This is a genomic window from Acinetobacter sp. YH1901141 (genome assembly GCF_013416935.1).
In the GTDB taxonomy this organism is placed as follows: Bacteria; Pseudomonadota; Gammaproteobacteria; order Pseudomonadales; family Moraxellaceae; genus Acinetobacter; species Acinetobacter towneri.
In genome coordinates, this window is the sequence record NZ_VPEY01000004.1 from 56335 (window position 1) to 114005 (window position 57671).

Here is a 57671-nt window from a genome sequence, read left to right on the forward strand (position 1 = left end):
GTGCAGCAAAAGCAGGGCAAGTAGGCGAAGCGCAAGATGCGCGGATTCAGCAAAAACGTTGGGCGGCTTTGGCGGCACAGCGCCAATACACAGGCTATCAATTGTTTCAGCATCGTTGGGAAAAGAAATATCGGAAACCTTTGGGCGAAGGTTGTCCAAAAATGAACAGTGATATTGATCAAACTGTGTATATGTTGGGGATGTTGAGTGGCTTGCAAGCCATGACCAATGATATTAATTCAGGCGGGGCAGTGCATGTGCCTAAAGATATTGCCGCGATTGTTGAACGTGGTATGACCTGTTTAAACAATGAAAAATTCTGGGGCGCACCAGAGGCTACACGTGCCGTAATTTGGACTTTGCTTCCAGGTGCGGGAGATGGCAAACCTGATCCGTATCAAACCTTAAAGCAGTCGATGCAAATCGGTGAAAATAAAGGCGTGCGTTTATCACACGCTTTATACGCGGTTGCTGCCCAAGCCAGTGGTGAAGATGCCAAAATCCGCGACGCACTCAAAGCCTTTTCTAATGCACGCAGTGACGAAAAACCTGTAAATCCACAATTTAAATTGATTGATGCCATGGCGGGAAGCATGGTACAAGGAATTTCAGACCGTTACTGGACTGAACATACAGGTGTGCGTACGGGTGATCAGCAGCGTTTCTGGGATGAGCAAGATAATTCTTCTGAATTAGATGATTTATTTAATGAGGATACGGCAGCTCAATTGTAAAAATATCAAGATTGCCCAATTCAATATTGACCAGAGGTTTTAGGATTGGGCAATCCGTTTGCCGAAGCACATAACAAGAATAATTTGGAGGATGCAAGCGCCTATGCAATATTCATCTCAATTTCTCAGTCGAAAAATTGTGTTTATTGCGACATGTATGTCGGTTTCGGCATGTTTGCAGATTTTTGCAGAGCATTTTATTTATTGGTCTACACATTTATTGGATGAATTCTGGCGCTTATGGACAGGGCATTGGGTGCATGTGGGCTGGATTCATTATTTGCTTAATATGATCGCCTTTGCCTGTTTACCTTTTATTTTTCCGCATGCCAAAGTATGGCACTTTGTGGCGCTTTTGTTGGTACTACCGCCAGCGATTAGTCTGAGTTTCTATTACTTCCTTGCCGATATTGATGCCTATGCAGGACTTTCTGGGGTGTTGCATGGTGCTTATGTGGCGGTGGCATGTGTGCATTTGCTTTATAAAAAAGAACGTGGCTTTGCCACATTGGTCTTGCTGCTTATTTTATCTAAACTGATTTGGGAAAATACAGTGGGCAGTTTGGGTACAGCAGAATTAATCGGCAGTCCTGTATTAGTTGAGGCACATTTATTGGGGGTGATTTGGGGAGTAATTTTTGCACTGGCTTATATTATTTGGGCCTATTGCATTGATCCGCATTAAAATTACATCAAAATGATGGCAAAAAGGGCTCACAAGAAATCTCACAATTGACCATTTTTACTTAAAAGAAAATCTATATTGTCATTTTAAAAATAACGACGTTCATTCACATTTAAACTGAATACAAAAATGCTCAATGGAAGATGGATATTCCGTTGAATAAGGACAGACAGAAATTCGAGTGTCTCGGTTTCTGCATAGAATAAAAACAGGAAAATATATGCACAATAACGGACAACGCAGGTCTGGCTTGGCTTTGCTCAGACATATATGGACAGAATGGATTTCTACATTCGTTATTTTGATCTTGTTGCTACTGACACTTATTATTGGTACAGGTGAAATGGTACATGGTCAGTTGTTGCGCATGGGTGAACGCCTATACGGTGACCCTGCAACGGGTATGCAGTATTCATTTTTGCGTGCCGAACCCACTGCACCTGACTGCGAACGCAACCCCGATATCGATGCACAAGTACATGCCCAAATGCAAGCCAATGCTGCTGATGAGTTTGCCGATATTTTTGGTACTGCCTCTGAATCAGATGTCCGCGCTTCCATTTTAGCAGCCAAACAAATTTGTGAAGAAAAATTTCAATTTCATGATCAGGCGATTCAGCATATTCAAGCCCATCCAAGCTTGAAAATGTATCGAACCATTGAAACCTCTTTTTTTGGTATTTTTAAATTTGGTACTGAAAACCGTGCCATTTTATTGGTATTGATGGTGGTCTTTGCTGCAATTAGTGCCACTTTAAAGACCCATCACATTGGTTTACGTGGCCCTGCGACCAAAATTGACTTCAAGGTGTATTCGACCTTAATGGTGGTGGCGAATGGTTTCTTAACCTCGTCAAGTATCAGTCAATATCGTTCAGTACTCAATTCAGGCGTACCGATGAGTGGTGAAACGCAAATCATTTACTGGATGTGGATGATTCTGTTTGCAACTCTGACTTTAATTAGTTTATTCCAGCTTATTAAGCCACCTGCACCGACCCGTGAAGGCGGTAGTTTAGGTCTTGCTTTCCTGAGCGTACCTTTGTATGCCTATATGGCAATTAGTACGGGTTTCTCTTTTACCTTCCTGATGGATTATCCAATGGGGCAAGGGATTTACCTAGGGCAACTGGTCGAATTCTCTAGTATTTTCTTGAACTTGGCTTTGTTTATTTGGGCGGGGATGTTGCTCAAACAAACCCGAATTGTGGATTTGTTCCTGAATATTCTGCGTCCGTGGAATTTGGCACCTGAAACTTTAACCTGGCTGATTCTGATTGCTGCTGCATTACCAACGGCTTATACCGGTGCATCGGGGATTTTTGTCATTGCTGCAGGTGCGATCATTTATAAAGAAGTTTGGAATGCGGGTGGACGACGTCAGTTTGCACTGGCGGCAACAGCTATGTCGGGTTCAATGGGGGTCGTGCTTCGTCCATGCCTATTGATTGTTGTGGTGGCATCGCTGAATAAAGAAGTCACAACGGACATGCTGTATCACTATGGTTTGTATGTGTTCCTACTGACTTCAACCCTATTTTTAGTGATTTCGTTGTTCTTTGCTGAAAATAAATTCCGCATTGCTGCACCGAACATAGCTGCGCCATTGTCCTTACGTGCTTTTGGCCCTGTACTACCATATATCCTCATTTTTGTGTTGATTTGGTTGTTCTATAAATATGCTTTAGACACCAATATGAATGAATTTACTGCACCTGTAATGATGCCGGTTATTTTATTGATGATGGTGTTGTTTGATAAATTGCGCCATGAACCTGCGCCTATTCCAGCGATGGGGCAGTGGGATCAGACTTTAGATCACAAGCCTGTAGCACAACAGACAGCAGCTTCATCTGAGCGCTCATTATTGACTGCACCTGATTCACCATTGCGTCAGTATGGTTTCTTCAAAGCTCTGCATTTATCGACCAGTGAAACGGTGGGACATATTGGGGCATTGGTAATTTTGATGGCGCTTTCAGTCAGTGTAGGTGGCTATTTAGAACGCATTGAAATTATGGAAGCGTTCCCAACCGACATTAGCAGCATCTTTATTGTGATTAGCCTGATTGTTGCCTTGATGATTTTTGTGGGCATGATTATGGATCCATTCGGTGCGGTGATTCTAATTTCTGCAACGGTTGCGCCTGTAGCTTATCAATATGGGATACATCCTGCGCATTTCTGGATGATTACCCTAATTGGTTTTGAATTAGGCTATGTGACGCCACCTGTAGCGCTGAATCACTTATTGGCAAGGCAGTCGATTGGAGATGAAGAAGTCGCTGCAGCCGATGCAGAAGTTCGTCATAAATCGTTCTATTATCGTTATGAGCGTTGGATTTTGCCTATGATTGTGATGCTTCCTGCGATGTTGATTATTGCCTATGCACCGTATGCGTTCAAGCTATTCGGCTGGTATGAATAAGCACATGGATACTTAATCACTGTCATCTTATTATTTAAAAACACCCTGTGGTTCACTACGGGGTGTTTTTTTAATAGGTTGATATGCAGGGAATACAAAGCAGCATTATGAATGCGGGGAGTGATGATTCAGGTGTTTTTGTAACAGTGGACTGCACAAAATAATGGCAAGCAAAATTAGGGCAAAGCCAATTAAACTAAATAAGTCTGGCGTTTCATGCCAAAAGCTAAAGCCCCAAATCCCTGCAAAAATAATCGCAATGTAATTGACAGGGCCAATTTGCCCAGCAGGGGCAAGACGGTAGGCATTGGACATAAAGATCTGACTGATATTGGCCAGCAATCCTGCACCAATTAAAAAACTCAATTCTTTTAAGTTGTAAGGACGCCATGACCAGAACATCGGTACAACAGAAATGAGTGTCCCAATCATGCAAAAATAAAACACAATGCGTTCAGGCGGTTCGGTTTGAGTCAGGGCGCGTACCGTGACAAAAGCCATCGCTGCTAAAAAACTGGCACTGAGTCCAATTGCGGACATGCTATTAAACATACCTGCATCGGGTTTGGCGACAAATAACACGCCAAATAAACCAATGAACGCAGCCCATAGCATTGGTTTGGTGATTTTTTCTTTAAGGAATAGCCATGCAATTAAGGGAATAAAAATAGGCGATGAATAGGTGAAGACCATCGCATTGGACAGTTTTAGATTGGCAATCGCGTAGAAAAAACCATACATGGCGGTTAATCCGACTACCGAACGCCAAGTGTGCATCCATAACTTTTCAGTTTTAAAAAAGCCCAAGCCTTTATTGAAAATGAGCGGGATAAAAATAAACAAACCAATGAAATTACGGAAAAATACCACTGTGGCATTATCTACCGTTTCTGAGGCGTAACGAACGCACACTCCCATGAGTGAAAACAGAAAGGCAGAGCAGGTCAACAGCATAATTGCTTTGAGCAAATTTTGTTGGGCAGAACCAGAAGATGTCATACAAATAAAGCCAGAATAACCTCTGGCTATTCTAGCTTAAATTGGCTACAACACTGACCCTTTATCGTATTTTAAAATGACTGATGTGAAGCAGAGGAGGCTTACTGTGCCAGTTGGGCTTCCAGTATTTTGATTTGTTCTTCTTTCAGTTTAATCAATTCATCAGCATCGTTATGTTGCTGTTTTAATAAGGCACGTTGATCATTCAGCTGATTTTGAATGTCATCTAATTTAGCCACTTCTTCTTTGGCAAGCGCTGCATTCTCAGATATAGGTGCTTTGAGTAAATCTTCTGTGATCAACTGTTTTGGTGCTGCTTCATCTTCTTGCAATGGCGTTGCTTCAGCAGGTACAGCTTTCGCTACAGACGCCGTAGTTGGGGCAGTTTCTATAGGCGCAGTATTCTCGCTATCGCCCATCCATTGAAAGATAAATACGGCAATAATGACAATAATTAACCCACCCGTAATCGCCCATAAAAGCTTAGGGTTATGTCGTTGATCTTCAGTCATGCGTTGTTGAACCTTATTGTTTTACTTTGACTGACGCGGCTTAAACTGGATCACCCCAATTTCATCTGAAACCTCTGGGATTTCAGGTTCATCAATATGTGTTGGACGGTTTTCCGTATAATCACACTCGATACATTCGATCCATTCAGCTTCGTCAGCGGTGAGCATGACAACCCGATCCATCGCCTGACATTTCGGACATTTTGCGCCTGCAATGAAACGACGTTTAATGGTCATCACGACTCCCCTAACTTCATCTAAAGTTCTTAGTTTAAGCGTTTTTGACTATGTTCGTCCAACCTTGATGACGTAATAGTGCGTCTATTTTTGGCTCGCGTCCGCGGAAATTGATAAATGCGTCAAGCGCTGAATCTTTTCCGCCAACTGCTAGAATAAACTGTCTAAACTGCTTGCCAGTTTCGGTGTTAAATAGCCCTTCATTTTCAAAGCGATCAAAGGCATCGCTGGCCAAAACCTCTGCCCATTTGTATGAATAATATCCTGCAGCATAGCCGCCTGCGAAAATATGGCTGAAGCTGTGCTGGAAGCGGTTGTAAGCTGTAGTTGGCGCAACGGCATAGTTTTGACGAATATCATCTAGCATGGCTTGAATCTGTTCCGCATTTAAAGCAGGGTTGCTGCGATGAATACTTAAATCGAACAGGGCAAATTCAATTTGGCGCAGGCTCTGCATTCCCGACTGGAAGAAACGTGCATCTAACAGCGCTTTAAGCAGGTGTTCTGGCAGGGTGTCTTGGGTTTCAATATGCGCACTCAGCATATCTAAACTATCTTGATCCCAAGTCCAAAATTCCATGAATTGGCTTGGTAATTCCACCGCATCCCAAGCGACACCATGTGTACCTGCCACAGCAATATTATCTACTTCAGTTAGCATGTGATGTAAGCCATGTCCAAATTCATGGAATAGGGTGATGACTTCATCATGCGTTAAAAGCGCGGGTTGGTCTGCAACAGGTGGGGTAAAGTTACACACCATATAGCAAATTGGTTTTTGTAAACCTTGTGCCAATTGCATGCGTGAACGGAAACCACTCATCCATGCGCCGCCGCGTTTGCCTGTACGGGCATATAGATCAAAGTAAAAACCACCAATCACTTGACCTTGATCTTCAAGTTCAAAATAACGTGCATCAGGATGCCAAACAGGGGCAGCGCGCTCAATAATATCGACATCGTATAAACGCTTGACGATGCTAAATAGACCTTCAACCACTTTCGGTGCAGGGAAATATGGTTTTAACATTTCTTGTGAAAGGTTAAATTGCTGTAATTTTAATTTTTCAGAATAGTAGCCTGTATCCCACGGTTGTAAGGTATCAATCCCATCTTGGGCGGCAATGGCTTTGAGTTCGGCAATTTCTTGTTCTGCAGGTGCACGAGCATGTTCTGCCAGTTCACGCAGGAATTGATCGACTGCTTCGACACTTGGTGCCATTTTGCTGGCAAGGGATAATTCTGCATAGTTGTTAAAACCGAGCAATTGCGCCATTTCTTGACGTAAACGCAAGATTTCTTCCATGATCGGGGTGTTGTCAAATTCAGACTGGGCTGATTGATCGGACGCGCGAGTAGTGTATGCCTGATACAAGGTTTCGCGCAAAGCACGATCATCGGCATAGGTCATAATGGCTAAATAGGCAGGAATATCCAGTGTTGCCACAGCTTGTTCCAATTCGCGTTGCTGACCATATTGTTTCAGCAATTCAACGCTGCTTGGCGGTAAACCTTTGAGCTGATCTTCGGACAATACTTTGTAATAGGCTTGGGTGGCATCCAATACATGATTGGAAAAGTCTGATGACAGTTGCGATAAACGCGCTGAAATTTCAGCATAGCGTTTTTTAGCTTCACCTTCTAAGGCCACACCTGACAGTTTAAAGTCGCGCAATGCCAGTTGAATTGCGCTTTGTTGTGCAGCAGGCAAATCTTTAAAGGTGTTGGCGTCGTGAATATGTTGATAGCTTTGATACAACACCGTGTGCTGACCCAATTGAGTGTAGTAGTCGCTTAAACTTGGTAACAGCGCTTGATACACTTCGCGGGTTTCAGGATTATTCATGACCGCATTTAAATGTGACAGCACGCCCCATGCTTCGCTCATGTTATTTTCGAGCTGATCAATCTGTTCTAAAACATTTAATTGCGCCGTCGTATTTTCAGGTACTGCAGTCAGATTATTTAAAAAGTTTTGTCCCTGCTGAATGGCATGCTCAATTTTTTGTTTTAAATCTGCCAGGGTAATTTGATCAAATTGTGGAACAGGCAAAGTTGCCTTTTCTAATGTCATGTCGGTCTGCCGATTTATTTCCTGTGTTATTTGTAGAAGTAAGGCTTCTAGAAGGATAAATCAAGCCTTGGGTGCTATTTATTCGCTCTTGTTTCACCGTGGATAGATTGAATATCTTGGATGTAGGTGCCAAAGCGCCCCTCAATGACCGATAATTTTATGAATAGATTTTGATTTTTGTAGTGTTCATATTCATCTACATTGATTCGAAACATACCAGTAGAGTCATACGGTGTTTCAATAGAATAGTAGACACTTCCTTTTTTACCATGTTTTTTAACAGCGCTTGCTTCCAATGTCACCACAGTAGGTGTACCCAAAACTAGGGTATGAAGCAGAGGAGGATAGACAACTAGATTTAAGTAAAGAAACAGAATTACAAAAATAGGGAAGAGGAGTAAAAAATAGAATTTTGGCTTTTTTTGTACATTTGTCCATGTACGTGGAATGATCCATTGTCCGTATCTATGCAGAACATAAAAGTAGATCAAAACAGCCAAATAAATCAACGTTGCAACAATGAAGGCTGTGATTTTGACTTGATTTGTTGGGGTGAAGTCTATAAAAAAGAGAGCAATCAGTGCTGAAATACTAAGTACAAAGACTAAGCATATTACATATTCATGGTAATAGTATTTAGTAATTTTCTGTGATGTCATGATTTTTAAGTGGTTTATTTTTATAGAGATATATTAAATGAAAAAGAGCGCCGTAGCACTCTTTTTTATTTAGTAAAATTTACTCACCCTTTGCTTTGGCATTGGATTTTTTCTTTTTCACCTTGGTCTTTTTTTTGGCTTTGTCTTTCGGTTTAGCTTCCGACTTCGCTGAGGTTTTTTTACCGTAAGAGCTCGGTTTGCTTTTTGGCTTTTTCTTCGGCACAGGTTGCTCACCGTTTTCACTTAAAGTCGCCTTGCTTGGACGCTCAGAAAAAACTTCTTCAGTGGCTTCACGGCTGAACGGTTTTGCCACGCGCGGTGCGCGCATACGAATAGCACGACCTGCATGGGTGAGTTGCTGCATGAGCTCAAAATCAATTTTGCGATCTTCTAAATTGACAGCCGCGACTTTAATTTTAACTTCATCGCCCAAGCTAAAGCTTTGACCACGTGCTTGTCCAATTAGACTTTGGCTGGCTTGGTCAAATACAAAGAAGTCATCGCCCAATTGGCTAACGTGAATCATGCCATCTACATAAAGGTCTTTAAGTGTTACAAACAGACCAAACTCGGCTACTGCAGAAATGACTCCAACAAACTCTTCACCTAAATGCTGCTGCATATAGTGACATTTTAGCCATGTTGTGACTGAGCGTGAGGCTTCATCGGCACGACGTTCGGTTGCAGAATAGTGTTCGCCTGCATCATCTAAGGCAGCACCAGACAGTGGAGATGGCTTTTGTTTTAAATGCGCTTTAATGGCACGGTGTAACAACAGGTCAGGGTAGCGGCGAATTGGCGAGGTGAAATGCGTGTAGGCATCATAAGCCAAGCCATAGTGTCCTGCATTGTTGGCACCATAATAGGCCTGCATCATGGAGCGTAATAACACTGCATGAATACTTGGGGCATCAATACGGTCTTTGGTGGCTTCAATCACAGCTTGATAGTCAGCTTGCGTTGGCTGTTCAGGGAAATGTAAGCCGAGCAGTTTGACAAAATCACGGACTTTTTGAATACGTGAAAACTCTGGTGGTTCATGCACACGGTACAGCATTGGCACATCGTGTTTTAGTGCATATTCTGCTGCTGCGACGTTGGCTAGCAACATACATTCTTCAATCAGTTTATGCGCATCGTTACGGGTGCGTGGCAAAATTTCGTTAATTCCACCCAACTCATCAAAGGTCATGTAGGTTTCAACGGTTTCAAATTCCATGGCATGACGTTCAGCACGTAAACCTTTCAGCACCTGATACAACTGGAACAGGGTATTCAGTGATTTACGTACTTCACGATCTTCTGGAATGGCAGCACTGTCACCCTCAAAATATTGAGCCACTTGGGTATAGGTTAAACGTGCTTTGGAATGCATGACCGATGGATAAAATTCAAAACCTGTGACCCGACCTGCGCGTGACAGTTTTAAATCGCAGACCATACACAAACGGTCAACCTGCGGATTCAGCGAACATAAGCCATTCGATAAAGCTTCAGGCAACATCGGCAATACAAAATGCGGGAAATAGACTGAAGTACCACGTTCCTGCGCTTCATCATCTAGCGGTTTGCCAGGACGTACATAATGGCTGACATCGGCAATGGCAACCACGACACGGTAACCCCCGCCTGGGCGTTTTTCGGCATAGACAGCATCGTCAAAGTCACGCGCATCTTCACCATCAATGGTAACTAAGGCTAAATCACGTAAGTCGATACGCCCTTCACGGTCTTGCGCCGTAGGCTCCTGAAAACTTTCAGCTTCCTGAATCACGGCTTCAGGAAATTCATACGGTAGACCAAATTCCAAAATGGTTTGTGGAATAATAATTTCGGTATCTGCTTTATCTGCCATGGACTGAACAATATGACCAGTCGCAAACTCTTCACGAGTTGGATAGTCGTCAATTGCAATGCGTACAGAGTCGCCCAGTTTGACTTGGGCATGTTCAATCAGTTCTTTTTCTAAGGTAATGGGTTGATGGCTATTCGGCTGGGCAGGCTGAATAAAATATTCACCATCGTATTCTGACAATTTACCAATGATTTGTTTGACGCGACGCTGGGTGACTTCAGTAATAAAGCCCCATGCTTTGCCTTTACGATCCACTGAAGTCTGGCGGACTTTAACCTGATCGCCATTAAACACTAAACGCAGTTCACGTTCAGGCAGCAAAATATCATCATGGCCTGAAATATTGGCAGAGCCTAAACCTTTACTGTTGATGTAAACCGTGGCGTCATGGGTCGGTTGTTCTGCAGCCAGCTGGAACTTAAATCCATCTTTCATGAGCTGACCATCACGCACCATGGCAATTAAACGATGGCTTAACGCATCAATACTTTTTTGATCTGCAATGGCAAAATGCTCGACCAAGTCTGCATGTGACTGTGCCGCTTGCAGTGTTTCAATGGTTTCTAAGATTAAGGTACGGCTTGGAATAGGATTTTCGTAACGTTCGGCTTCAGCTTTCGCTTCAGGATCGACCCAATTTTTCATCATGTAATAAACTTCATGTCAGAAGATAGGTTTAGCATAAGTCATGTACGTGAAGACTGCACGTAAATGATTGCAATAATGTGTTTTCTGTCGTTATTTTACGATGTTTCAGATTTTTATGTATGCAATGTCAAAAGATCACGCTGAATTATTGCATTGAAGCATGAAAATTGTTTAAAAAATATTTAATTGAGCAAAAATATGCAAAAATTGTGGTGTCTAAGCTTGCAGTACTAGCACTTAATTTGTATTATGGCGGCACGTTACGGTGAGATGGGTGAGTGGCTGAAACCACGTCCCTGCTAAGGACGCATACGGGCAACTGTATCGAGGGTTCGAATCCCTCTCTCACCGCCACGCTTTACTTATGTCGCGCTCATAGCTCAGCTGGATAGAGCACTTGGCTACGAACTAAGGGGTCGGGAGTTCGAATCTCTCTGAGCGCACCAATAAGTAAACCGAAAAGTAACGCATCGCCTTATGGCACACAAGTAATGCGCTCATAGCTCAGCTGGATAGAGCACTTGGCTACGAACTAAGGGGTCGGGAGTTCGAATCTCTCTGAGCGCACCAACTTGAACAATCAACCGCTTTATTGCGGTTTTTTTGTGCCTGAAATTTGGTGAATATTGGTATATGCATTTACCCGAAGCCAAGCCAGTACAATAGTTGTTTTACGGTAAAATTCTTTTGATTCGTCCAATATCTGTGCATTTGATTGCAAAATGATGAATTAATACTTAACAGCCAGAAAAAAACACGTATAATGCACCCCATCAAGTCGTCGCGCTCATAGCTCAGCTGGATAGAGCACTTGGCTACGAACTAAGGGGTCGGGAGTTCGAATCTCTCTGAGCGCACCAACTTGAAATAAAAAACCGCACTTTTGATGCGGTTTTTTTGCATCTACACTATCTAAAAATGATGAAATTTCTGTGTCAAAAGCATGACCATTGTTTTACGTCTGGCTTTGAGCGAATAAACACGAAAAAAATAAGGAAAGTGCTCAATCTAGTGTAAGATTTAGCTCAATTTGAATGACTTGATGATGAGCTTATGTCTGACACGCAGCCAGCATTGTCTTTGCGCTATTTTTTAAATTTAGAAGAATCTCAAGACGGCTTTGCCCTTGCGACTTTTGGTAAAAAACAATTTACCCGTTTTATTACACCGTTGATTAGTGTGGCGATTATTGCTTGGGGCTTTTATTTGGGCTTCGATGGGGTAGGTCGCTATTATGTTGCACTCGGTGCTTTCTTTTTAATCTTGCAAACTTTAATGCGTTATTGGTTTTTGCCAATGATGTTTAAACGCCAGTTTGTAAAATACCAATTTGGAAAAAGCGAGCAAGGCATTGATTTATTTCAGGACTATGCCGAGCTGTATGCCAATGGTCGTAAACAGGTATTTCATTATAACGAGGTGCAAAATTTCGCTGTGGGTAAACTCACCTATATGCTGGAATTAAAAAATCGTACAGTGGTGATTGTACCGAAACGTGCATTTAATCTGCCTGCAGAACAAACGGTTTTTGAAAATACTTTTAAAAAGTAAGTTTTAATTTTCCCAATTTACGAGTTATTTGAGGATGATCATGAGTACACGTCCATCTAAAATTGTCTGTGTCGGTCGCAGTTATGCAGACCATGCCAAAGAATTAGGTAATGCTGTACCTGATCATCCTGTGTTATTTATTAAACCGCCAAGCAGTTTACGCAGTTTAAGTGATGGGATTACGTGGAATAAGGTCTGGGGCAATTGTCACTATGAATGTGAATTGAGTTTACGCATTGACCAGCCTTTAAATGCAGACACAGATCCTGCCAAAGTATTGGATGCTGTAGGTGCAGTGACTTTGGGCTTGGATTTAACTTTGCGTGAATTGCAGGATGAACTTAAGAAAAAAGGACAGCCGTGGGAACGAGCCAAAGCGTTTGACGGTTCTTGTGTGTTGGCAGATTGGGTGGATGTATCGGAAATTCAGGACTGGAAAAACGTGCAATATTGTTTGGACATTAATGATGAATTACGTCAGCAAGGCGATACCAGTTTATTGATTTTTGATATTGCGGCATTGTTGGCAGATATTAGCCAAGTATTTAGTTTAGAACCTGGTGATGTGGTAATGACTGGTACACCTGCAGGGGTGGCAGCATTACAGTCGGGCGATCAGTTGAAGATGACCTTACAAGGACGTACTCAGGCATTTGTCTGGACGACTTTTGTAAAATAAATAGTGGTGTAAACGGTGATGTCATCAAAAGATGAGTATCACCGTTTTGTACTTGCTTTTAAATCCAATGGTTATACTTTCAGTAAATGCTGAAATTTACTGCGTAATTTATTCAGTTTCGGTGGAATGGAAAAATTGCAGTAGCCCTGATTTGGATTTTTGGCAAAGAAATTCTGATGATAGTCTTCTGCAGGGTAAAATTCAGGTGCTGCACTGAGTTCAGTCACAACATTCACACCTTCAGCTTGTAATGCTGCAATCATCTCGGTGGCAGCTTGTTGCTGTGTAGCATCTAAATAATAAATCACAGAGCGGTATTGTGTGCCGACATCATTGCCCTGACGGTTTAATGTGGTTGGGTCGTGTGTGGCAAAAAACACCTCAAGTAATTGTGAATAGCTGATCTGCTGCTCATCAAAATCAATCAAAATGACTTCTGCATGTCCGCTGTCGCCACGGCAAATATCTTCATAGCTTGGGTTTAAGGTATGTCCACCTGCATAACCGCTGGTGACTTTTTCTACGCCTTGCAGTTGTAAAAATACGGCTTCGACACACCAGAAACATCCGCCACCAAACAATGCTTGTTGCATGATTTTGTCCTTATATTTTATGAATCAACCATTTTAAGCCTGTCTATTATTAGGCTTAGCCGTTAACGTGCAGCCGTTGGTGTTTCAAATTGAATCAGTAAATTTCCATGGCGATCTAGCAATTTCAGGGTTTTACCATAGACCTGATAATGCGTCACTTTATTTAGGGCTTCATGAAATTTCTGATCTAAGTTGTTGTTATTTAAGCAAGCCATTCGCGTGGTTGCCAATTGCCCCAATTGTAGGGTGTCACGTCCTGCGACATAACTACCGCTGAGTCGGTTACAACTATCTGAACCTGTGACTGTTTGTGTGGCGGCATCAAAGTTTAAATATGGCAAGTTTTGGCGGTTTGCTTCTGTTTTTAACATGCTGTTGCCCAATTGCGTAGCAGTCCATGTACGTTGTACTAAGTTGGCTTGATTGATTGCGCTAATTTGGCTTGCACTCGTTTGAGTTGGCATAGTTTCACATCCTGATAAAGCAATCATTGCACCCAATAAGGTGATCCCGAAGTATTTTTTTAGCATGGAATGATCTCTAATTTTTTGAAATTGTTGCTATCTAAACAAATTATGCGCCGTGGCTCTAGTTGAATTTGTATGTTTGCTGCAACTTTTTCCAAGATATGGTGTGGTTTTTTCTCTGAATTGATTGTATCTGCGCAAAATGACCAAAATAGGTCAGGGCAGCACTTTGTTCTGATAAGTCGGATGCGAATAAGGCGTGCTGATGTTTGCTGAAGAATCGAGCTGCACGCCTTGTCGAATGAGCGCGGAAAAGTCTTGGCTGTGGATATCTTTTAAGTTTTCCACACGTGGGTTAATGTGGGCACGTTGATACCAAGTTTGCATATCCCAACGATGATCCAGCGCATGCAAATCATATAAATAATTGGGTAAATAACCCGAAGCAAACAGACGATAGTCGGCAGGGAAACGTTTTTGAGATACTGCCTGAATCATGTCAAACAGCAGCGTGGTGCAATTACTGGTCAACGTATTATACCAACGCGCTTTGGCGGCTAAAGCATCGGCTTTATGCAGATATTCCTGAAACAGTGCTTGTGCTTCTTGTGGATTGAGCTGGATCGGGAAAAAATAAACTTGCTCACCCCGAATATTGCTGCGGGTGTAGATGATATCTTTTTCATCGGCAGCGACAAGGCTCAGTTCATATTGCCGAAAGAAGCCGCCAATCGCAGAAAACTCTTCGTGTTTTTCTTTGCGTATTTCAATGGAAAAGGTGAGCGGCGCTTGATCGGCAAAGTCAAAACTGACTAAGGTATGCGCAATTTTTGGCCCCATCCAGTAAGAGGTGATGATATTCACCCCCGTAATCTGTTTCAGGTTAAATTGGCGGGTTTCCCAACGTTCGGTATAGCGACCATCGGCATGCCAGTCAAAATTGCGGACATTGTGCAGCGTGACCTGATCTTGTACTTGTTCATAATGCAGCATACGGGCTACTTCAGGGTTCCAGTCACGGTCTTGCTTGGCATCCATCCCAAAATACCAAAACAGCCCCAAGGTAAAACCCAAAAGATAAACCAAAATATCCTGATTGCGACTGAGCAAATGCTGAGTGATATAAATGCCCAAAATGCTGAGGGTGAAGGCTAGCCAAGTCCCAATCAGCACACGGCTCATTAACCAACCCAAAGGCTGATGAATCCACAAGGCCATACTGAGCCAAATAGAAGAAAGAACGACACCTAAACTGAAGATGAAATGCAGCATCCGCCATTCCTGAGGCAAAGTTAAATTCCGTTTAAGTCATCATAATCAAATATTGCCAAGGCTGTCAGCATTATTTTTGATAGCGGGCAAACTCAAAGGCAATCCCTGATTTTTCATCGACATGCTGTTCTGAGGCCACTTTTTTAAACTCGGCAGGAATGGCAGGATAATGCGCATCTCCCTGAACATCTAGTTCAATATGTGTCAGTTCCAAACGGTCAGCAATCGGCATAGTTTGGCTAAAAATTTCACCACCACCAATAATAAATAAAGTGTTTGGTTTTTCTGAGGCTTGAACATCGGCAACGGCTTGTTGCAAGGCATCTTCAATGCTATGCGCCACTTTTGTGCCTTCAAATGCCCAGTTTGGGTCGCGGGTAATCACCCAATTGACACGTTTAGGCAGGGTGCGTCCCATCGACTCCAAGGTTTTGCGTCCCATAATCACCACGCCACCTTGGGTGATTTCTTTGAAGTGTTTTAAGTCTGCCGAAATATGCCACGGCAATTGGTTACCCTGACCAATGCAGCGTTGTTGATCCATAGCGACTACGTGTACAACTTCTAAATTTTGAAATGACATAATTAGGCTCGTATTTTCTTAGTCTGCCAAGCATCTTTTGGGGACGTTGGGGCAATTTAAATGTTGAGATGATAAATCTAGCAACAGGCAATTAAACAGCGACAGGTGCTTTAATTGCAGGATGTGACTCATAGCCTACAATTTCAATATCTTCAAATTTAAAATCGAAAATATCTTTGATTTCAGGATTGAGTTTTAACTGACATAACGCCAGTGGTTCACGGCTTAGCTGTAACTGTGCCTGTTCAAAGTGGTTGGCATATAAATGCGTATCGCCACCTGTCCAGACAAAATCTCCGACTTCTAAATCACAGACTTGCGCGATCATGTGGGTTAGTAAAGCATAGCTGGCAATATTAAAAGGCACGCCTAAAAACACATCGGCACTGCGTTGATATAGCTGGCATGAGAGTTTGTCGTTGTGCACAAAAAACTGGAATAAAGTATGGCAAGGCGGTAAAGCAACTTGACCTGCTTCTTTCGGGTTCCAGCCTGACACGATTAAACGCCGTGAATTTGGATTGGTTTTAATTTCATTGATTAACCATGCAATTTGGTCAAAACCATCTTGCTCATACAGACCATCGGCTTTTTGTGTTGCACCAAAATTACGCCATTGATGTCCGTACACTGGGCCAAGTTCACCTTCAGGACGACCAAAGCGCGCGGTTTGTTCTGCGGTAGACCATTCATCCCAAATACTGACTTTATGTTCTTGTAGATATTTGACGTTGGTATCGCCTTTTAAAAACCATAACAGCTCAATTACGATAGAACGGAAATGTACTTTTTTGGTAGTCAGCAGTGGAAAACCTTGTGCAAGGTTAAAACGCATTTGGTGCCCAAACACTGAACGTGTGCCTGTTCCGGTACGGTCACCTTTGTCGCCACCATGGTCAAGAATATGTTGGAGTAGGTCTAAATACTGGCGCATAGCGTTCTCTGGTCAAGCAAAAGAAATATTTTTTGTTTGGGCAATTCGATGCCCAGTAAATCAGAAAGAATAATAGCAGAGTTTTTAAAGTTGTGACTTTATTGTGTGTCGGAAGCGTGATGTTGATGCAGTAAAGCCAACGGCGAAAACAGGCAAATAGCCAAAGCGGTAAAGCCAATGCCTTGAGCGCCCGACAGTAAAATTTCACCGTGTTGAATCTGCATGAAAATTATTGCGAGTAACAACGCCAGTGGAATCCAAGTCAATAGTCGTGCCAACCAACCTGTGGGATGTTGTGCAGTAAAATGAATTTTGCAGTAACGACAAATTAAAAAAACAATACCTGTGGCCAGAAACATTAAAATCGCATCGAGCTTTAAGGGTTCTAAGAAGTATACCGCTGCAGTGACCAGCGCGATCACCATCAGCAGGGCAATTTTCTTTGTGACCGCAACCTGTTTTCTTTGTGACCGCAACCTGTGGGTTAAACCAAAATTCAAGCATGTGAGATATTGATGTCTGAAAAGTGTAAGTAATAGATAGCACTGTAGCATAAAAAAGGCGAAGATTGACTTCGCCTGAATGGATGAAACCTGCATTTAAATGGGTAGTAGCTTAGCTGTTTTTTTGCGGCCCCCAATCATAAATTTTCTTTTGATAGGCATACCACATCATCCAGAAACCGACCAAAATCATTGGTAAGCTCAGGAATTGTCCCTTACTCATCCATGCAATAAAGAGCTGACCATGATCGGGTTCGCGGAAAAATTCGACAACAAAGCGCGCCAAACCATAACCAATCAGGAATAGGGCAGACACTGCCATGCGTGGACGTGGCTTTGAACTAAACCACCACAGTACAATAAACAGGATTAGACCTTCACATAAGGCTTGATACAATTGCGATGGATGACGTACCAATTGTAAAGGATCGGTCGGGAAAATCATCCCCAAAGCAAAATTCGGATCGGTCACAGGGCGACCATATAATTCACCACCAATAAAGTTACCAATACGACCAAACATTAGACCTGTAGGTACACATGGGGCAATAAAATCCAAAGTTTGAAACCACGTCATTTTGTATTTTTTACACCAGAACAGCATGGCTAAAATCACGCCCAGAAAGCCGCCATGGAAACTCATGCCGCCTGTCCAGACTTGGAATAACCACAGTGGATTTTCCAAAAATTGTTCAAAGCCGTAGAAAAACACATAACCGACACGTCCACCAATCACCACGCCCAAAGCGCCGTAAAAGATCAGGTCGGAAACCATGTCTGGTGTCCAGCCACGTTGTTTGGCACGGTAAGTTGCCAAACCCCATGCAAATAAAAATGCCAGTAAATACATCAAGCCATACCAATGGACTTGTAAAGGCCCGAGCGAAATAGCAACGGGGTCAATATTTGGATAGGTGAGCATTCCTGTTCCTTGTGATTCTGTTTTGCACAGATTTTAGCTGAATGTGATGAAAAATGTTGTACATTCAATGTGTAAAGATCAAGAGTTTAAATTATGTGTATTGTGGCATTGGCTTGGCAGGTCTTGACAGACACACCACTGTGTTTGATTTCAAATCGAGATGAGTTCTATCGGCGTCCGACAGCAGCACTGGCAGCATGGTCTGATAGTCCAATTGTTGCAGGGCAAGATTTAGAATCGGGCGGTACGTGGATGGGCATTACCCCATCGGGACGCTGGGCTGTGATTACCAATTATCGTGATGCGAATGATGTTCGTGAATATCCAACTTCACGTGGGCATATTATTCAGGCTTTTTTAGAATCTGAGCAAACGCCTATCCGTTTTGCGCAAGCCTTAGAAAAACAGCAATGTGAATATGCAGGTTTTAATTTATTTGTGGGTGACACCACTCAAGCGGTGTACATGAGTAACCGTGGAGAAGCGCCGCAGGTTTTAGCTAAAGGCGTTTATGTGGTGTCGAATGGATTGATGAGTGACCCTTGGGAGAAAACTGCACGCTTACGCAAACGCTTTACGCAGGAGTTTTTACCGATGCTGCAATTGCCTGATCTTGCAACGGCAGAGCTAAATGCTGCGGCGTGGGATATTTTGCAAGATGAACGCAAAGTTGCATCTGAATTGTTACCGCAAACAGGGATTTCATTGGAGATGGAAGCGTTGTTGTCATCGACTTTTATTCAAAGTCCACTTTACGGTACACGTTGTTCCAATTTTTTACGTATGCAGGCGCAGCAATTTACATGGCTGGAAAAAACACAATATGGTGAGCAAAAGGGAGATATTGTGCAGCAACAGTTGAACATTGAGGCATAAAAAATGCCGACGTGATGTCGGCATTTTTAATTTATGGATGTTATCCAGCAATTGCTTTGCCGTCTTTACGGGTGATGACAACCGTTGCTGAACGAGGACGTGCAGTTTTATTGTTCATGTCAGTTTGTGTTGCAGGCCAATGGCTGCTTGGCGCATCAAAACTCTTTGAATCTTCACCTGGGTGCTGAACGTTAATAAAGATTGCTTTGTAGTCAGGTGTCATGGTTACACCTGTAATTTCACATTCTTTTGGCCCAACAAGGAAGCGACGTAAGTTTTTATCGGTGACTTGAGCACCAGCAATTGTACTTTGATCACCAACAGTTTTTACAACACCGCCATCACCAACTTGACCAGGTAGTGCTGCTAACATCATACAGTTTGTAACATCTGTATATGCGCCATCATCTGTTTGAATCCAAAGAACACCACGTGGGTCAAACCACATACCATCTGGACTTGAGAAGTCGTTTGCATCGCTTAAATTAGAAAGGTTAATTGTCGGATCCATACTTGCTTCAGCACCAAATAGATAGATATCCCATTCAAATGATGTTGCTGCAGTATTCTCTTCTTTAAAGCGGATAATATGACCATTGACGTTACCTTTACCACCTTCAGGATCGGTGTAGTTACGTGGGTTTGCAGGATCTGTTGCATAGCTTGAACCACGGTTCGAGTTATTGGTTAAAGTCACGTACACTTCACCATTTTCAGGGTTTACAGCAACCCATTCTGGACGATCCATTTTTGTAGCTCCTACAGCATCTGCTGCAAGACGAGCAAAAGTAAGGACATCCGCTTGTGAGCTAAATGGGTAAATAGCGTTTGTTTCGGTTAAGCCATTTTTACCATAAGCCAGTTCAATCCACTCTCCTGTGCCTGATGCATTAAATTTAGCGACATAGAATTTCCCTGAATTCATATATTTGTCGCCAGCTCGATAGCCACCATTCACATCTTTAGGATCCCATGTTGCATCTGATACAAATTTGTAGATGTACTCACCGCGCGAGTCATCGCCCATATAGAATGCAAATTTTTGCCCTTCAATTGCGCGGCTGGCGCGACAGTCTTCGTGAGCAAAACGACCTAATGCAGTACGTTTTACTGGGTTTGAGCGGCTATCGAATGGATCAATTTCTACAATCCAGCCAAATGTATTTGGCGCATTACGATAGTCTTGAGTTGCAGACTCTTTGGTTACGTTAGCAGCCCAACGATCATACATGTCTTGAGATTCAAAACCAGCTTCTGCTGTTTCCCAACCATAGCGTGAAGATTTATTCAAATACACGATGCGATCTTGCTCATCGCGTTCTGGAATTTTTTTACCATCAGCATCTAAAATATAAATGATGTTGTTTTTCGCATCACGTTTAACACTACCGTCTGCATTTTTTTCAGTTTGATAAGAGATCTCTAAGCCTAAGCCATAGCGTTTAAGTGCTATTTTTTCAGCTTCATTACGGGCTGAGTATTGGTCTGTACCTGAGCGTTGGAAATAACCAATAAAATTTTCTTCAGCAGTTAAATAAGTGCCCCATGGTGTATAACCATTACCACAGTTATTTTGTGTGCCTCGAGTTTGACGACCAGCGGGAGAGAATGCTGTGTGCAGTAATGGAGAACCAGCTACAGGCCCTGCAAAATCCATGACAGTCGAAGCTGTAATACGACGGTTAAATGGTGATGACTTCACAATCTCTACAGCTTGAGTTTCAGCATTTTTCTTAATATGAACGACTGAAATACCGTGTGCATTTACTTCACGAATCACTTCATCTTCTGGGCGACGTCCATCCTTTTTAGTTGCGCCTTTTGGATGTAAGAAGGTTTGGTTGATATATTCGTGGTTCAAAACCAATAAGCCATGATCTGATGCATTTTCATCATAACGACCAGTTTTAGTACTTAAGCCAAAATAGCTCATGCCATCGTGACAGTCACCAGAGCGGAATTGGAAACTTGGGCCAGATGGAACATCTGCATCTGCATTCCAATTGCTATAAGAAGGATTGATTGAGTCACCTAAAGCATATAATACAGTTGCTTGGTAACCTTCAGGAACAGTAACAATATCATTTAAATTTTTATCTACAGCTTTAAATGTTAATGTTTCAGGCTTGGTATTGGGTTCTTCTTTACTTGTTGGTGGTGTTACATTTGTATCTTCATCATCATCACTACATGCAGATAAAGAAGAAGCTAAAGCTAAAGCTGCTGCACCGCTTGCAGTTTTTTTAATTAAACTGCGACGGCTCATGCGTTGTTCTAGAATGTCACGAAAGTGCGTATTGTCTGAAGTGTTATTATCTAACTCTTGATCTTCATTGTAAGGCATAAAATCAGTCATTTTTTTCCTAGCAAATTGCTTAGTCGTTTGAAAGTTATATGTAAATTAGTGGCTAAACATGACATGCGGGTTAAGCTTATGTGTCAAACTGATTAAATCCGTTCAGTTCTGATCTACACGCACAAAAAAAGAAGCAACCATGTGCTTCTTTTTAAAATTCAATATTTTAGATTAGCTGTGACTGACTCGGCGCTTCTCAATTAATTTGCCAAAAAACAAACCAATTTCAAACAGCATCCACATCGGAATGGCAAGCATGATCATCGATAAAGCGTCTGGCGGTGTGACAAACATGGCCACAAAAAAACAGCCAACAATAATAAAGCGACGTTTTTCAACCAAAGTTTGCGTAGACACGACACCAATCATAATCAGCAAAAGTGTGACAATTGGAATCTCAAAGGTAAAACCAAAAACCAAAAACAGCTTCAAACAAAACGTAAGATAGCTATTAATGTCGGTCATCGGGGCGACTGTTTCAGGGGAAACGCTAATGAAAAAGTGCAGAATGGATGGCAAGGCGACAAAGTAAGCAAAGCTAATTCCGATATAGAACAAGCAAATACTGCCGATCAGCAAAGGCAGCGCCAAACTTTTTTCTTTTTCATATAACGCTGGTTTTACGAATGCCCAAATCTGATACAAAATAAATGGCATCGCAATGAACAGCGCGACAAAAAAGTTTAGTTTAAACGGCGCCATAAAGGTTGCGGTAACATCAGTCGCAATCATGGTTGATGTATGTGGCAACTGTGCACGTAATGGTTCCGACAATACTTGATAAGTTTTATTGGCAAAGGGCAATAAACAGAAGAATAAGGCAAGAATAAGCCCTACAATTTTAAAAAGATGATTACGCAGCACCATCAAGTGCTTGGTAATTGGCATTTCTTCTAATGCGGCTTGCTCTGCCTTCACAGGCAAATGTGAAAGCTCAGAAGCGTTTGATTGGCTCATACTGCAACCTTCATTTCAGTATAGGGCGCTGTAGTATGTTGTAGCGCAGATAAATTTGAATGTGATGTCATTTTAGTTTTAGGGAGTAACACCGCAGAGGTTTTTTCAGTATTTAAAACCAAGGTGTAATGATGCTGTTGTAAGGTATTTTTTGATACGGCATGCGGGGAATGTGTGCTTTTTGCAGTTGTATCTTCAAATATTTTTTCTTGCTGCATTTCATGCATTTGTGCTTGCATCTTTGCTTCAAGTTCCTGAATACGCGCCATTTCTTGCTGCATTTGCTCGCGTAATTCAGATAAACGCAATTCGCGGTCAATGTCATTTTGAACATTACTGACCATACGTTTAATTTTAGCGTACCACTTGCCGACAAAACGCGTTGCTTCAGGGAGTTTTTCAGGACCCAGCACCAATAATGCAATGATGCCGAAAATCAGCAGTTCCGTCATTCCAATATTGAGCATAATCTCAAACCCTCAGCCTTAATGCTTTACAGTCGAATTTACATCACTGCTATTGGCTTGATGTTCAATCGTACGAGGTTCTTTCAGTTGCGCCGCTTCTGCCTCATCATCTTTTATTGATTTTTTAAAATCTTTGACCGCGCCACCTACATCTTTACCTAAGTTTTTAAGCTTAGATGTACCAAATAATAAAATGACCACAATTGCAAAAATCAGCACGTGCCAAATAGATAATCCTGCCATGATTTAGACCTCTCAATAGTTGAGCCTATCTCAACAGGTCTGTATGACAATGCGGTGACGAATGTGTTGCGATTTGACGACAAGGGATGTTTGACCTGATTTGTAAAGCTTGAAAATAAAACAGCCCGTGTTTGAAAACGGGCTGTAAGATCAATCACATCTGTTAAATCTAAGCTTGTAAACTTGCTTTAAACAGTTGCATCGCCTGACCACGGTGACTGATTTTATTCTTTTCTGCTTTCGACATTTCTGCGCTCGACACTCCCAATTCAGGCAACCAAAAGAGCGGGTCATAGCCAAAACCATTTTCACCACGAGCTTCTGCTAAAATCTCGCCTTTCCAAATACCTTGGAAAATTTGTGGTAATGGATCATCGGCATGTTCAACCAAAGCCAAAACACAAACAAACATACCTTCAATTGCTGCGCCGTCTTGACGTAGTGGTTTGAGTTTATTCAAAAGTTTTTCATTGTTGGCTGCATCATTGCCATGTTCGCCTGCAAAACGTGCAGAATAAATCCCCGGTGCGCCGCCTAAAATAGGCACACATAAACCAGAGTCATCTGCAATGGCAGGCTTTCCTGAAATTTTTGCGGCATGGCGTGCTTTTAAAATGGCATTTTCAACAAAGCTCAAACCATCTTCAACAGCATCTTCAATATTTAGTTGACCTTGCGGAATCACTTGCACAGGCAAGTCTAATTGCGCAAACAGGGTTTCAAATTCTGCAATTTTTCCCTTGTTATTGCTTGCTAAAACCAAAGTACCTTGAGCACGCCAATCAGTTGCAGCCATAATTCAGATCTTAATTCAAAATAATCTTGGATATTTTAACGGATTTTGCAGACTTAAAAGTTTAATCTTAGATAGATTTGTTTTAATACATACCAATTATGCTGAGATATAAAAAAATAGGGGAATCATGATGAGCAAAATTTCAGAGATCTACCGTTATTCGAGTCAGCACCGTACATTATTGCAGCAAAGTGAGCGTTCTGGCTGTTTTTACTGTCTGGAAACTTTTGCTTATAGCGAAATTGAAGATTGGTGTGATGATGAGCAAACCGCAATTTGTCCGCATTGTGGTATAGATGCGGCATTAGGTTCTGCTGCAGTAGAAGAATTCAGTCCTGAACTGCTACAGGCCATGCAGGCAGTTTATTTCGGATAAAACAAAAAGCACCCGAAGGTGCTTTGAGATCACTTCAAACGTAGTTAAATTTATTGCGCTTGAATCCATTGGTCTGCGCGGTCACGTGCTTGACGAATTTGTTCTTGAGTTAAGTTAGCTGCCAAAGCGGTTTTCTTACCTTCAGACAAAGAAATTACTTTATTGTCGAGCATGCCATCACGGGTAGATAACTCATACCACTGATACGCACCCATATAGTTTTTCTTTTGTTCTTCCATCATGGCAAGGTTAAAGCTGGCACGGTTATCACCACGGCTAGCCGCCTTTTCAAAATATTGACGTGCTAAGACTTCGTCTTTTTTCGTGCCAATACCATCTGCCAACATACGACCTACATTTAATTGCGCAGCCGATAAACCTTGATCTGCCGCAGCTTTGTACCAAGCAAACGCTTGACGGCTGTCTTGTTGAACGTCTTTACCTTGTTGATATTTTGTCGCTAAGTAAAATTGTGCGCCTGCCTGACCTGCTTTGGCTGCTTTAATCAAGCCATTAATATCCATGGTTGAATATTGAGCCGCTTGGCTCGCTACAGAAGATGATGGTGAAACATAATCTGCATGGGCTTGAATGCTCAACAGTCCAACCAATAGCGTGGTGCTTAATAATAGTTTTTTCATAGAGCGCTCACTCGATAAATTGCGACTTCACCAAACAAATTAGGCAGATGCTTACTGAGTAAACTATCTTGTTGATTCCCATTCACGGCAAGTCGGTTAATGATGCGAATATTATTTTCGGCACAAAGTGCCTCAAAATCACGAAACGTACACAAATGAATATTTGGGGTGTTGTACCACATATAAGGTAATGCATCTGAAACAGGCATTTTCCCTTTTAAGGCAAGAAAAGAGCGAGTCTTCCAATGCGCAAAGTTCGGAAAGGTAATAATTGCCTGTTTACCCACACGTACCATATCTCTTAATAATACGTCAGGTGCATCTACTGCTTGCAAGGCTTGTGCCATGACCACATAGTCAAAAGACTGGTCTGCAAAACGGCTAAGCCCCAAATTCAAGTCTTGTTGGATGATATTTAACCCGCGACTGATCGCAATTGCAATCTTTTCTTGATCAATTTCTAATCCGTATGCACGAATATTATGCTGTTTGCTCATGTGTGCCAACAGTTCACCATCGCCACAACCCAAATCGAGTACTTTAGAATTGGGTTTAATCCACTTTTCGGCAAGTTGCTGATCAAGACGCATTACACGGCCTCCTGTGGGGTTGCTTGAAGATGTTCTGTTCCGCCCAAGAATGCACGCATGGCTTTCACGTACAGTGGAATTGGGAACAAGAACGAGTCGTGTCCTTGTTCGGCATCAATATCTAAATAGCTGACAGGTTTATGATTGCTAATTAGCGCATCCACAATTTCCTGCGAACGCTCAGGGCTAAAGCGCCAGTCGGTGGTAAATGACACCACTAAAAACTTGCATTTTGTATTCGCCATGGCTTTTTGTAAGGATTGCTCGTATTCACGTGCAGGATCAAAATAATCGAGTGCCTTGGTCATAATTAAATAAGTATTGGCATCGAAGTTACGGCTAAATTGCTCGCCTTGATAGCGTAAATAGCTTTCGACCTGAAATTCGACATCAAAACCATACATAAATTTGCCTGATTTTAAGTCACGACCAAATTTCTGTTTCATGGCCTCTTCAGACAAATAGGTGATATGTCCGACCATGCGTGCCAAAATCAATCCACGTTTTGGATAGCTGTCATGTTCCAAATAACGCCCATGATGAAAATCTGGGTCAGATAAAATGGACTGACGTGCGACTTCGTTAAAGGCAATATTTTGTGCAGACAGTTTTGGTGCACTGGCAATAATCACGCATTTTTTCAGACGGTCAGGATAATCTACCGACCACTGCAAGGCCTGCATACCACCCAAAGAGCCGCCAATAATCGAATACCAGACCTCAATGCCTAAACGATCAGACAGCATGGCTTGGGTTTTTACCCAATCTCGCACCGTAACTAACGGGAAGTCTGGGCCATAAGGACGGTTGTCATTTTCAGGGTTAGGCGATGTGGGGCCAGTAGAACCGTTACAGCCGCCAATATTGTTTAGCGCCACCACAAAGAAACGACTGGTATCAATGGCTTTTCCAGGGCCAATACAGGCATCCCACCAACCTGCTTTTTTATCATCGGCATGATGATAACCCGCAGCATGGTGATGCCCTGATAGTGCATGACAGATCAGAATCGCATTGGATTTATCGGCATTGAGCGTGCCGTAGGTTTCGACCATCAGTTCGAAGCGGGGTAGAACACGGCCACATTCGAGCTCTAGGGGTTCTTCAAATTGGAACTTTTCTGGAACAACAATGCCTACTGAGTCAGCTGGAAAAGACACGGGAATAATTCGCCTTAAATCCTGAGGATGAATAAACAAAAGGATACCACTTGGGGTATCCTTTTCAAAATGCTTTTATGCGTTTGCAGCGCTTTAAACTGCGGCAGCAACCACTTGATCCGTGCTTAATACACCTTGCTCAATCAAGCGATTTGTACAAGCAATGATCGCATCAATTGATGAAGTCACAATGTTGTCATGAACCCCTGCACCAAATGCAGATTTACCTGTGCCTTTCACTTGCAATTCAATTAAAGCCAACGCTTTTGCATGTGCACCCGAGCTAATGCTGCGCTCTTCGTAGTTCAAGACATCAATTGGCAATTGCAATGCGTTTAAAATCGCTGAAATTGGGCCATTGCCTTCGCCACGTAAGTGCTGCGTTTCACCATTTACTACAACATCTAGTTCAATGACCTGATTGCCATTTTCATCAGACAATTTGTAGTTTTGTGTTGCATATTGTGCATCTTTTACCGCAACGTAAGTTTCTTTAAACAAGTTCCAAATTTCGCTTGCGCTAATTTCTGTACCTTGTTCATCGGTACGTTGTTGCACAATTTGCGAGAATTCGATTTGTAAACGACGCGGCAAAGTCACGTTGTAGTTCGATTCTAACAAGTAAGCAATACCGCCTTTACCCGATTGTGAGTTGACACGAATCACTGCGTCATAGTCACGACCTAAATCTTTCGGGTCAATTGGCAAGTAAGGCATATCCCAAATTTCTTCATTTTTCTGGAACTCAAAACCTTTCTTAATTGCGTCTTGGTGTGAACCAGAGAATGCAGTAAAGACTAAGTCACCTGCGTACGGATGACGAGGGTGTACTGGCAAGCCTGTGCATTCTTCAACTGTTGCAATAATTTCGTTGATGTTTGAGAAATCCAACTCTGGTGCAACACCTTGGGTGTACATGTTCAACGCAATCGCAGCAACGTCTACGTTACCTGTGCGCTCACCGTTACCAAATACACAACCTTCTACACGGTCTGCACCCGCCATGATGGCCAATTCAGAAGCGGCAATACCACAACCACGGTCATTGTGACAGTGTACTGAAATGATCACACCATCACGACGCTCAATATTGCGGTGCATCCATTCAACTTGGTCTGCATACACGTTTGGTGTAGACACTTCCACTGTTGCAGGCAAGTTTAAAATGACTTTATTGGTTGGCGATGCTTCCCAAATTTCAGTTACCGCATCACAAACATCTTTAGCCACTTCTAACTCAGTTGCAGTGAAACATTCTGGGCTGTACTGGAATACCCACTCAGTTTCAGGCTGTTTTGCTGCATATTCTTTTACTTTGGTTGCAGCGTTGATGGCCAATTGTTTGGCACCCGCAACATCTACATTCAAGACTTTTTGGCGGAAGGTAGGCGAGTTGGCATTATAAATATGCACAATTGCACGTTTTGCACCTTGTAAAGATTCAAAAGTACGTGCGATTAAATGGTCACGTGCTTGTACCAATACTTCAATATATACGTCATCTGGAATATGACCTTCTTCAATCAATTTACGCGTGAAATCGAAGTCAACTTGAGATGCCGATGGGAAACCAATTTCGATGTGTTTAAAACCAATTTTCACAAGCATTTGGAACATTTTGAATTTTTGTTCAATGTTCATTGGCTCAAAGATCGCTTGGTTACCGTCACGTAGGTCGGTACTCATCCAGATTGGCGCTTTGGTAATTTCGTTATTTGGCCATTGGCGGTCTGGTAAGTCGACACGCTGGTACATACGACGGTATTTTTTGCTTGGATCTGCCAACATCATGTGAAAACTCCTTGAATAGTAGCGGTTGCATCGGTCGTGGATAACGGCAACTTACTATAAATATAGATTGTGTCTATTCTATCAATTTACAAGCTATTTTCAGGAGACTATCGCTAAAAGTCGAATCATGGCACTTGTAAACCAATATCTGTATGTTAATGGATCTGCAAGGGTAATAATTCCCTGTTTTTTACAAATATAGCCATACCTGTGAAAATTTTTTCTGTTATTTGTTTTATTTCTGATAAATATAACTGTTGTTAATCTGTTCAATGCTGCTTGTTCCCATAAGTGCCATGCTCACTTCAAATTCTTCTTTTAAGAGCTTGATGCTATGCGCTGCCCCTAATGCACCAGCAACTGCCAAGCCATAAATATATGGCCGTCCAATTAATACTGCATTTGCCCCTAGGGCTAATGCTTTAAAAATATCTGTGCCACGGCGGATACCACTGTCCAATAGAATAGGGAAATCGTGCGGTAAAATTTTTCGGATAGTACTTAAAACTTGAATTGGACTGACTGCGGTATCTAAAACTCGACCACCGTGATTAGACACAATAATCCCTTGTACGCCGTATTGATACGCCTGTTGTGCATCGGCAGGGTGTAAAATACCTTTGAGTAAAATAGGGAGCGGGCTGCGTTGTACCAGCCAAGCAATATCTTCCCATGTGGCGGCTTGCTGCATTAAGCCATCAAATAGAGCATGCTGATTGTCTTTGAGGGTTGCTGTACTCACAGGATGATGATGCACTGCCTGAATATGTGCGGGTAACTGAAAGTAAGCACGACGTTCACGATCTCGAATACCCATGTGCGGTGCATCTACAGTCAGAACAATGGCTTGATAGGCATAATGTTGCGCTTGAAAAATCAAATCCAAAGCGGCTTCACGGCTGCCTTGCCAATATAGCTGAAACCATTTTGGCGCAGAAGAAACCTGATTAAGCGTTGCCATTGGGGTGGTGCTTAAATGACTGAGAATCATGGGTGCTTGCATAGCGGCGGCGGCTTGCGCTGTAGCAATTTCCCCCTGCGGGTGAAATAGCTGTTGATAAGCCACGGGGGCTAAAAAAATCGGGTGTGGATAGTGTTTGCCTAAAAGTTGAATCTGCGTATTGGCATCTTTAAAAGAATTTAAGTGACGTGGTAATAATTGAATATTGGCAAAAGCAGTTTGGTTGTTATTTAGACTGTATTCATCGCCCGCAGCGCCTTCTAAATTGGCCCATGTGGCTGCATTTAAATGTAGTTGTGCCTGTTTTTGATAGTCGGCAATGGTTTGTAAATGTGGGGGAATATGGTTTAAGGCTGCTAATGGCGTGGTATTCATAATTGACTCCATTGACGAATCAAATTGTGATAGTGCGCAGTCAGGGACAATACTTCTGCTGTATCTCCAAGTTGTTGACGCAATTGCAAAATAGTCATATCTAAATTGAACAACATACTGCGTTGCCAGTCATCTTTGACCATACTTTGACACCATGTAAATGCTGCAATTCTTTGACCTGCGGTGACAGGTTCGACTCTATGTAAACTGGTGGCAGGGTATACGATGGCATCGCCTGCATTGAGTTTAACCGCATGGCTACCGTAACTATCTTCAATGATCAGTTCACCGCCCTGATATTCTTCAGGCTCACTTAAAAATAGGGTCATGGATACATCGGTGCGAATCGGGCGTCGTACTTGTGCACAATATTGCACGGCATTATCGACATGATTGCCATAAGTTCCTGTGTTTTGATAACAATTGAACATGGGTTGCAGAATGTGCAGCGGCAAGGCAAAGGACTGCAATAAAGCCTGTTGTTTTAGTGCACTGAGGATGTCTTGTGACAGAGTTACATAGCTCGGATGCTGCAGGTCAAATTGTAAATTCTGTTTAATTTTCTGTGCTTGTGCGCCTGCACTGAATTGACCATTTTGCCATGCAGCTGCAGTGTCCAATTCAGCGCGAATCTGTTGGACTTGCACTTTGCTAAGAACTTCTGGAATGTGAAGCATCATATTGATTCTTCCTGTGAAAGTTATAATTCAAAAAATTGAATACTCGACATTATGGTTCAGCATAAAAAGTTCGAGCGATATGTACTATGAAAGCGACTCATCGCCCGAACCAATCTATATAGCCTCTTTTGAGCCGTGCTATAGATTTATTGCAATTACTTAGAACTTGTAATTCAAGCTAAGTGCTGCTGAGCGTGGCTGTCCAAGAACCACACGACCACCACCATTGTTGAGGGTGCTGATATATTCTTTATCGGCAAGGTTGTAGAGGTTGAGATTTAGTGAAGCATGCTTGTTAAAGTTGTAGCCTGCTAAGGCATCAAATACGACATAGCCTGGAATATTTGGCATGTTGGCAGGTGCGTTGCTGTCAGTCACAACACGTTTTTGTTCATCGACATAGCGAGCACCTAAACCAAATTTAAAGCCCGCCCAGTCGTAGGTTGACCATAAGCTTGCAGTCCATTCAGGTGACCAGCGTTCAGATAATGTTGTGCTACTCGATGAGCGTTGATTCAGTTGTTTAACTTTCATGTGGGCAACGCCTGCAGAAACATTCCAGGCATCGGTAATTTGACCTACAGCACTTAGCTCAACACCATCGACACGTTTTTTGCCTTCCTGCACGGCAAGCTGGGAAATCGGATCAATGGTCGATTGATTTTCATTTTCTGTGCGATACGCTGCAGCAGCCACAGCCAGTTTGCCTTGCAATAACTCCCATTTGCTGCCTAATTCATAATGATGGGTTTCTTGAGGCTGCGCATTAATGGCGTCATTGCCTGATTCAGACAGCGTGAAGTTGGTGCTGCCGGGTGGCGTTAGTGATTTTGCATACGCAGCGTAAATACTGCTATTTAATGTAGGCTTATATACAGCGCCAAGTTTCCAGCTGAACAGCGTATCGTGGGTGCTGAGATCGGCAGCCACCAAAGCATTTCCTCCACGTGGCAGAGTAAGTCCCTGATAATCGGTTTCATAATAATCTACACGCACGCCGCCGTTCAGTTGAAAACGCTCTCCAAATTTTAGAGTATCAAATAAATATGCGGCTGCCGTTTGGGTTTCACCATCGGTATAACCGCCATTATAAATAAGCGCTGGCATGGCTTGATTGCGGTCTGGGTGATAAAGATTGGCCCACGGTGTATCGGCAGTGGCTTCGCCAGGCATCTGGGTTGCCATGAGTTTGCTAGATTGCTGTTCTTTTAAAAACTCCATACCTGCAACAACATCATGCTGTACTGCCCCCGTTTTGACACTCCAGTTTAAAGTGCTTTGATTGGCCAGAATTTTATTTTCTTGATCGACGCCTTGGCGGGAGCGGTTCACTTCCCATTCGGCAGGGTTTGATGAACCATTGGTTCGAAGACCATTTGCACCTGTATTGATGCCTGTTAAAACCCGATTCATGTGGGTTTTCGCTACACGGGTGATATTGGTCAGTTTGAGTTGATCGGTTAAATCACTTTCAATTTTTGCGGTGAACATATCAGCATCGACATCTTCATAGTCATTGACATGACCATAAAAGTTTTCCCGATTGACTTTAGGTGCAGTCGCTAACAGCGAGTCTGAGTTATAAAAGCCCTGCATGCCGATTGTTGGAATACCACCATCTGGAATATTGCGCTGTCTGATGTGTTGAGAATACAAATATAAACGAGTGGCCGTGTTTAATCCGAAAGCAAGAGAAGGGGCGATGGCATAACTGTTATTTTCGATATAGTCACGTCCTTCCACACCACCTTCTTGCCCCATCATGTTCAGACGAAATGCCGTATTGGGGTTGATGACTTGGTTAATGTCTGCTGAGAGTCGGGCATGTTTTGCGGTGTTATAGCTGGCAGAAATTTCCTGACTGTTTTCACTTTGCGGTAATTTACTCACCAAATTGATATAACCCGAAGCCGCACCACGACCTGCTTCTGAACCTGATGGGCCTTTGACCACTTCAATTTGATCAAGGTTAAAGACATCACGGCTGATAGCACCTAAATCTCGAATACCATCGACATAAGTTGAGGTTTGGGTAGAAAAACCTCGCATTTGAAAGGCATCGCCTGCGCTGGTATTACCATTTTCACCAAGTTGCAGGGTAATGCCTGGAGTGTTGCGTAAGGCTTCAACCAACGAGGTTGCACCTTGCTCCTGCAAAATTTCTTTTTTAATTACAGATATGGTTTGTGGAGTATCCAACAACGGCTGTGTGTATTTTGCAGAGCTTAAACTGTCTGCCTTGTATTTGCTTTCGGCTTCTGATTTAACCGTAATGGTAGGTAAGTGGGTGACGTCATCTTCAGGGCTTGCGGCATGTGCAAGTAGTGGAAGAGAGGCGGCTAAAGCCATCAGTTGCGCAGAGCGATTGTGTTTGCGGCTTTTGATCTGTGCCATTTATGGTAGTTCCCTAAATGTAAACCAACAGGAGGCCACGCTTTATTCAGCGTTTTTAGTTCAAGATGAATAAAGTGTGAAGTTGTTGTTATGACGTCTATAACAAGTGTTGCTAATTGTATTGAGAATCATTATCAACAACAATGTGTGGGATGACACTTTCTTTTGATTCTTATTTGAAAATAATAATCATTATCAATATTTTTATTTAATAAAACGATGTAAACGTGAAAGGCTTGGGAATAAAGACAGAAAACCCTGCCGAAGCAGGGTTTGAGAAATATAAAGCGAGTTTAGAATTTAAAGGTTGTACTCAATTGAACACGGCGACCTTCTTGGGTGTTGCTGTGGCGGTTGTAATAACTGCCATCAATTAGTTCGTAATCGGTAAAGTCTTTATCAAAAACATTGTACAGTGCGACACCAATATCCCAATTATCGTTTACGGTAAAATTAGAGCCAATATGGAATAAGGCATAAGATTTAAAGTCACCTAATTCATCATAAACCTTTTGGTTGGCAGCAGTTAAGTTTTCATAAGTTGATGTAAAACGAGCACGCTCACTTCGGTATTCACCACGAGCCCATAGATTCACGTAATCAGCTGCTTGCCATTTTAAAGAAGCATTTACAATATGTTCAGGAGTATCGTTTAAAGGTGGATTACCCAACTTGGAATCTTTAATTTCGGTTTCTGTCCAAGTGTAATTTAGACCAAATTTCCAAGCAGGGATAAACTCCCAATTGAAACCAGTTTCGATTCCATAAACCTCGGCTTCTTCTGCGTTAGTTGGACGAGTAACATTCCATGAGTCTGCTCGTGTTTGCCCTTTGCTTTTATAATAATCCATGGTCCACGGTGTTCCAATGGAGTCCATAAATGCTTCACAAGCTGCTTTATTGGTATCTGTGTCACATTTTAGTTCAGCATTACCATTTACAATTTTATCTTCTACCTGACTATAGAAGGCAGTAATGTTGGCATCAAAATTATCGTTATTATTGAAATATGCAGCTAACTCAAAGTTGTTGCTCGTTTCTGGCTTTAAATTAGGATTACCAAAAACTGGGTTACGTCCCTGGCCGCTGACATTATAAATACCATTGGTTAAGCGTTCTAAACGTGGTGCTTTATATCCTTCAGAATATCCGCCTTTAAATGTCCAATTGTCATTTGCATTCCAAACGAGGTACGCACGAGGTGTCCAAAAATCACCAAAAGTGCTGTGATCATCAAAACGTAGACCTAAAGTCAGAGCTAAGCTATCCGTTAATGCCCAAGTATCTTCTGCAAACAAACCGAGTTGATCAAAAGAAACTTCTTTATTCACACGTAAGCCGTCTTTAATGCTTGCATCCCACCATTGACCGCCTAGTGTTATGTTGTGCCCACTAAAGTGTTGTGTGGTGAACTTTGTATCAAAAATAGTATCTTCACTCTCAAGTAAGCGAGGTGTGACAGTTTTTGACAAATTCTGAGCACGTGCTGGAATTAAACGTCCTACAGTTTCGGTCTGAGTATTGCTAATACTTGAATCCAAAGTACCAATATCGGTACGCCAAGTATGAGCTAGAACTACTTTTTCACGATTATATTCTTGAGAGGAGTTATATCCTCCATCTGCACCTAAAGTACCCAATTGCCCTTTACTATTGTCATACCATTGTTCGGTTTGCTCATATTCAGCAGAAATATCATGATTATCATTAGGTGTTAGTGTTAGGCGAACACCAAGAGTTTCTAAATCAGATTTGGTTGGGCTGTTACCTTGAGATAACTCGGTATCTGAATTGGCATCTGGGGTTATATGAGATTGATCACGCTCCGCTTTACGGCCACGTAATTGAATACCAAGTAAATTTTGAATTAATGGACCAGTAACGTAGGCATCTACTGAGCGTTGATTGCCAAAATCTGAATAGTTTGGGTTAATTGTCCCTTCGAGTGTGACAGCACCTGTCCATTCTGGTGAAACTTTTTTGGTGATAATATTAACGACACCGCCAATGGCATCTGAGCCATAAAGGGTAGAAGCGGGTCCTCGGATAATTTCAATTCGCTCAACTGCAGAAATTGGCGGAATGAAACTGTTATTCGATTCACCAAAACCATTAGGGGTAATATCACCTGTACTGTTTTGGCGGCGGCCATCAATCAGTACCAACGTGTATTCAGCATCCATCCCGCGAATACGAATATTTAGTCCGCCTGTTTTTCCTGCTGTTGGACTAATATCAACCCCTTCCACATCAACTAAGGCATCAGCAATGGAGTTGATACGTTTATTTTTTAAATCTTCTGCGCTAATGACCGTAATTGATGCAGGCGCATCCTTAATTTTTTGTTCAAAACCTGCCGCTGAAACCACAATTGTGGAAAGTTGGTGGGTTGAAGTCGAATCGGTAGAGGTATTTGCGAAAACAGCAGTAGAGGTTGCCCCAAGTAATGCAAGACACAGCGGGTGTAGGTTGAACTTAGCCATAAAATTATATCTCTAATATGAATCAATGATCCTAATTCAGACCTATATGGTAATTAGAATCATTCATGAAGGAGTTGGTTAATAATAATGATAAGGATTCTTATTTACAACAAGAAGTATACACAAAGTTGAAAATTTACAGAAAATAGCGTGACGATTAAAAAAATTCAGTCGAGATCAGAACGTATTTTGTATATCCTTTAATGTTGTCATATAATGTGGCACTTTTTTATAAACTGTTATTACTAACTATATCGAGGAAGCCATGCAAGTAACTTCTGAAGCGGTTTCGGGCGTTGCCCGTCGTTTAAATGTATCTGTACCGACGAGCCGTATTAACGAGCAGTTTGAAGCTCGCTTGAAACGCACTGCCAAAACTGTGAAGATCAACGGCTTCCGTCCAGGTAAAGTGCCTGTAAACGTTGTTCGTCGTGAATACGGTGCGGGTATTTATCAAGAAGTGGTGAACGACATTATTCGTGACACCGTTTTTGAAGCAATCCAACAAGAAAAAATCAACGCTGTTGGTATGCCAAATATCGAAAAAACTGAAATGAAAGACGACGCTTTAGTTTACGAAGCGACAGTTGAAGTTTATCCAGAAGTTGAAGTGAAATTTGAAGGTTTAGAAGTTGAACGTAAGTCTTCAGAAGTGAACGACAAAGACGTTGAACAAATGCTTGAAAATCTTCAAAAGCAACGTGCTTCTTGGGCAGAAACCAAAGGCATGGCGAAAAAAGACATGCAAGTGACTTTTGACTTTGAAGGCACTGTAGATGGTGAGAAGTTTGAAGGCGGTGCAGCTGAAGACTTTAAATTAGTACTTGGTTCTGGTCGCATGATTCCTGGTTTTGAAGATGGCATCGTGGGCATGAAAAAAGGTGAAGAGAAAGTGATTGATGTAACTTTCCCTGAAGACTACCAAGCAGCAAACCTTGCAGGTAAAGCAGCTCAATTCAAAATCACTGTGAAACTTGTTGAAAAGCAAAAACTTCCAGAAATTGATGCTGAATTCCTACAAATCTTCGGTATTTCTGAAGAAGATGGCGTAGACAAATTAAAAGCTGACGTTCGTAAAAACATGGAACGTGAAGTGAAAAATGGTTTACGTAACCAAGTGAAAGGCGCAACTTTTGATGCACTCGTTGCGGCAAACGAAGTTGAACTTCCAGCAGCGATGGTTGCTCAAGAAGTTGACCGTCAACGTCAGCAAATGATTCAGCAATTCACTCAGCAGTTTGGTGCGCAAGGTGCAAAAGCATTTGACTCAAGCATGCTTCCAGATGAATTGTTCAAAGAACAAGCTGAAAAATCTGTAAAACTAGGCGTATTGGTCAGCAAAGTATTGGCAGATGCTAAACTTGAAGTTGACCAAGCACGTGTAGATGCTTACATCGAAGATATGGCTTCTTCTTATGAAGATCCAAACGAAGTGATTGAATACTTCAAAAATGACAAACAACAGCGTTCACAAATCGAAGCAGTTGTTTTAGAAGATCAGGTTGTAGATCACATCTTGGCTTCTGCAAAAGTGACTGATACATCTGTAAGCTATGAAGACTTATTGAAAGAGCAACAAGCTCGTCAACAAGGCTAATAGGCTTTAGGTAAAAAAGGCGCTTTGTGCGCCTTTTTTATTGCATCGCAGTTTTTGGGTTTTTCACAGATCGACAACATTTAACTCAAAATATCTACGATTTAAGCTGTGAATATTTTGCAATTTAGACAATTATCCCTCATATTGTGAACATGAGTCGTGTCACAAGAATTTAGGAATAAATAACCATATGTATGTTCCAACAATTGAAAATGCTTTAGTGCCCATGGTGGTTGAACAATCCTCTCGTGGTGAGCGTTCTTTTGATATTTATTCACGTCTTTTACGTGAACGTGTCATTTTTTTGACGGGTGAAGTCGAAGATAATATGGCCAACTTAATTGTGGCGCAGATGTTGTTTTTAGAAGCAGAAAACCCGGATAAAGATATTCACCTATACATTAACTCACCAGGCGGTTCAGTGACTGCAGGTATGGCAATTTACGATACCATGCAATTTATTAAACCAGACGTCGTGACTTACTGTATGGGACAAGCAGCATCTATGGGTGCATTCCTGTTAAATGCAGGCGCAAAAGATAAGCGTTACTGTCTTGAGAATGCCCGCGTTATGATTCACCAACCATTGGGTGGTTTCCGTGGTCAGGCATCAGATATTGAAATTCATGCGCGTGAAATTCTATTCATTAAAGAGCGTTTGAACCGTTTAATGGCAGAACATAGTGGTCAGGACTATGAAACTGTCGCAAGAGATACCGACCGTGACAACTTCATGACTGCGCAGGCAGCGAAGGAATACGGTCTTGTGGATGAAGTTTTAACAAAACGTCCATAAGTTTTAAAGATTGAGATATTGGAGTGACTATGTCCGAACATCCTCAGGGACAAAAACATTGTTCATTTTGCGGTAAAACGCAGTCTGAAGTCGGGAAGCTGATTGCAGGCGAGGACGCATACATCTGTAATGAATGTGTGGACGTATGCTTAGACTTGGTTCAGACCAGTCAACAAGTTGAGTCGGGTGATTGGGCAACACGTCCATTGCCAAAACCACATGAAATTCGTGCTGCGCTTGATCAGTATGTAATTGGTCAAGATACTGCGAAAAAAACCTTATCGGTTGCAGTATATAACCATTACAAACGCCTAAAAGTGAGCAATCAGGCGCATAAAGCAGGCGATGCTGTCGAAATCTCAAAAAGTAACATCATGTTGGTAGGTCCAACGGGTTCGGGTAAAACCTTACTTGCACAGACCTTAGCACGTCTATTAGATGTGCCTTTTGCAATGGCAGATGCCACGACTTTAACCGAAGCGGGTTATGTGGGTGAAGATGTCGAAAACATCGTGCAAAAGCTGTTGCAAAAAGCCGATTACGATGTAGAAAAAGCACAAAAAGGCATTATCTACATTGATGAAATTGACAAGATCACGCGTAAGTCTGAAAACCCATCAATTACTCGTGATGTGTCTGGTGAAGGTGTTCAGCAAGCCTTGCTCAAAATGATTGAAGGCACGGTGGCTTCTATTCCGCCTCAAGGTGGACGTAAGCATCCGCAGCAAGAATTCATTCAAATTGATACTTCAAATATCTTGTTTATTTGCGGTGGCGCATTCTCTGGTTTAGAGAAAATTGTGCAGCAACGCCAAGAAAAAGGCGGCATTGGTTTTACGGCAGACGTGAAGAAAAAAGATGAAGGCAAGAAATTGTCTGATTTATTTCGTCAGGTAGAAGCAACCGATTTGGTGAAATTTGGCTTAATTCCAGAGTTCATTGGTCGTTTGCCTGTAATTGCAACGCTAGACGAGCTAGATGAAGATGCATTGATGCAAATTCTGACCGAGCCGAAAAATGCCTTAACCCGTCAATATCAATACTTATTCGAGATGGAAAATGTCGATTTAGTCTTTGAAGATGCGGCATTACGTGCAGTGGCGAAAAAAGCCCTTGAACGTAATACAGGTGCGCGTGGTTTGCGTTCAATTCTGGAAAATGCCTTGCTCGAAACCATGTACGACTTGCCAAGCCGTACCGATGTTGGCACAGTGGTAGTGACTGAAGCGGTGATTGAAGAAGGTGCTAAACCTGAATTTCAGACCGAACGTCAGCCTCAAACAGAAGAACCTGCAGCAGAAAAAATTGACTTAAAAGTATTAGACAGCAAAACTGCTTAATACGCTATTCGTCTGAAACGTGCCGAAACGCTAGGTTTCGGCACGTTTTTTATTGTCAAAAAAATCAAGGCAGTGTTAATCTTAGACCTAGGCGTGGATGCCCATTATTCAAAACAACAATTGCAAAATGAATTTGCAGCGTGATTTCAAAAACGTGATTTACAAAAATAAGAAACGCAGTGAGGGATAGACATGCGTGGTGTCGCAATCTTGGTCGTGACCAGTTTAATGTTGCTGGGATGTCATGGCAAAAAAAACGTGGTGCAACAAACGCAACCACCTAGTACCTTAAAAGTTTTAGATTTAGAACAAAAACCTGGTTTTGTAGAACAACACCGTTTGGGCATGATGACCATTGGTGGTTGGGTCAATCAAAAACTAGGGCAAAATTTTAAACCTGTTCAGGCACAACATGCCGATGCTGCCATCGTGTATTTATATCGTCCAGATTCTAAATGGAATAGACAGGAAATTGTCGCGGCTAGTATGTTTATCAACAAACATCGGATTCCAAGTTTATTGCACAATCATTATTACTGGGTTGAACTGGCACCGGGCGCGTATCGTCTGAGTGTGAGTCGTCCTTTGGGTGCATTACATTTCCAAAAACCAAAGTATTTGGATTTTCAGGTACAGGCAGGGCAGTCGTATTTTATTAAATATGATGAAGAAAACTTGAGTACCCGCAAAGAGGTTTCAGGGCCTTTAATTCTTATGCCTTCAAGTACGGCACAACAGGAAATAGCGTTTACTCAATTGAAAACCGAAAGCTATAACTTTGTCGCGGAAGGTCAAACCACAGGTAAGTTGCGTAAAAAGCCACAAAAAATCAAGCATGAGAAATATGACCCTGCGGAAGATGTGCACTTAACCCAACCCTTTAAATTGTGGGATCCGAGAACGTGGTAAGGTTTTGCATCTTTATCTCATGCATTGCTTTTATTTATTTCCAGTAAGCATAAAAAAGCACCCAATGTTGGGTGCTTTTTCGCTTATTACTAAATTGGAATATTATTCTGCTGCAGCATCTACAACGGGAATCTTGCCAATTTTAGCTTGCCAGATTTTTGGTGCAATCGCGTGGATAGATGTACCATTGACATCTACCGCAACAGATACAGGCATATCTTCAACTTTGAATTTGTAGATTGCTTCCATACCTAAGTCTTCAAAAGCAACCACTTCTGCTTCACGTACTGCTTTAGATACGAGGTAAGCTGCACCACCTACTGCCATGAGGTAAGTCGCTTTGTGGTCTTTGATCGCTTCAATGGCTGCAGGACCACGATCTGCCTTACCAATCATACCGAACAAACCAGTGTGTTCTAAGACTTGGCGGGTGAATTTGTCCATACGGGTTGCCGTTGTTGGACCTGCAGGGCCAACGACCTCATCACCAACAGGATCGACAGGGCCAACGTAGTAAATGAATTTGCCTTTTAAGTCGACTGGTAATTCTTCACCATTGTTGATCATGTCGACCATGCGCTTATGTGCAGCATCACGACCTGTGTAAATCGTACCGTTTAATAACAACGTATCGCCCGGCTGCCAAGAGTTCATTTCTTCTTGAGTAATGTTGTCTAAATCTACACGTTTAGATTTAGAAGAATCCCAAGTTACTTCTGGGTAGTCTTCAAGTTTAGGTGCTTGAATATGGGCTACACCTGAACCATCTAACTGGAAGTGTGCGTGACGAGTTGCAGCACAGTTTGGAATCATACCCACTGGTTTGCCTGCAGCGTGGCAAGGGTAGTCTTTAATTTTAATATCAAGAACTGTGGTTAAGCCGCCCAAACCTTGTGCGCCAATACCAAGAGCATTCACTTTCTCGAAGATCTCGATACGGAGTTCTTCCATTTTGTTTTGTGGACCGCGACGTAATAATTCGTCCATGTTGATTTCTTCCATAAGTGCTTCTTTTGCAAGCATCATGGCTTTTTCAGCAGTACCACCAATACCAATACCGAGCATACCCGGTGGACACCAGCCTGCACCCATAGTTGGAACAGTTTTAAGTACCCAATCTACAATTGAGTCAGATGGGTTCAACATCGCCAATTTAGATTTGTTTTCTGAACCGCCACCTTTGGCAGCAACTGTAATATCTACTTTGTTACCCGGAACGAGTTTGTAGTGAATTACTGCAGGGGTGTTGTCTTTGGTGTTTTTACGACCAAATGCAGGATCAGCCAATACCGATGCACGAAGTACGTTTGAGTTTTCTAGGTAACCTTGACGTACACCTTCGTTGATTGCATCGTCCAAGCTCATCGTTAAATCAAATTTAACGTCTAAACCCACTTCAAGGAATACGTTTACGATACCAGTATCTTGACAGATTGGACGATGACCTTCTGCACACATACGTGAGTTAATTAAGATCTGTGCAATCGCATCTTTCGCAGCTTTGTTTTCTTCACGATCATAAGCACGGCTCATCGCTTGGATGAAGTCTTGTGGATGATAGTAGGAAATGAACTGAAGCGCGTCTTTGATCGAAGTGATCAAGTCATCTTGCTTGATAATAGTTGTCATATCAAAAATCTCTTGAGCGGGCGGATAGCTAGCGGGCTAAATTATAAGATAAAATGCAGCGATTGTGGGCACTTTGATCAAGCTTTGGGCGAAAGTTTAATATCAGTCGTTAGCTTGAGAGAATTTGTGAAATATCCATAAAATTATGTCGTCAAAACGGGCCATGATTTTGCTGTTTTGTTGGTGCAAATTCAGCTATGTTCAAAGACTTCTTTGGAATGATGTTTGGGGTAAATATGAATGATCACACGCATTTAGCTGCTCAGATTATCCCCATTTATCAACGGCATGCAAAAGCGTGGACAGACTTGCGCGGTCAGTTGTTATATGAAAAAACTTGGCTGGATCGTTTTCTTGCTTATTTGCCTGCGCAGGCCAAAATATTAGATTTGGGCTGTGGTTCGGGGCGTCCTATTGCTGCATATCTATTACAGCATGGGCATCAACTTACAGGAGTAGATAGCGCAGACAGCATGCTGGAGATGGCACGTGAACATTTTCCTGAACAGTGCTGGATTGAAGCCGATATGCGCTCAGTGAACTTGAATCGGTGCTTTGATGGTATTTTGGCGTGGGATAGCTTTTTTCATTTAACGCCAAACGATCAGCGCTGCATGTTCGAGAAATTTGCGCAATGGTCTACCGCCAATACAGTTTTAATGTTTAGCAGTGGACCTGCTGCGGGTGAGGCGATTGGGGAAATGTTTGGTGAAGCACTTTATCACGCCAGTTTGTCGCAGGATGAATATCGGCAATTGTTAAAAGATTATGGCTTTAAAGTTGTGAAAATGCTCGCGGAAGATCAGGACTGTGCAGGGCATACGGTGTGGTTGGTGCAGAGGTTTTAAAAATAGATTGGATGGAGCTAATCAATTTTTGTAGTGATCTGTGAATCTACAGTGTGGAATAAAAAAACCACCCAATTTTTCAATCAGGTGGTTTGTAAAACTTAACTTTACGAATTATTGAGCTGCTTGTTGCTCTGCCTGAATCGCAGTCAATGCAATCGTGAACACAATGTCATCTACCAATGCACCACGTGACAAGTCATTCACTGGCTTGTTCAAGCCTTGTAGCATTGGGCCAACACTCACCACGTTAGCAGAACGCTGTACTGCTTTATACGTCGTGTTACCTGTGTTCAAGTCAGGGAAAATGAACACATTGGCGCGACCTGCAACTTGAGAGTTTGGTGCTTTAGAGCGACCAACACTTTCAACCGATGCTGCATCGTACTGTAATGGGCCATCAATCAGTAAGTCAGGACGACGTTGTTTCGCAATTTCAGTCGCTTTCGCTACTTTTTCTACGTCAGCACCTGCACCCGAAGTACCAGTTGAGTAAGAAATCATGGCAATACGTGGGTCAATACCAAACGCTTTTGCAGAGTCAGCAGATTGAATCGCAATTTCAGCCAATTGTTCAGCATCTGGGTCTGGGTTAATCGCACAGTCACCGTACACATATACTTCATCTGGTAACAGCATAAAGAATACTGAAGATACCAATGAATAATCAGGTGCAGTTTTAATGAGCTGGAATGCGGGACGAACTGTATTGGCTGTAGTATGCACAGCACCAGACACCAAACCATCAACCTGATCAAGTGCTAACATCATCGTACCTAATACGACAGTGTCTTGCAGCTGTTCACGTGCTTGATCGTCAGTAAGTTTGCCTTTACGCATCGCAACCATTTTTTCGACATAGTTTTCACGAATCAAGTCAGGATCAATGATTTCTAAGTCGTGTGGAAGCTCAATACCGCGTGCTTTGGCAACATCGACTACCGCTTCTGGTTTTGCCAATAATACGCAGTGGGCAATACCACGTGATTGACAAATCGCTGCAGCTTGAACGGTACGTGGCTCATCACCCTCTGGAAGCACGATACGTTTTTTCGCTGCAATAGATTTTTGCACCAATTCATGGCGGAACGCAGAAGGCGATAAACGTGGTTTATGCGTATCGCTGATTAATTGGGTTAACCATTCTGCATTGATGTGACTGGCCACAAAGCGGGTAACTTGTTCTGCACGCTCAGTATCATCTACAGGAATTTCGTTGCTCAGGTTTAATAACTGTTGTGCAGTTTCAAAGGTGCTCAATTTAGTATGTAAAATTGGCAAGCCATTTTTCATTGCTGCTTGGCAGAACTCTAAAGCTTGTGCGCTTGGTGCTTGATGTTCAGTTAACACCAAACCTGCAAGTGGAATACCATTGCTGCTGGCTAAGCTACTGGCAAGCAATACATCGACACGGTCAGAACCACTGATAATCAGCTCGCCTGCAACGAATTTATGCATTTCGTGTTCAATATTCGATGCAATTAAGCTGCTGTGTAATACACGGCGCTGCGCTGCTTCACCTTGGTTAATCCATTCTGCAGAAATGTGTGCAGCCAAGTCCGACATGCGTGGCACACTTAAAGTATTGCTGAATGGCACCAAGCCAATCACTGGCATGCAATCTTTACCAATCATTGGATGTGTAGTTTGAATTTTGCTGACAAACTGGTTGGTGTCGCTAATTAAACGTAAGTTTGGATCAAGCGTAACAGGAATTTGTGCAGAATCTTCTGGTAAACCTTTGGTACGCATAAACAATACGCCCGCAGTACGCTCACAAGTTGCACCACCAAAGAAACGTAATTGATTGTCTACTTTTGACGCTGTTTTAACAGCATTGTTGATGTCGGCATTGCTGACAATAATGACTTTTGCATCAAGTGCTTTAGCCAAATTTGCATTCAATTCAGTTGCAAATGGATCACGTCCGTTTGGCAACACGCCTTCTACAATAATGATATCGTGATGTTTAGAAATTTCACGATGTAAACGAACTGCATCTTCAAGCAATTCGTCATTTTCATCATTTTTTAAACGCTCAGTCAGCGCAGTATAAGAAATCGGCTCAACTGTTTCATGCTTGAACAGGTGACGATACAACGCAGTTGTGCGGTCTGCTTCAGGTTGTAATTCTTGTGAAAAAGGCTTTAAGAAACCTGCTTTTACGCCTTGGCATTCCAAAGCGTAAATTAAACCTAAACATGCTGATGTTAAACCAACACCAATTTCTGTAGGAACCAAAAGTATTGTTTTCATAATTTTTTCTAAATCGTAAAGGGACTGATTGAAAGTGGCTGAGCACTACGATTGCTTAAGCAATCGCAGCGTCACATTCAGACTTTTTTGCAGCTGACTTTAGCTCCTCTGCAACTTGCGCAGTTTCTTTCGCAATACGGCCTTCTTCGTCAGTTGGTACAACCCAAATTTGTGGACCGCCTGTACCTGCATCAATACGACCTTCAGTACCGCGTTTTAAGCTGTCATTGCGTTCTTTGCTGAAGTTAAAGCCAAAGTGTGGCAAGTAAGATACAGTTTTTTCACGGATGTACGCAGAGTTTTCGCCAATACCACCTGTGAAGAATAAGCCATCTAAGCGTGGTAAACCACAGCTAAGTGCAGCTAAAGATTTAGCTAAACGGTAGCAGAATACTTCAATTGCAAGCGTTGCATCTTCGTTGCCTTGTTCAGATGCTTCAATCAGGGTACGCATGTCGTTCGATAAGCCTGACAAACCAAGTAAACCACTTTGGCTGTTTAGCATTTTGTCAATTTTGTAGATATCCCAACCTAAGTTGCTTGCAAGGAAGCTGTGTAAGCTTGGGTCTACATCACCACTACGAGTACCCATCACCAAACCTTCAAGTGGGGTTAGGCCCATCGATGTGTCTACACTTTGACCATTCCAGATTGCACAAGTCGAGCTACCGTTACCCAAGTGAGCAGTTAACCAGCCACCTTGTTTGAAGCTGCCAGCCAACTCTGAACCGCGCTCTGAAACGTATGCGTGACTTGTACCGTGGAAGCCATAACGACGTACGTTGTGGTCGGTATATAAGAATTTAGGCACTGCATAACGGTAAGCGTGAGCAGGCATCGTTTGGTGGAATGCAGTATCAAATACAGCCACTTGCGGAAGTTCTGGGAACAAACGCATTGTTGCTTCAATACCCACCAAGTGTGCAGGGTTGTGTAAAGGTGCAAGCGGAGTTGCTTCACGAATACGTTGCACGATTTCTTCAGTTAATAATTCTGCTTTGGTTAAAGTACCGCCGTGTACAACGCGGTGACCAATGGCTTGTGGCTTATATTGAGATAAGCGACCAAGAATAGTTTCCAATGCTTTTTCATGGTCAGCATGTGGAATAGAAAGTTCGAGCGGCTCACCACCTGCGGTAATGCCTTTAATGCGCGCATCAGCAGAACCTAGATTTTCTGCCAAACCAAAGATACGATCTCCAACGCTTTCAGATACAAGCGCATATTTGATAGAAGAAGATCCGCAGTTAATCACTAATACTGATGTAGTCACTTTTATGTACCCGAATTCTAATTGAAGTTATCCCTAGTCAATCAAGCTGCATTGCAAGATATGGCAAACGGCAATCTATTGTGTTGCAATCTTGATCATTACGTATGTTTTATCATGGGTTTTTTATTGCTCCTAGATAGACTTTAGGAGATTAGACTTAAGCATTATCGACCATGAAATCAGAAATAATTAAAATTTATCAGCCCGAAACTTTCATTTTTTCATGAAATGATGGTCTAAAATTTCTGCTTAATTCCTGTTGTATTCTCTTAACATAGCACACTTCATTCTGCAGGCGAGTGGCAAACTGTTTTAAATTATTTCCTCAATCTTTGTCGGTTTATTTTGATTTGGCAGCGTATTTAATTTCCGACCAACGGACAATCACATAAGCAATCAGTGCCACCATAAAAAACACCAACATCATCCACGCCAAGCCTTGTAAGGTTTCAATAATGGTGCGGTAAATTTCCAATACCCAGCGTTCTTGCGTCAGTTCAATCACAATTCTTTTGTCATTTTCGGCATAGGTGAGTGGGGTAATGTATTTTTCCATATCGTAAATACGAATGCCTGAAGATGTGCCGACCACCATGCCTGCAAATTTGGTGTACTTTGCCCATGCTTCATGAATTGGGTCGTGGATGATACGCGCCAAAATTGCATTGATGGAGCTGGAAAACAGACGCATGACAATGAACGACACCAACAGTGCTAAAGCAAAGGTACTAATAATCAAATAATAAAACATAAGCATCGCCACTCTTTTTGATGATTTTTCTAATCTTGATGGTGTTTTTATTTTAAGTGAGCGTGAGGCAGAAATGTGTAGTGGAACTGTGTCTTAAAACAATGTCTAAAAAATAGAAGGGAATAATGTTCAGCTTCCTGTGAAACTGAACATTATATTTGGATATTGCAAAATTACAGATGGATTTTATTGGCGGATTTGACCATCGCCAAACACGATCCATTTTTGTGAGGTTAAACCTTCCAAACCGACAGGGCCACGGGTATGAATTTTATCGGTAGAGATTCCAATTTCAGCACCTAAACCATATTCAAAACCATCAGCAAAGCGTGTAGAAGCGTTAATCATGACTGAACTAGAATCTACCGCAGCCAAGAATTGACGCGCCAAACTAAAGTTTTCAGTAATAATGGCATCAGTATGATGTGAACCATATTTATTGATATGTTCAATTGCCTCATCAATTCCTGAAACCACTTTAACTGCCAAAATTGGGCCTAAATATTCGGTGTACCAATCTTCTTCGGTTGCTGTTTTAACACTTGTACCCAAAATCTTTTGGGTTGCAGGACAGCCGCGTAATTCGATTTGTTTTTCTGCATATAGTTCGGCAATACGTGGCAAGAATTGTGCGGCAACAGCCTCATCGACCAACAATGTTTCCATGGCATTACAGACGCCATAACGGTGAGTTTTTGCATTCAGGGCAATAGGCAGGGCTTTTTGTAAATCGGCCTGTGCTTCTACAAATACGTGACAGTTACCATCCAAATGTTTAATCACTGGAATACGCGCTTCATTGCTGATGCGTTCAATCAGACTTTTACCGCCACGTGGCACAATTACATCTACATATTCAGACATGGTAATTAATTGCCCAACGGCAGCACGGTCTGAGGTGTTAATCACTTGCACCGATGTTTCTGGCAAGCCTGATGCTTTTAAGCCGTGTTGAATCGCGGCAGCAATCGCTTGGTTAGATTCCAGTGCTTCAGAACCACCACGTAAAATAATCGCATTGCCTGATTTTAATGCCAAAGACGCAGCTTCAAGGGTTACGTTTGGACGTGATTCGTAAATCATGCCCACCACACCTAGCGGTACACGCATTTTGCCCAATTGAATACCAGATGGACGGTAAGCCATATCGGTAATTTCACCAATTGGATCCATGAGACCAATCACATCTTTCAGACCTTGTAACATGCCTTTAAAGCGTGCGGGGTTAAGTTCTAAGCGATCAAGCAGTGCGCTATCCAAGTTGTTGTTACGACCTTTGGTCATATCAATTTGGTTGGCAGCTAAAATAGCGGACTCGCTATTTTCCAATGCCGTATAAATAGCCGATAACGCATTGTTTTTAGATTGGGTAGAAGCGCTTGCTAAGACACGAGAGGCTTGGCGTGCTTGTTGTCCTACCGTTTGCATATATTGTTCAATAGACTCTTGCATAGCGGTTTGATCACTTAGAAATTTCAACTCGATATTAACAGTCTGTGCCTGCACAATGAAGCGTCTCAGCGGAAAATCGACTAAATTGTTCAATCTTTTCATATTTTTCAATGCTTTCATCACAAAAATTAATATTTTGAAATGCTTTATGATTTAAAAGTAGATGAGCGGTCATAGAAAATGTTGCGTATAAAATCAGCACCTGTATAGAATGATGCGATAACGACATTGATGTCATTCACAACAATAAGCAGGATGCCACTTTAATTCAGATAAGTGGGTAATCGTTCAATGACGAACACTTGCACAATAAAAATAAAATGCGCATGGAGGTAAGGAATATGAATTCCATGATCCAGATGGACACGGATGTACAGGACGCAAGTTCGCATGTCTGTTTTTTTGATATTTACGATAAACACAGCTTTAAACAACCCGCTCGTACCACTTGGATCAACGGCTGGAAAGTGGAATACATGGCAATTGCTCAGCCAGAAACCGCACATTTAACTCCAATTGTGATTATTGGTGGTGCATTCCAAAACTTTAATTCATATAAATATTGTGTCGAGCAGCTTTTTCGTGCAGGGCCAATCATTTTAATTGATATGCCATCTATGGGCGCCAATCAGCAAATGACCAATGTGGAAACAGGTGAGTCGGCAGGAACGCTAGAACTGCATGATTTAGGTCAGATGTTGGGTGATTGGCTGGATATTGTCGGCTTAGATAAAGTATCCGTCATGGGCATGTCATTGGGTTCGGTGGTGGCATCGTGTCTAGCAGATCAGCGTCCTGAATTGATTGATCGCATGATTTTAATGGGGGTTATGCAAAAGACCCGTAAAAGTTGGCGCATGTTGCTTGAAGAATCACTGCATTTAATGAAAGAGCAGCGCATGGATGAATTTGGTCAGGCGGTGATTTTATACTTGGTCAATCATGCCAAAATGGAACAAACTCGCATGTCACCGACTGCAAAGCGTTTGTTTTACCGACAAATGGCCGACTTTACCGCTACAGAGCAAGATCGCTACGATGTGAACTGCAACCGTTTATTGCGGTTAACCAATGTGCCTATTCCGCAATGTAAGGTTTTGGTGGCGTGTGGGCAATATGACAGTTTTACCTTGCCGCATGAAAATGCCAATTTTGCCTTACAGTGCCCGAACATGGAATTTGCCATGATTGCCAATGCAGATCATGTGCCGCAATTACAGCGCCGTAAAGAAACCATGAATTTATTTGCGACCTTTTTAAGCGATGAATCTATTCAGGACTTAGATGGCATTATTCCAATGACACGTGCGCAACTATTGACGATGGAACGCCGTGGAGAAGCGCGTATTCGGGTGCAAAATCCGCAAAGTCATTTGCAGTATCGTCATTCTGATTTGAAAATTGCCACGCACATTGTCGATTTAAACTTCTTTGGTGTATTGCTTGATTTTGAAAATGCTGCGTTGGCGGCACAAGCAGCACAGTTTGAACGAGATATGGCCTTAGAATTACAGGATGAGGAAGGCAGTTTTAGCATTGAATGTTTAATTTTTGAAAGCCAAGGGCAGCAACTACGCGCATTATTTAAGCATGGTAGTTTTGAGGTGGCAGAGCGTTTGTTGCGTTATGTGGAACGTCAAAAAGCGGCTGCACAAAATTTGGAATATGCCCGTTAGTAGATAAAATCAGTGCTTGGTTTAAAATTATCCAAAGAAAATAGAATCAAAATAGCGTGTTAAACCACGCTATTTTTTTTGTAGGCATGAACCATCCAGACTAAATCGCCTAAATGTTCTGCGGTTGTTTTTTCTAAAGAGCTGTTGGAAAAATACAGTTGTGGTTGTTGTAGCTGCACTTGCTCAAAACCTGCATTTTGAAAAAACTGAGTTAATTCCTGCGGAGATTGAAAGTGAAAGGTGAAAGCACTGCGTGACATAAATTTCAATAATCGGCTGCAGTTCCAAATAAAATTGGCGAGCTTGTTTTTGACGGGTTCAGGGTAAATATCGGTTAAATAATGCAGTTCTGGAAAGTCTTGGGTGTAGTTACACATGCCATTTAACAGCTGTTGTAGCATGTCTTTGCTGAAGTAGTTAATTAAACCTTCACTAATAATTACTAAGGGCTGCGAGTGATCAAAATATTCAAAGGCCTGTTGAAAGGATTCACTAAAAATATCGGCGGTGAGAACTTCAGGTGCGTCGTGGTCAATTTGTCGTAACGCTTGAGTTTTAATTTGCGCCATATCAGGCAAATCCAGTTCACGGTAATTCAGTTCAGGATATTTTTGTCGAAAGTTCCAGCTGCGTGGTGACAGCCCAGATGCAATTTCGAGCACTTGTAATTGCGGATGTTGCTGAATCAGTGCGGTTAAGTGTGCATCAATCATTTGGTGACGTTGTTTGAGGGTGCTGCGCATACTGCCGCCCACATGACGTTCTGCCCAGTTTTCTAAAGGATGTACCAATTTGGCTAAAAACTTGCCTTTTCGGGTCGCAAATACAGGATGTGAAATCCCCCTTTGATACCAGATATATCCCGTATAATGTGCGGTAAAAGAAATATGCCGATGTTTGGACAATGCAGTCGTGTCTGAGCGAGTTGGCTTGGCATCCGAGTTGTGCATTTCAGTCCTTTTTTCTGTCGTGATTTTGCTGTTCAGCAATGTTTTTGTCATTTTCGTATAGACCTTAATTGTTTGTATGGTGGTCGTTGTCTTTTTAGGCATGCTTTGACACTCAAGCTGCGGTGTCAGGCATATACTCAAAATAGAATAAGTTTATCATAATCAAAAAGGAACAAGCTGTCGTGTTCCTTTGTCGTATAAATGCTGTGAAAAAGTGAAGGCGTATAGGGTCTGTTGACATTTCATAAATGGCTTGCGCTGTAGGCTAAAACTGAGCAGATCAGGCATAAAATGCAGGGAATAGTGGACCTATTTTCAAGTTCCATAACGCAATCTGAGAAAGTTTTAGCCACATGAGCAAGAACAAAGCGTTGCTTTGTTTGCTGCGCAAGGGGGCGAGCATATTTTTTGCTGCTATTGCGTTATGTGCCAGTCATTTAGAATGACTAAATTTCCTGTCCCATGCCTTATATCAGCTAAAAAATCTTGCGAGATATATCTCTCACGTCGCAAACATAGACGAATTGTCAACAGACCCTAGTTAGTTTGTGGTGATCTCACGTTGCAGCGTTTTTAGTGGTACTTGAGTAATTGGTCGGGTCGTGACTAGTTTGTGCTGCCAGTAGCGCGGCACTTTGTTCTTTAAATGCCAAGATACGATCACGGACGCTTCGCCATTCATCACCCAAGTCTAAAACTTCAGCAATGCTAAACTCCGCACTAAGTTCAGGGATTTTACCACGCATGCGTTCTAAACGTGCCTGATTCGGCAAGGGTAAATCGGCAATCGCATTTAAAGCCAATCGTTGTGCAGCACGGTTGTTGCAGACCAATCCCATGTCACAGCCTGCAAGCAAAGCGGCATGAATACGTGCATCGGTATCGCCTGCTACACAAGCCGCCTGCATGCTTAAATCATCCGAAAAGAGTACACCATCATAGTCCAAGTCTTTGCGAAGCACTTGCTGTAACCAAAACTCAGAAAAACCTGCAGGGTTCGGATCGACCTGATCATAAATGACATGCGCAGGCATGAGCGCATCCAGTTGATTTTGCAGTTGGATAAAGGTTTGCATATCCTGTTGTTGAATTTCGGCAAAAGAACGTGAATCTATCGCGGCAGCAACGTGAGAGTCTGCTTTAACCGATCCATGTCCAGGAAAGTGTTTGCCTGTGGTTGCCATTCCTGCACGATGCATTCCACGTAAAAAAGCATCTGCCAAAGCAATAATATCGACAGGACGCGCAGCAAAAGCACGATCTCCAATGACATCACTGATGTCATTTAAATCTAAAACGGGTGCAAAACTAAAATCAATGCCTACGGCTAATACTTCGGTGGCCATCAACCAGCCACATTCTTCGGCTAAATCTAAGGCACGTTCAGGTTCGTTTTGGTATAACTCGCCAAATCTACCCATAGCAGGCAATAGGGTAAAACCTTGTTTTAAGCGTTGTACGCGTCCGCCTTCCTGATCGACTGCAATTAAAATATCAGGGCGTACCTGACGCATGTGGTCGGTCAAGGCGCGTACTTGCGCAGGAGATTGGATATTTCGGGCAAATAAAATGACTCCACCGACTTGCGGAGCGCTTAATAGTTCAATATCTTCTTGAGTAAGTTCTGTGCCAGCGATGTCGAGCATCAATGCGCCAATCATATTGGGTGTCCGTATTCGATTTTTATCAATAAAAAAACAATACCTGAATTCTGCAATGATTTGCTACATTTTGACAGCACAGATTATGATAAAACTACACGATAGACCCAAATTAAGTTGTATAAGATTTTGAATCTGCTCAATTCATTGTGAAAAGCAGAGATTGGTCAAAAACCAAGGACGTAAATATTTTTATGAAACTTCAAACCATCGCTTGTGCGGTTGCAATAGCAACTGGCGGTTTTTTCTTTTCTCACGCCATTAACGAGGCAATTGCAGCCAATAATACCGCTGTCGTTGCTAACAGTATTGTGCCGACGCAGGAACAAGCTTTGGTTTCGCGTCAATTGGCGACCTTGGTCGATCGTCAGCATTATTTAAATCAGCGTTTAGATGCCGCAACGTCGCAGCGCATTTTTGATTTTTATATCGACAGTTTAGACCCAGACCATACTTTGTTTTTGGCTAAAGAAGTTGAGCAATACCGCAAACAATATGCAGCAACATTTGGCGCTTCATTAAAAGCAGGCAATTTGGCGGGGCCGTATCAAATTCATGCACAGTATCGTGAACGCTTAAAACAGTTTTATCATTTCATGTTGGCAGAGCTGAAAAAACCACAAAATTTAAAACAGCCAAATGTCACGATTGAAACAGATCGGGAAAAAGCACCGTTCTTTAATACTGAAGCAGAAATGCGTAAGCATTGGCAAAAAATGTTGGTGTCACAGCTCATTAACCTGACCATTAGCAAAGAAGAAGAATTGGCAAAACAAAAAGCCATTAAAGATAACCCTGAATTGACCAATGGTCAGGATTTGGCAAGTCCAGAAGATTTGACTCCAGTGCAGACTTTAACTAAGCGTTATACTCGTCAGTTAGAGCGCATGGATCGTTTAAAGAGCGATGATGTGCTGGATAAAACTTTGAATGCGATGATGCTGACTTATGATCCGCACAGCAATTATTTCCCACCTGTTGATGCGATGGAGCTGAATCGTCAAACGACTTTGCAGCTTGAAGGGATTGGGGTGTCGATTCGTCCTGAACGAGGCAATGAAGACTACACTAAAATTGAAACCATTGTTGAAGGTGGCCCTGCCAGTAAAACAGGGCAGGTGAAATCGGGTGACCGCATTATTGGTGTGGCGCAAGATGGCGAAAAAATGGTGGATGTTGTGGGTTGGCCGAGCAATGAAATTGTGGGGCTGATTCGCGGTAAACGTGGCACCAAAGTCACTGTGCGTTTGTTGGGTGCGGGTGCGGCGATGAATCAGGCGCGTAATGTGACCATTGTGCGTGATGTGATTCAGGAAGAAGATGCGGGAGTTCGCTCACGAACGATTGACATCAAACGTGATGGTCAAACTTATACCTATGGTGTGATTGAAATTCCATCCTTTTATTTGAATTACCGTGCACGTCGTGCAGGCAATGAATATCGCTCGGTGTCGGAGGATACCAACAATGCCCTGAAAAGTTTGGCGGCCAAAAATGTCGCAGGGATTATTGTCGATTTACGTAACAACCCTGGCGGTTCACTAGAAGAAGTGGCACGTATGCTTGGGCAAGTAATCAAATCAGGCCCTGTAGTGCAAATTCGTGATGGCAATGGCAACGTGAGCGTATTTGAAGATGACGATGGCGGTGCACAGACTTATGCAGGCCCATTGGCAGTGATGATTAACCTTGCTTCTGCTTCGGCCAGTGAAATTTACTCTGCTGCAATTCAGGACTATCAGCGCGGGATTGTGATTGGTAGCACCACCACAGGTAAAGGTACAGCGCAGGTACAACTCGACACCTTAGCCTATGGGCAGGCGACCTTAACTCAACGTAAGTTCTACCGTATTACAGGTGGAAGTACCCAAAACAAAGGTGTGATTCCTGACATTAAACTGGTGGATATTTACAATGAGGAGTTTGGTGAACGCAAAGCGAAAAATGCTTTGAAGTGGGATACTATTCCAACTGCACCATTTAAGCGTGAAGGTTCAGTACAGCCGTACATCACCAAGCTAGGGCAATTGTCACAGCAACGTGTCACGCTTGATCCGCAATTTCAATATTTGGAACAACGTAAGCAAATTGCCAAACAAACTGAAGATCGCAAAAGCATTGTGTTAGATATTGAACAACGCAGAGCAGAGTTGTTAGCTTTGGAGCAACAAACGCTGACTGCGGAAAACAAACGCCGTCAGGAAACAGGTTTGAAACCATTTGCTAATTGGGAAAGCTATCAGGCATCTATTGATGCTTTGGCAGAAGCGCGTGCCAAAATGAAAGCGGCACAACGCCCTGCTTTACCTGAGGAAGAAGCTTTTGTGATTGAAGCAGCGCAGGTGTTGCAAGACTATGCCATGTTACAAAAAGGTGTTTCTGAGCCGAATCAACCTTAAAACAATGTTAGAATCTTAATCAAATAGAACCAGCAGCGAAAAGTTGCTGGTTTTTTTCATCCTAAAGCGAAAAGTAAAGTGACAAGATGCATATAGCTTTGAGTCAGACAGCTATTTTTAGCAGTTTTGAATTGCCATTATTTCATGATGACATATTATATATTTGACTATTGACCAAAGCGGAATAGTATTAGACTCTTAAGTCAATGCAGTCTTTGCTAGATCAATCCGTCGTTCAGGTTGCTTTTTAGTTATTATTTATAAGAGAGTGTGAGATTGAGTAGCCGAAAAACAATAAAATATGACAGAGATGGATACATCTAATGATGCATGTACATTATGATCTGAGCTTGGTAATTGGCTCGGTAGCAATCTCAGTATTGGCCTGCTATTTTGCAGTGTCTGTTGGGCAAATGCTTTTTCAAAATGTACAACAACAACTAAAAAAAATTGCATTAATCATGAGTGGTTTGCTGCTGGGTGCGGCAGTGTGGAGTATGCATTTTGTGGGCATGTTGGCCTGCCAGTTACCTGCACCGTATCAATTTGATCTTAGCTTTACGACCCTATCTTTTGTTATTGCATTTATCGCCTCTACGTTTGCGGTTTGGCTGACCACGCAATCGACCTTGCCTGTGGCGCGTTTGATCCTGAGCGGCATTTTAATGGGGTTGGGTATTTCAGGCATGCACTATACGGGCATGATGGGAATTCAGGTAGAAGGCTACCGTAGTTATTATGATCCTACCATTGTTTTGCTGTCTGTATTAGTGGCCATTGGCGGAGCAATACTTACCTTTTGGTTTATGTTTCATTCCAAGTGCAGAATGGGGCGTCAGGCACAATATAAAATTTTCATTGCGGTGCTCATGAGTCTGAGCATTGTTGCCATGCACTATATAGGCATGGAAGCACTGCATTTTTACTCTACAGCAGATTTGCCTCAATCAGGGCACTTCCAGATCGGGCAAGGGCCAGCTCTGTTGGTGGTTATTTTAGTGACCAGTCTGATTTTTGCTGCTGCGGTGGGCGTATCTCTGCTGGAGCTGCGCTTAGAAGAAAAAAGCAGACAATTGTCTTTAGCCAACCGTGAATTGGCCAATCAGGCAGTCAAAGATAACCTGACCAAATTGCCCAACCGTTTATATTTAGCTGAATATGCACAATTGCTTTTTTCTGAGCATCGGCAAAAAAACACTAAAATTGCATTTTTGTATATCGACTTAGACCGCTTTAAAGCGGTGAATGACGTATTTGGGCATCATGTTGGCGATCAATTGCTGATTCAGTTGTCTAAACGTGTGCAATCCCACTTGGGCGAAAATACCCAGTTATTAAGAATTGGTGGCGATGAATTTCTTTTGGTGATTGAACATACCGATATCGCAGAAGCCACGCTCATTTCTGAAAAAATATTAGAACTGATTCAGCAAAGTTTCTTAATTGCAGGCAAGGTCATTAATATTTCAGGCAGTATTGGCATTGCGATGTATCCAGAGCATGGCACCAATTTGCAAGATATTTTAATGAATGCTGATGCGGCGATGCTGACCTCTAAATATCAGGGGCGTAACACCAGTTCGGTATTTAATTATGATCTGGAGTTACTTGAGGCCAAAAGCCAAAGTAAGTTGATTAATGATTTATATAAAGCGGTTGAACAACAACAATTTGCGTTGTTCTATCAGCCAAAGTTTAAAGCCGCTGACCATAAAATTTGTGGCGTAGAAGCTTTAATTCGTTGGTATCACCCCGTACATGGTTTACTTACCCCAAATATGTTTATTAAAGGGGCTGAAAAGACGGGGTTGATTATTCAAATTGGCTATTGGACGCTAGAAGAAGCCTTTAAACAAATTCAAATTTGGGAAAGATCGGGTGCACCGTTATTTCCTGTGGCTGTGAATTTATCGGCAGTGCAGTTTGAACATAAACACTTATTTTCGACGTTAGAAAACTTGTTTAAACGCTATGAGATTCAACCCCATCACCTGATGATTGAAGTGACTGAAAGTACAGCAATGCATCATATTGAATCGAGTATTCGTAGTTTTGAGCGTTTGCGTCAAATGGGGATTCAATTGGCGATTGATGATTTTGGTACAGGACATTCGAGTTTCTTGTATTTGAAAAAATTGCCAGTCGATGAGTTGAAAATTGACCGTGCTTTTATTTTAGATTTGTGTTTGGACAGCAAAGAAGAATTAATTTTAGAAAGTATTATTCAGTTAGCCATTAAACTGGGTTTAACTGTGACCGCTGAAGGGGTGGAAACGCCATTGCAAGCTGAGATTTTAACCCGTTTAGGCTGTCAGCAATTACAGGGCTACTTATTAGGCTTACCAATGGATGTTGAGCGTTTAGAAGAGCTGTTTAAACATTCGGCTTAAGCTAGCGATCATGCTACCGCTCAAGATAGCGTACAAGTGAGCGACCAAGTCCAGCGTTTAATTTCAGTGATGAAACAAGATGAATATAGTTTGGCTGAGTTGATGCAGTTGTTAGGTTTAACTCATAGCGCAACATTCCAAAAGAACGATATGAATCCTGCCATAGAAGTAGGTTTGATTGAACGTACGATTCCAGAAAAACCGAAAAGCCAAAAGCAAAAGTATAGATTGAAAAAATAACTATATTCTCAGTTGTGGATAAA

At 42.2% G+C, this 57671-nt stretch carries 47 protein-coding genes, 4 tRNA genes and 2 pseudogenes (1 of these 53 running past the window's edge); 20 read left to right on the plus strand and 33 right to left on the minus strand.

Annotation, left to right across the window (positions count from 1 at the left end; all coding sequences use genetic code 11):
- The 3 genes from FTV52_RS03720 to FTV52_RS14835 all read left to right on the plus strand — a co-directional run.
- Positions 1–734 carry the 3' portion of a hypothetical protein gene (locus FTV52_RS03720; RefSeq protein WP_179989878.1) on the plus strand. It extends 313 nt beyond the left edge of the window, so only the last 734 of its 1047 coding nucleotides appear in the window; its start codon lies beyond the left edge, outside the window; it ends in the stop codon at positions 732–734.
- 103 nt (positions 735–837) lie between these two features.
- Positions 838–1419, plus strand: coding sequence for a rhombosortase (rrtA, locus tag FTV52_RS03725; RefSeq protein ID WP_179989929.1), 582 nt, complete (start codon positions 838–840; stop codon positions 1417–1419).
- 1054 nt (positions 1420–2473) lie between these two features.
- Positions 2474–3847: a TRAP transporter large permease subunit gene (locus FTV52_RS14835; protein WP_373682943.1), complete on the plus strand. Its 1374-nt coding sequence runs from the start codon at positions 2474–2476 to the stop codon at positions 3845–3847.
- Positions 3848–3952: 105 nt separating this feature from the next.
- On the opposite strand, the gene FTV52_RS03735 is transcribed toward FTV52_RS14835, so the two are convergent.
- The 6 genes from FTV52_RS03735 to rnr all read right to left on the minus strand — a co-directional run bounded on the left by FTV52_RS03735 (position 3953) and on the right by rnr (position 10831).
- A complete protein-coding gene (locus tag FTV52_RS03735; RefSeq protein WP_004974770.1) occupies positions 3953–4846 on the minus strand; it encodes a DMT family transporter in 894 nt (297 codons plus the stop codon).
- 101 nt (positions 4847–4947) lie between these two features.
- Entirely contained in the window at positions 4948–5358 is a 411-nt protein-coding gene (locus tag FTV52_RS03740) for a hypothetical protein (RefSeq protein WP_179989931.1), read from the minus strand.
- A 21-nt stretch (positions 5359–5379) separates the two neighbouring features.
- Positions 5380–5589, minus strand: coding sequence for a YheV family putative zinc ribbon protein (locus FTV52_RS03745; protein WP_171324836.1), 210 nt, complete (start codon positions 5587–5589; stop codon positions 5380–5382).
- Positions 5590–5629: 40 nt separating this feature from the next.
- Positions 5630–7669, minus strand: a complete 2040-nt coding sequence (locus FTV52_RS03750) for a M3 family metallopeptidase (RefSeq protein ID WP_131260579.1) — start codon at positions 7667–7669, stop codon at positions 5630–5632.
- A gap of 74 nt (positions 7670–7743) precedes the next feature.
- The gene (locus FTV52_RS03755) at positions 7744–8328 is read right to left on the minus strand and encodes a hypothetical protein (protein WP_111885424.1); all 585 of its coding nucleotides are present in this window, start codon (positions 8326–8328) and stop codon (positions 7744–7746) included.
- Positions 8329–8407: 79 nt separating this feature from the next.
- Positions 8408–10831, minus strand: coding sequence for a ribonuclease R (rnr, locus tag FTV52_RS03760; protein WP_179989933.1), 2424 nt, complete (start codon positions 10829–10831; stop codon positions 8408–8410).
- Positions 10832–11095: 264 nt separating this feature from the next.
- Here rnr and FTV52_RS03765 point away from each other — a divergent pair.
- The 6 genes from FTV52_RS03765 (at position 11096) to FTV52_RS03790 (ending at position 13061) form a co-directional block, all read left to right on the plus strand.
- A tRNA-Ser gene (locus tag FTV52_RS03765) sits at positions 11096–11185 on the plus strand.
- 15 nt (positions 11186–11200) lie between these two features.
- Positions 11201–11277 (plus strand) — tRNA-Arg (locus FTV52_RS03770).
- 47 nt (positions 11278–11324) lie between these two features.
- Positions 11325–11401 (plus strand) — tRNA-Arg (locus tag FTV52_RS03775).
- Positions 11402–11614: 213 nt separating this feature from the next.
- A tRNA-Arg gene (locus FTV52_RS03780) sits at positions 11615–11691 on the plus strand.
- 193 nt (positions 11692–11884) lie between these two features.
- On the plus strand, positions 11885–12382 hold the full coding sequence (locus tag FTV52_RS03785) for a YcxB family protein (protein ID WP_096901373.1): 498 nt from the start codon (positions 11885–11887) through the stop codon (positions 12380–12382).
- A 40-nt stretch (positions 12383–12422) separates the two neighbouring features.
- Positions 12423–13061: a fumarylacetoacetate hydrolase family protein gene (locus tag FTV52_RS03790; RefSeq protein ID WP_179989935.1), complete on the plus strand. Its 639-nt coding sequence runs from the start codon at positions 12423–12425 to the stop codon at positions 13059–13061.
- A gap of 71 nt (positions 13062–13132) precedes the next feature.
- On the opposite strand, the gene msrA is transcribed toward FTV52_RS03790, so the two are convergent.
- The 7 genes and pseudogenes from msrA to lgt all read right to left on the minus strand — a co-directional run bounded on the left by msrA (position 13133) and on the right by lgt (position 18335).
- A complete protein-coding gene (msrA, locus tag FTV52_RS03795) occupies positions 13133–13654 on the minus strand; it encodes a peptide-methionine (S)-S-oxide reductase MsrA (RefSeq protein WP_070153293.1) in 522 nt (173 codons plus the stop codon).
- Between the two features lie 62 nt (positions 13655–13716).
- The gene (locus tag FTV52_RS03800) at positions 13717–14184 is read right to left on the minus strand and encodes an META domain-containing protein (RefSeq protein WP_004974787.1); all 468 of its coding nucleotides are present in this window, start codon (positions 14182–14184) and stop codon (positions 13717–13719) included.
- Between the two features lie 153 nt (positions 14185–14337).
- Positions 14338–15393 (minus strand): DUF4105 domain-containing protein, encoded by a 1056-nt coding sequence (locus FTV52_RS03805; protein WP_004974789.1) that lies wholly within the window; start codon positions 15391–15393, stop codon positions 14338–14340.
- 70 nt (positions 15394–15463) lie between these two features.
- Positions 15464–15976 carry a dihydrofolate reductase gene (locus FTV52_RS03810; protein ID WP_004974792.1) on the minus strand — a complete coding sequence of 171 codons (513 nt, stop codon included), beginning with the start codon at positions 15974–15976 and terminating at the stop codon, positions 15464–15466.
- Between the two features lie 91 nt (positions 15977–16067).
- Positions 16068–16910, minus strand: coding sequence for a thymidylate synthase (gene thyA, locus FTV52_RS03815; protein WP_179989937.1), 843 nt, complete (start codon positions 16908–16910; stop codon positions 16068–16070).
- 98 nt (positions 16911–17008) lie between these two features.
- Positions 17009–17414 (minus strand): annotated as a pseudogene (locus FTV52_RS03820) (hypothetical protein).
- A 111-nt stretch (positions 17415–17525) separates the two neighbouring features.
- Positions 17526–18335 (minus strand): prolipoprotein diacylglyceryl transferase, encoded by an 810-nt coding sequence (lgt, locus tag FTV52_RS03825; RefSeq protein ID WP_096901379.1) that lies wholly within the window; start codon positions 18333–18335, stop codon positions 17526–17528.
- A 93-nt stretch (positions 18336–18428) separates the two neighbouring features.
- Between lgt and FTV52_RS03830 the strand changes: the two genes are divergently transcribed.
- On the plus strand, positions 18429–19211 hold the full coding sequence (locus FTV52_RS03830; RefSeq protein ID WP_004974805.1) for an NRDE family protein: 783 nt from the start codon (positions 18429–18431) through the stop codon (positions 19209–19211).
- Positions 19212–19251: 40 nt separating this feature from the next.
- On the opposite strand, the gene FTV52_RS03835 is transcribed toward FTV52_RS03830, so the two are convergent.
- The 5 genes from FTV52_RS03835 to rdgB all read right to left on the minus strand — a co-directional run bounded on the left by FTV52_RS03835 (position 19252) and on the right by rdgB (position 24030).
- A complete protein-coding gene (locus FTV52_RS03835; RefSeq protein WP_179989939.1) occupies positions 19252–21567 on the minus strand; it encodes a PhoX family phosphatase in 2316 nt (771 codons plus the stop codon).
- 171 nt (positions 21568–21738) lie between these two features.
- Positions 21739–22524, minus strand: a complete 786-nt coding sequence (tatC, locus tag FTV52_RS03840; protein WP_004974811.1) for a twin-arginine translocase subunit TatC — start codon at positions 22522–22524, stop codon at positions 21739–21741.
- A complete protein-coding gene (gene tatB / locus FTV52_RS03845; RefSeq protein WP_179989941.1) occupies positions 22521–22991 on the minus strand; it encodes a Sec-independent protein translocase protein TatB in 471 nt (156 codons plus the stop codon). The genes tatC and tatB overlap by 4 nt, the downstream gene beginning before the upstream one ends.
- A gap of 18 nt (positions 22992–23009) precedes the next feature.
- Entirely contained in the window at positions 23010–23234 is a 225-nt protein-coding gene (tatA, locus tag FTV52_RS03850) for a Sec-independent protein translocase subunit TatA (RefSeq protein WP_004974820.1), read from the minus strand.
- Positions 23235–23403: 169 nt separating this feature from the next.
- Positions 23404–24030 carry an RdgB/HAM1 family non-canonical purine NTP pyrophosphatase gene (gene rdgB, locus FTV52_RS03855; RefSeq protein WP_004974822.1) on the minus strand — a complete coding sequence of 209 codons (627 nt, stop codon included), beginning with the start codon at positions 24028–24030 and terminating at the stop codon, positions 23404–23406.
- A gap of 127 nt (positions 24031–24157) precedes the next feature.
- Here rdgB and FTV52_RS03860 point away from each other — a divergent pair, with 127 nt between their 5' ends.
- Positions 24158–24406 carry a cytoplasmic protein gene (locus FTV52_RS03860; protein WP_179989942.1) on the plus strand — a complete coding sequence of 83 codons (249 nt, stop codon included), beginning with the start codon at positions 24158–24160 and terminating at the stop codon, positions 24404–24406.
- Positions 24407–24456: 50 nt separating this feature from the next.
- Here the strand turns inward: FTV52_RS03860 and FTV52_RS03865 are convergent, their stop codons facing one another.
- From FTV52_RS03865 to FTV52_RS03900, 8 genes are all read right to left on the minus strand, one after another.
- The gene (locus FTV52_RS03865) at positions 24457–25047 is read right to left on the minus strand and encodes a tetratricopeptide repeat protein (RefSeq protein WP_070153255.1); all 591 of its coding nucleotides are present in this window, start codon (positions 25045–25047) and stop codon (positions 24457–24459) included.
- A complete protein-coding gene (gene metW / locus FTV52_RS03870) occupies positions 25044–25637 on the minus strand; it encodes a methionine biosynthesis protein MetW (protein WP_004974832.1) in 594 nt (197 codons plus the stop codon). Before metW ends, FTV52_RS03865 begins: the two co-directional genes overlap by 4 nt.
- Positions 25637–26797: a homoserine O-acetyltransferase gene (locus tag FTV52_RS03875; RefSeq protein ID WP_004974835.1), complete on the minus strand. Its 1161-nt coding sequence runs from the start codon at positions 26795–26797 to the stop codon at positions 25637–25639. The genes metW and FTV52_RS03875 overlap by 1 nt, the downstream gene beginning before the upstream one ends.
- Before the next feature lie 93 nt (positions 26798–26890).
- Positions 26891–28588, minus strand: coding sequence for a 2-isopropylmalate synthase (gene leuA / locus FTV52_RS03880; protein ID WP_104852560.1), 1698 nt, complete (start codon positions 28586–28588; stop codon positions 26891–26893).
- A 235-nt stretch (positions 28589–28823) separates the two neighbouring features.
- Complete coding sequence (locus FTV52_RS03885; protein WP_179989944.1) at positions 28824–29924, minus strand: alpha-hydroxy acid oxidase; 1101 nt, start codon at positions 29922–29924, stop codon at positions 28824–28826.
- Positions 29921–30604 (minus strand): Fe2+-dependent dioxygenase, encoded by a 684-nt coding sequence (locus tag FTV52_RS03890; RefSeq protein WP_179989946.1) that lies wholly within the window; start codon positions 30602–30604, stop codon positions 29921–29923. The genes FTV52_RS03885 and FTV52_RS03890 overlap by 4 nt, the downstream gene beginning before the upstream one ends.
- 159 nt (positions 30605–30763) lie before the next feature.
- Positions 30764–32998, minus strand: coding sequence for a catecholate siderophore receptor Fiu (locus tag FTV52_RS03895; RefSeq protein WP_179989948.1), 2235 nt, complete (start codon positions 32996–32998; stop codon positions 30764–30766).
- A gap of 293 nt (positions 32999–33291) precedes the next feature.
- A complete protein-coding gene (locus tag FTV52_RS03900; protein ID WP_070153237.1) occupies positions 33292–35481 on the minus strand; it encodes a TonB-dependent receptor domain-containing protein in 2190 nt (729 codons plus the stop codon).
- A 265-nt stretch (positions 35482–35746) separates the two neighbouring features.
- Here FTV52_RS03900 and tig point away from each other — a divergent pair, with 265 nt between their 5' ends.
- The 4 genes from tig (at position 35747) to FTV52_RS03920 (ending at position 40123) form a co-directional block, all read left to right on the plus strand.
- Positions 35747–37078: a trigger factor gene (gene tig / locus FTV52_RS03905; RefSeq protein WP_168417894.1), complete on the plus strand. Its 1332-nt coding sequence runs from the start codon at positions 35747–35749 to the stop codon at positions 37076–37078.
- A 190-nt stretch (positions 37079–37268) separates the two neighbouring features.
- Entirely contained in the window at positions 37269–37874 is a 606-nt protein-coding gene (gene clpP, locus FTV52_RS03910; RefSeq protein ID WP_179989950.1) for an ATP-dependent Clp endopeptidase proteolytic subunit ClpP, read from the plus strand.
- Between the two features lie 29 nt (positions 37875–37903).
- Positions 37904–39214 (plus strand): ATP-dependent protease ATP-binding subunit ClpX, encoded by a 1311-nt coding sequence (gene clpX / locus FTV52_RS03915; protein WP_004974856.1) that lies wholly within the window; start codon positions 37904–37906, stop codon positions 39212–39214.
- Between the two features lie 192 nt (positions 39215–39406).
- On the plus strand, positions 39407–40123 hold the full coding sequence (locus FTV52_RS03920; RefSeq protein WP_179989952.1) for a DUF2846 domain-containing protein: 717 nt from the start codon (positions 39407–39409) through the stop codon (positions 40121–40123).
- 102 nt (positions 40124–40225) lie between these two features.
- Here FTV52_RS03920 and FTV52_RS03925 read toward each other — a convergent pair whose 3' ends face one another.
- Positions 40226–41752 (minus strand): fumarate hydratase, encoded by a 1527-nt coding sequence (locus FTV52_RS03925; protein ID WP_004974861.1) that lies wholly within the window; start codon positions 41750–41752, stop codon positions 40226–40228.
- 236 nt (positions 41753–41988) lie between these two features.
- On the opposite strand from FTV52_RS03925, the gene FTV52_RS03930 reads away from it, so the two are divergent.
- Positions 41989–42600 (plus strand): class I SAM-dependent methyltransferase, encoded by a 612-nt coding sequence (locus tag FTV52_RS03930; RefSeq protein ID WP_026438429.1) that lies wholly within the window; start codon positions 41989–41991, stop codon positions 42598–42600.
- 114 nt (positions 42601–42714) lie between these two features.
- On the opposite strand, the gene pta is transcribed toward FTV52_RS03930, so the two are convergent.
- From pta to FTV52_RS03950, 4 genes are all read right to left on the minus strand, one after another.
- Positions 42715–44856 (minus strand): phosphate acetyltransferase, encoded by a 2142-nt coding sequence (pta, locus tag FTV52_RS03935; RefSeq protein ID WP_004974865.1) that lies wholly within the window; start codon positions 44854–44856, stop codon positions 42715–42717.
- Between the two features lie 55 nt (positions 44857–44911).
- A complete protein-coding gene (locus FTV52_RS03940) occupies positions 44912–46129 on the minus strand; it encodes an acetate/propionate family kinase (protein ID WP_096901391.1) in 1218 nt (405 codons plus the stop codon).
- Positions 46130–46469: 340 nt separating this feature from the next.
- Positions 46470–46880 carry a hypothetical protein gene (locus FTV52_RS03945; protein ID WP_026438428.1) on the minus strand — a complete coding sequence of 137 codons (411 nt, stop codon included), beginning with the start codon at positions 46878–46880 and terminating at the stop codon, positions 46470–46472.
- Between the two features lie 186 nt (positions 46881–47066).
- On the minus strand, positions 47067–48332 hold the full coding sequence (locus FTV52_RS03950) for a glutamate-5-semialdehyde dehydrogenase (RefSeq protein WP_131260781.1): 1266 nt from the start codon (positions 48330–48332) through the stop codon (positions 47067–47069).
- Between the two features lie 341 nt (positions 48333–48673).
- Here FTV52_RS03950 and FTV52_RS03955 point away from each other — a divergent pair, with 341 nt between their 5' ends.
- Entirely contained in the window at positions 48674–50008 is a 1335-nt protein-coding gene (locus tag FTV52_RS03955) for an alpha/beta fold hydrolase (protein WP_004974874.1), read from the plus strand.
- 59 nt (positions 50009–50067) lie between these two features.
- Here the strand turns inward: FTV52_RS03955 and FTV52_RS03960 are convergent, their stop codons facing one another.
- Positions 50068–50958 (minus strand): class I SAM-dependent methyltransferase, encoded by an 891-nt coding sequence (locus tag FTV52_RS03960; RefSeq protein WP_004974878.1) that lies wholly within the window; start codon positions 50956–50958, stop codon positions 50068–50070.
- A gap of 557 nt (positions 50959–51515) precedes the next feature.
- On the minus strand, positions 51516–52619 hold the full coding sequence (gene nagZ, locus FTV52_RS03965; protein WP_179989954.1) for a beta-N-acetylhexosaminidase: 1104 nt from the start codon (positions 52617–52619) through the stop codon (positions 51516–51518).
- A gap of 194 nt (positions 52620–52813) precedes the next feature.
- Here nagZ and FTV52_RS03970 point away from each other — a divergent pair, with 194 nt between their 5' ends.
- From FTV52_RS03970 to FTV52_RS03980, 3 genes and pseudogenes are all read left to right on the plus strand, one after another.
- A complete protein-coding gene (locus tag FTV52_RS03970; RefSeq protein WP_096901393.1) occupies positions 52814–55018 on the plus strand; it encodes a carboxy terminal-processing peptidase in 2205 nt (734 codons plus the stop codon).
- Positions 55019–55341: 323 nt separating this feature from the next.
- The gene (locus tag FTV52_RS03975) at positions 55342–57408 is read left to right on the plus strand and encodes a bifunctional diguanylate cyclase/phosphodiesterase (protein ID WP_154320324.1); all 2067 of its coding nucleotides are present in this window, start codon (positions 55342–55344) and stop codon (positions 57406–57408) included.
- A 3-nt stretch (positions 57409–57411) separates the two neighbouring features.
- A pseudogene (locus FTV52_RS03980) lies at positions 57412–57648 on the plus strand (Fic family protein); the annotation flags it as partial.
- Between the last annotated feature and the right edge of the window lie 23 nt (positions 57649–57671).

Coding starts and splice junctions, on each gene's coding strand:
- rrtA (WP_179989929.1), top strand. CDS start 838: ATGCAATATTCATCTCAATTTCTCAGTCGAAAAATTGTGTTTATTGCG.
- FTV52_RS14835 (WP_373682943.1), top strand. CDS start 2,474: ATGGCAATTAGTACGGGTTTCTCTTTTACCTTCCTGATGGATTATCCA.
- FTV52_RS03735 (WP_004974770.1), bottom strand. CDS start 4,846: ATGACATCTTCTGGTTCTGCCCAACAAAATTTGCTCAAAGCAATTATG.
- FTV52_RS03740 (WP_179989931.1), bottom strand. CDS start 5,358: ATGACTGAAGATCAACGACATAACCCTAAGCTTTTATGGGCGATTACG.
- FTV52_RS03750 (WP_131260579.1), bottom strand. CDS start 7,669: ATGACATTAGAAAAGGCAACTTTGCCTGTTCCACAATTTGATCAAATT.
- FTV52_RS03755 (WP_111885424.1), bottom strand. CDS start 8,328: ATGACATCACAGAAAATTACTAAATACTATTACCATGAATATGTAATA.
- rnr (WP_179989933.1), bottom strand. CDS start 10,831: ATGATGAAAAATTGGGTCGATCCTGAAGCGAAAGCTGAAGCCGAACGT.
- FTV52_RS03785 (WP_096901373.1), top strand. CDS start 11,885: ATGTCTGACACGCAGCCAGCATTGTCTTTGCGCTATTTTTTAAATTTA.
- FTV52_RS03790 (WP_179989935.1), top strand. CDS start 12,423: ATGAGTACACGTCCATCTAAAATTGTCTGTGTCGGTCGCAGTTATGCA.
- msrA (WP_070153293.1), bottom strand. CDS start 13,654: ATGCAACAAGCATTGTTTGGTGGCGGATGTTTCTGGTGTGTCGAAGCC.
- FTV52_RS03800 (WP_004974787.1), bottom strand. CDS start 14,184: ATGCTAAAAAAATACTTCGGGATCACCTTATTGGGTGCAATGATTGCT.
- FTV52_RS03805 (WP_004974789.1), bottom strand. CDS start 15,393: ATGCTGCATTTCATCTTCAGTTTAGGTGTCGTTCTTTCTTCTATTTGG.
- FTV52_RS03810 (WP_004974792.1), bottom strand. CDS start 15,976: ATGTCATTTCAAAATTTAGAAGTTGTACACGTAGTCGCTATGGATCAA.
- thyA (WP_179989937.1), bottom strand. CDS start 16,910: ATGCGCCAGTATTTAGACCTACTCCAACATATTCTTGACCATGGTGGC.
- lgt (WP_096901379.1), bottom strand. CDS start 18,335: ATGCTCACCTATCCAAATATTGACCCCGTTGCTATTTCGCTCGGGCCT.
- FTV52_RS03830 (WP_004974805.1), top strand. CDS start 18,429: ATGTGTATTGTGGCATTGGCTTGGCAGGTCTTGACAGACACACCACTG.
- FTV52_RS03835 (WP_179989939.1), bottom strand. CDS start 21,567: ATGACTGATTTTATGCCTTACAATGAAGATCAAGAGTTAGATAATAAC.
- tatC (WP_004974811.1), bottom strand. CDS start 22,524: ATGAGCCAATCAAACGCTTCTGAGCTTTCACATTTGCCTGTGAAGGCA.
- tatB (WP_179989941.1), bottom strand. CDS start 22,991: ATGCTCAATATTGGAATGACGGAACTGCTGATTTTCGGCATCATTGCA.
- tatA (WP_004974820.1), bottom strand. CDS start 23,234: ATGGCAGGATTATCTATTTGGCACGTGCTGATTTTTGCAATTGTGGTC.
- rdgB (WP_004974822.1), bottom strand. CDS start 24,030: ATGGCTGCAACTGATTGGCGTGCTCAAGGTACTTTGGTTTTAGCAAGC.
- FTV52_RS03860 (WP_179989942.1), top strand. CDS start 24,158: ATGATGAGCAAAATTTCAGAGATCTACCGTTATTCGAGTCAGCACCGT.
- FTV52_RS03865 (WP_070153255.1), bottom strand. CDS start 25,047: ATGAAAAAACTATTATTAAGCACCACGCTATTGGTTGGACTGTTGAGC.
- metW (WP_004974832.1), bottom strand. CDS start 25,637: ATGCGTCTTGATCAGCAACTTGCCGAAAAGTGGATTAAACCCAATTCT.
- leuA (WP_104852560.1), bottom strand. CDS start 28,588: ATGATGTTGGCAGATCCAAGCAAAAAATACCGTCGTATGTACCAGCGT.
- FTV52_RS03885 (WP_179989944.1), bottom strand. CDS start 29,924: ATGAATACCACGCCATTAGCAGCCTTAAACCATATTCCCCCACATTTA.
- FTV52_RS03890 (WP_179989946.1), bottom strand. CDS start 30,604: ATGATGCTTCACATTCCAGAAGTTCTTAGCAAAGTGCAAGTCCAACAG.
- FTV52_RS03895 (WP_179989948.1), bottom strand. CDS start 32,998: ATGGCACAGATCAAAAGCCGCAAACACAATCGCTCTGCGCAACTGATG.
- FTV52_RS03900 (WP_070153237.1), bottom strand. CDS start 35,481: ATGGCTAAGTTCAACCTACACCCGCTGTGTCTTGCATTACTTGGGGCA.
- tig (WP_168417894.1), top strand. CDS start 35,747: ATGCAAGTAACTTCTGAAGCGGTTTCGGGCGTTGCCCGTCGTTTAAAT.
- clpP (WP_179989950.1), top strand. CDS start 37,269: ATGTATGTTCCAACAATTGAAAATGCTTTAGTGCCCATGGTGGTTGAA.
- clpX (WP_004974856.1), top strand. CDS start 37,904: ATGTCCGAACATCCTCAGGGACAAAAACATTGTTCATTTTGCGGTAAA.
- FTV52_RS03920 (WP_179989952.1), top strand. CDS start 39,407: ATGCGTGGTGTCGCAATCTTGGTCGTGACCAGTTTAATGTTGCTGGGA.
- FTV52_RS03925 (WP_004974861.1), bottom strand. CDS start 41,752: ATGACAACTATTATCAAGCAAGATGACTTGATCACTTCGATCAAAGAC.
- FTV52_RS03930 (WP_026438429.1), top strand. CDS start 41,989: ATGAATGATCACACGCATTTAGCTGCTCAGATTATCCCCATTTATCAA.
- pta (WP_004974865.1), bottom strand. CDS start 44,856: ATGAAAACAATACTTTTGGTTCCTACAGAAATTGGTGTTGGTTTAACA.
- FTV52_RS03945 (WP_026438428.1), bottom strand. CDS start 46,880: ATGTTTTATTATTTGATTATTAGTACCTTTGCTTTAGCACTGTTGGTG.
- FTV52_RS03950 (WP_131260781.1), bottom strand. CDS start 48,332: ATGCAAGAGTCTATTGAACAATATATGCAAACGGTAGGACAACAAGCA.
- FTV52_RS03955 (WP_004974874.1), top strand. CDS start 48,674: ATGAATTCCATGATCCAGATGGACACGGATGTACAGGACGCAAGTTCG.
- FTV52_RS03960 (WP_004974878.1), bottom strand. CDS start 50,958: ATGCACAACTCGGATGCCAAGCCAACTCGCTCAGACACGACTGCATTG.
- nagZ (WP_179989954.1), bottom strand. CDS start 52,619: ATGATTGGCGCATTGATGCTCGACATCGCTGGCACAGAACTTACTCAA.
- FTV52_RS03970 (WP_096901393.1), top strand. CDS start 52,814: ATGAAACTTCAAACCATCGCTTGTGCGGTTGCAATAGCAACTGGCGGT.
- FTV52_RS03975 (WP_154320324.1), top strand. CDS start 55,342: ATGATGCATGTACATTATGATCTGAGCTTGGTAATTGGCTCGGTAGCA.